We start from the raw sequence: 55,307 nt of genomic DNA on the forward strand, positions 1-55,307 counted from the left end.
AGGGGGCCATCAGGCCGTACGGCCTGATGGCCCCTTTCAGTCGAGTTCCGCCGGCACCGTCACCACGTCGACCAGGGCGTTCTTGCGCAGCAATGTCATCGGCAGGTTCTGGCCGATCGCCGGGCCCAGCATGAGCCTCTGCAGCTCCTGCACGGTCTGCACCGGCTTGCCGCCCGCGGTCAGCAGGATGTCGCCCAGGTAGATGCCCGCCTTTGCCGGCCGGGCTTCCCGGGACCACCTCCACGACCCGCAGGCCGAGCTTCTGGTCGATGCGGGCCGCCAGCTGCGGCGGCAGCGGCGTGGGCACGCCGGCGACCCCGAGCCAGGCCCGGCGGACGCGGCCCGAGGCCACCAGCTCGCCGATGATCGAGCGGGTGGTGGCGTTGATCGGCACCGCCAGGCCCAGGCCGTAGCCGGCCACCGCGGTGTTGATGCCGACGACCGTGCCGGTGGAGTCGGCCAGGGCGCCGCCGGAGTTGCCCGGGTTCAGGGCCGCGTCGGTCTGGATGACGCTGTCGATGATGCGGACCCGGCGGCCGTCGCGGGCGGGCAGGGATCTGCCCAGGCCGGACACCACGCCGGCGGTCACCGAGCCGGCCAGGCCCATCGGGTTGCCGACGGCGACCACGAGCTGGCCGATCTGGAGGGCGTCGGCGTTGCCGAGGGGCGCGGCGGGCGCGCCCGAGTTGTGCACCCGGACCACGGCGAGGTCGGAGAGCGGGTCGGCGCCGATCACCTCGAACTTCGTCTCGGTGCCGTCGGCGAAGGTGGCTGTGCCGCTCGTGGCGCCTGCCACCACGTGCGCGTTGGTCAGGAGGAAGCCGTCGTCGGTGAAGGTGACCGCGGAGCCTGCGCCGGCGCTACGGGCGGTGCGGACGGACAGGGCGGCCACGGAGGGGAGGAGTTTGGTGGCGACGCCGGTCACCACACGGCTGTAGGCATCGAGTGCCCCGGATTCGACACCCGTGTGTTCGGTATCCATGACGGTCTCAACATTCCGTGCCGAGACATCGATGCCGTACGGGTGTCCGCCCATGGCGAACACGTACCGGTCACGCATAGTCGCGGCCGTCGCACAGAAAGTCCGACCGGCCGATGGCGCCGCGCGGTTGTATGAGTCGTGACGGACGTATGACGAGCCCGGAGGGTAGGGAATGGTCATCGCCGACCGGCCGATGCCAACCGACATCGTGGACCGCCTCCTGTGGCGGGACGCTCAGAGCATGCTCGGGCGGCACGCCGAAGCGGGGCACGACGGCAACTGTGTCTGGTGTGGATGGCGGTGGCCCTGCGCGCCCCGCCGGCTCGCCGAGCGGGCCGAGGCGGCCTCGCGGCGGCCCTGGCGGGAAGCGTGGACCGTGCGGCACGACCTGAACAGCATCCGGGCGATGCCCGCCATGCGCGCCGGCTCCGACGAGCGCCGGAGCAGGGTGAGCAAGCCACGCAACAGCGGTTATTTCAACTGAATCTTCGACGTCGCCGTTCGCTTGACCTCCCCCGGCAGGCCACGGCTTCGCAGCCCGGCGACGTCTCCCGGCGGTGAGTTCGCTGCGCCCCGCCAGCGCCGCGGCCTCCCGCATCAGGACCCGCCCTTGTAACTGGCAGGACCGGCACGCCTCCGCCGGTCCAGCGCCTCCGGCCAGGCGCGACCCCCGGTTCGGGCGGGGCGGTTGGCGGGAGCGCGTGACCACAGGTTCCCCCGTTCCATCACGGTCGCGCGCTCCCGCCCACCAACGTGAGCTCCCAGCGAAGCTCACCCACGAAGCGCCGGGCCCGCGCCAGCAAGGGCCCGGCAGGACAAGGAGGCAAGGCAGGACGACCCCGGCGCGCCCGACCCGGCAAGACCGGGCGCACCAAAGGTTAGGTAAGGCTAAGTTGACGTCGCCCGGCGGTCAATCGTGCGCCGCGCCGCATATGTCACAGGCCGGCGCCGCACACGCCGCCGACACGCTGCCGACCCGCCGCACACGCCACCGGCGGGCGGGCAGAAAGAACGTTCGTTCTATCGAACGGGAGCGGACCCGGACCGGGCACCGGCCGGCGTGAGCGCCCGCGAATACCGCAACTGCCGCACCGGCACCCCGTTGATCGGCTCGACACGGTCCGCGCCGTCCGCCGACCAGCCGCCGCGCTCGTAGAAGCGCCGCGCGACACCGTTCTCCTCGAGCACCCACAGCACCGCCCGCGAGCCGCCCACGGCGCCGAGCTGATCGAGCGCGTTCACCATCAGGCGGCGCCCGATCCCCGTGCCGACCAGGCCCGGCGCCACGTGGATCGCGTACAGCTCGGCGCATCCCGGCGTCTCGCTCGGCCCCACGTACGTGAAACCGACGATCTCCCCGTCCCGGTCCGCGACCGTCATCGTGTGGGTCTCGCGCTCCCATTTCCACCGCTCGGCCCACCACTCGCCGAACCCCTCCTCGGACCGGGCCGCCAGGATCTCCGGCGCGAGGATGTGGGCATAGGCCGCCACGCGCGAGCGCTGGTGCACCGCCCCCACCGCATAGAGATCAAATTCCTCGGCCGTACGGAGGGACAGGCTCATCCCTCGACGGTAGCCGGGCGGCGCGCGGGCACGGTGACGCGCATCAGGTCCTCCGCGATGACGATCTCGCCGTCGAACTCGGCGCGGGCCTCCTCGAGGAACCGCAGCGGATCGGTGTAGCGCTGCGAGAAGTGCGTCAGCAGCAGCTTCCGTACGCCCGACTCGCGCGCGACCGCCCCGGCCTGCGCCGCCGTCAGGTGCCCGACCATCGCGGCCATCTCCGCGTCCTCGGTCAGGAACGTCGACTCGATGACGAGCAGGTCGACGCCCTCCGCCAGCCGGAACACGTTGTCGCAGAGGCCCGTGTCCATCACGAACGCGAAGCTCTGCCCCGGCCGCTCCACGCTCACCTCGTCGAGCGTCACGTCACCGAGGCGTCCCTCGCGTTGCAGCGTGCCCACGGCCGGCCCTGCGATGCCGCGCGCGGCCAGCAGCTCGGGCACCAGGCGGCGGGCGTTCGGTTCGTCGAGGCGATAGCCGTACGTGGGCAGCGAATGCCAGAGGGGCAGCGCCGTGAGGCGCCCCGCGGACGTCTCCACCGCGTGGCTCGCGCCCTCGACCGGCGACGCGACGATGTCGGCGTTGTCCCAGTAGCTCGTCGCGTGCCGCAGGCGGTCGTAGAACTCCTGACCGGCGGCCGGGTAGTGCACCGCGACCGGATGGGTGACCTTGTCGAGCGAGATGCGCTGGAGGATGCCCGGCAGGCCCAGGCTGTGGTCGCCGTGGAAGTGGGTGATGCAGACGCGCCGGATGGGGGTGACGGCGAGGCCCGCGAACAGCATCTGGCGCTGGGTGCCCTCGCCGGGGTCGAAGAGGATCACCTCGTCGTCCCAGCGCAGGAGGTAGCCGTTGTGGTTGCGGTGCCGGGTGGGCACCTGGCTCGCGCTTCCCAGTACGACCAGCTCGCGCATGTGAGATCCCCGGATATGAAGCGACCCCTGGGGACTTCCACGCGCAAGCACGTGGTCCGGTCGGACAAGGCCGGATCCCCAGGGGTCGGGTGGCTGTCTGGTATTCGCCGAACCGCTGCCACACGGTCTCGACGTACTACTTCGAACGAAGCTGTCGAGGACAGCGGCTAGCGGACAGCCACCTCACGAGTCCCGTTGCTATACAACTTCGGACCACCTCCCTTCACGTGTACGGCCACGTTAACCAGCCGAGGGGCCCTTCGCCAATGCTTTTTGAATCACTACAGACGCGGGAATACTCGCGGGGACATTTCGGTGCCTTCCACCGCGAGTGAGGCGGGGCCGACGATCAGCGGGTCGGGAGCGCCGACGACCTCGGGGTCCTTGTTGGCGTAGTCGAACCGGTTGAGCACGTGGCGCATGGCCTCCAGCCGGGCGCGCTTCTTGTCGTTGCTCTTCACCACGGTCCACGGCGCGTCGGCGGTGTCGGTGTAGAAGAACATCGCCTCCTTCGCCTCGGTGTAGTCGCCCCACTTGTCGAGCGAGGCGAGGTCGTTCGGCGAGAGCTTCCACTGCCGTACGGGATCGACCTGGCGGATCGCGAAGCGGGTGCGCTGCTCGCCCTGGGTGACCGAGAACCAGAACTTGACCAGGTGGATGCCGGAGCGCACCAGCATGCGCTCGAGCTCGGGGGTCTGCCGCATGAACTCCAGGTACTCCGCGCGGGTGCAGAAGCCCATGACGCGCTCCACGCCGGCGCGGTTGTACCAGGACCGGTCGAACAGCACGATCTCGCCGGCGGCCGGCAGGTGCTTGATGTAGCGCTGGTAGTACCACTGGGTGCTCTCGCGCTCGTTCGGCTTCTCCAGCGCGACCACGGAGGCGCCCCGCGGGTTGAGGTGCTCCATGAAGCGCTTGATCGTGCCGCCCTTGCCGGCCGCGTCCCGGCCCTCGAAGAGGATCAGCAGCCGCTCGCCGGTCTCCTTGCACCAGTTCTGCAGCTTGAGCAGCTCGATCTGGAGCAGCCGCTTGTGGTGGTCGTAGTCGGCGCGGGGCATCCGCTCGTCGTACGGATAGTCCTCGCGCCAGGTGTCGACCGGGCTGCCGTCCGCGTTGAGCAGCACCGGGTCATCGTCGTCGTCATCGGCGACCCGGTAGCCGCCGAGCTCCGCGACGGAACCCTCGTACGGCTCGCTGATCTGCTCTTCGACCTCTTGGAACTCCGCCTCCGCCTGCATGACCGTCATACTTACCCAGCGAAAGTGAACATCAGCCGATCCACTTCCGAAGCTTCTTCGCCCGCGAGGCCTCCACGACCGCCGGCAGCTGCGCGTGGGTCTCGGCGCCGACCTGCTCCTGGCGGCCGTAGAGCACGCCGAACCAGAAGCCGGAGCCGTCGCGCTCGCCGAGCTCCTGGAGCAGTTCGCGGGCGACCACCGAGTCCTGGTGGGCGCCGAGGACGTCCTGAAGGTCGGTCAGGGCCTTGACCAGCTGCTTGCCCGGCTTGCCGGCCTGCGCCTCGAAGACCTCGACCGCATAACGAGCCCTCTTGTACGCCTTGCGCGCCTCGTGCAGCTCCGCGTCGACGCCGTCGGCGAGCGCCTGGTCGAGCAGCCCGTCGGCCTTCGCCAGGCTCTTACGGGCGCGGGCCAGCGGATCCTTCTCGGCGGTCCGCTGCTCGGCGAGCTCGTCGATGCGGTCGAGCAGGGCGAGGTAGCGCTCGCTCTCCAGGGCCTCGCCGAGGGCCTGCCGGCCCCGCTCCACCTGGGCGTCGAGGTGCTCGCGGACGCGGGCGGCCACCGGCTCGAACTCGGGTCCCTGGATCTCGGCGAGCAGCTTCTGCTCCTGCACCTGCCCGTCCCGGACCTCGCCGAGCAGGTCGGCGAGCCACTTGAGCTCGGCGCCGATCTCCTGGGCGTCCGGGAAGGTGCGCTTGAACGTCTTCAGGGTGCTGCGCAGCCGCCGGGTGCCGACGCGCATCTTGTGCACCGCTTCGGGCTCGCCCTGGCGCACCCCCGGGTCGAACCCGGTGATCGCGTCGCGCTGCTCACGGGCGTACCGCAGAACCGGATCCTTGGGGGTCTTGGCGGCCTTGCCGGGCCGGGGGTTGCCGAGCGCGCGGGCGACCTTGGAGGGCCCCGCGGCCGGCCGCGCACCGGCGCTCTCCAGCGCCCGGCCGATCTTGTCGAGCAGGGCCGCGTCACCGTCGACGAGCTCGACCTCGACCTCCTGCCAGCGCTGCTCCTCGCCGTCCCGCTCGGCGATCACCTGGTCCTGCGCGATCAGGGCGAGCGTGGTGCCGTCGGCCTTCTTGAGCGGCGTCTCGACCCGATGGGTACGAAGCCGCGCGACCGGCCTGAGCCGCTGCCGCCGGATGATCGACCGGACCAGGCCGGCCAGCTGCTCGGGCACCAGGTCGGGGTTGCCGTTGAGCGGCAGCCGATGCTCCTTGCGGCTGAACCCCTCGCCGGGCGTCTTCAGATGCCAGCCGGCGTCGCTGCCCCCGCTGCGCCGGCGCAGGGTCCGCCGGTGCCGCAGCAGGGTCAGCTCGTCGGTGTCGAAATAGGTCGCATCCAGGTCATGGGTCTGCGCCGCGTCGGCGCTGCTGACTCCCGAGACGCCGGCGAGGTCCGGCAACTCGAAGCCGTCGGGCACGTCGTATTTACGTTCCGTTTCGCTGGCGATCTCCATGCGTTCATGGTGCCCGACTTCTCGCGCTCAACACAGAGAACTGATTGGCAGGTTGTGCACAGCCGGATCTCAGGAAGACAGGGCATCGTGGAAGGCCACTTCGCCATGCACGGAGGTACCGCGTGGAAAAGCCCGACCGTCGCCCGGTGTCGCTGGCCGGCCTCGGCCTGATCAGCGCCGGGGCCGTCCTCGGCCTGGCGCTCGCCGGCCCGGCCTCGGCCGCACCCTCGACCGACCAGCCGCTGAAGCAGCGACCGGCCCCCACGGCCGAAAAGGACCAGCCTTAGGCCCGTACGGACCTGACGGTCCGCAGGTAGAGCGCCCGCGAATAGGCGGCCGACGCCGCGCTGTAGTACATGGTCGCCAGCCCGACGTGAAAGCTGTTGTTGGTCAGCGCGTTCTTCGAGTTCGCCGACGCCGCCCACCGGATCTCCGCATCGGACTCGCTGATCCCCTTGCGGGCACAGCGCAGCCGGTTCATCTCCTTGCCCGTCTTCCACGTCTCCAGCGCCGCCTCGGCCTCCCGCATCATCGCCCGAGCCTGCTCGGCCAGCGATTCCGCAAGATTCCAGGCGTGACGTTCCTCGTCGTTCGAGAAGGACGGCATGGTTCACCTCCCGCACTACCGCTACTCGATCTCAGTGTGCGGACGATGTCGGGACATGTCGATCTTTTCCACCCTGACGCATGAAATAGCCCGCCGCCGGTTGCAGCCGTTCAGGGCCGGGCGCCGCGCAACTCCGAACGCCACTCCGCGAAGCGGGTACGCACGGCCGCGAGCTGCTCCGGCGTGATGCCATACAGATCGAAGTCGGCATCGGTGATCTGCCTCAGCGCTCCCAGAGCGTCGGCAAAGATCACCGGGTCGAACCCGTCGTCGGCCCTCGCGGCGAGTTCAAGAAGTCGTTCGCGTGTGTACCGCCCGCTCTGCACCGCGGCGTCGACGTCAAGGACGTCACGGGTCTCGGCGTGGCCAAACAGCGCACACATCTTGTTGGCGACGGCGTCGTCCGGATGGAGCACCGGGCCGATGCTCAGCTGAACCGGTTCGTGGGCTCGCCAGTCGGCGGAAAGCTCCAACTTCTCCGGCTCCGAGCCGGGGCGGCTTCGGTCCGCGAGAAGAAGCCGCGCAAAGGTGTCGTTACGGATCACGGCCCTCACGGTGTACCCGTGCGCATCCAGGGCCGCGATGACCGTTTCGACGGCCGAAGAAAAGTCGCCGCGGCGCTGCCAGTCGGTGAACAGGTCGACGTCCCCGCTGAGGCGCTGACCCATGCCGTGGGCGCTCACCGCATATCCGCCGGCGAGGGCGAACCCGTAACCGGCGGCGACTTCCAAAGCGATCTGGGTGATGCGGGTGTGGCGAGGGTCCACCTCAGGCCGCCGGGTCGTGGCGCCGACGCCCCAACTCGGGGAAGCGATCCTCCCAACGCCGGCGCAACGCGGCGGGCAGCCACATGGTCGGCCAGAGGGCGAGCAGCGTGCTTCGATCGAGGTACTGGCTCAGGTCCTCCGGCGTCGCGGCCTCGTTGAGAACGGTGCGGTACAGGTCGACGATCCGCCCCGGCTGGCCCAAGTCATAGCGGGAGCTTCCCGACCACTTGAGGTGCGGTGGCAGAACGACGACGCCCGTGGTGGGGCCGGTGAGGGATTCGAGGCCGTCGGGCACGACGACGGGCTTCGCGTAGCCCTGCCCGGGCGGCCGCTTGTCCGCTGTCATCACACCCTCCTCCGTCAACGACCCTACTGCCTGACACGGGCGGTGTGGGTCGCGCACATCGAGATCCGGCCCGGCGGGAAAGCACCACCGCCCGCCTCGGCGACTGTCCACTCCCCGGAAGCGTGGGCCAACGGGATGGAACGCTGAAACGAGCTGAGCCCGCACCAGCCGCGGCGAGTGCGAGCCCAGGTCAAACGACCGTCACTTGGTGCGGGCCACGCCCACCGGGCACGTCATGCCGTTCGGGCCGTGGTTGCAGTAGCCGTAGGGGTTCTTCGCGTCGGACAGATACTGCTGGTGGTAGTCCTCGGCGTAGTAGTAGCTGCCCAGCGGGCGGATCTCTGTGGTGATCGTTCCGTGCTTGGCGGCCGTGACGATGGGCTGGAAGGCCTCCAGCGAGGCCTTCGCGATGCGGGCCTGGTCGTCGGTGGTCGTGTAGATCGTGGAGCGGTACTGGGTGCCGACGTCGTTGCCCTGGCGCATGCCCTGGGTGGGGTCGTGGTTCTCCCAGAACGCCTTCAGCAGGTCCTCGTACTGGATCTTGCTGGGGTCGTAGACGACCTGGACCACCTCGGCGTGGCCGGTGTGGCCGGAGCAGACCTCCTCGTAGGTGGGGTTGCGGGTGAAACCGCCGGCGTAGCCCACCGAGGTCGAGTGGACGCCGGGGAGGCGCCAGAAGATGCGCTCGGCGCCCCAGAAACAGCCCATGCCGAACACTGCCACCTCGTAGCCGGCCGGCCAGGGGCCCTGGAGCGGGGTGCCCAGCACGACGTGCTCGGCGGCCACCGGCATCTCGAGGGGGCGGCCCGGCAGGGCCTGGTCGGGGGTTACCAGCTCGGGCTTCTTGAACCGTAGGAACACGGTCACTCCCTTCATCCGGTCTGTGCAACGCCCGAGGGCAGTCCATCCTTACCCGCCAGCGCGGCGGCGATCGACGCGGCGAAGCCGGCGGCCTCCTCGTCGCTGTCGTAGCGGTGGCGGGGCCAGAAGAAGCCGCGCAGGCCGTCGCCTTTCGTCCTGGGTACGACGTGGAAGTGCAGATGTGCCACGGACTGGGAGACGATGTTGTTGTTCGCCACGAATGTCCCCGTCGATCCGAGGGCGGCGGGCACCGCGGCGGCGATGGCCTGCACGAGCCCGAAATATCCGGGCAGGAGCGCGGCGGGCAGATCGGGCAGGGTCACGACGTGCTCGCGCGGCACCACCAGCACATGTCCCTTGAAGACGGGACGGATATCGAGGAAGCCCACCCCATCAGGAGTGTCGGCGACCTTGAAGGCCGGAACCGTCCCCGCCACGATGCCACAGAACAAGCAGTCCGCCACCAGCTGAGACTAGCCTTGCCCAGCATGACCGCTAACGACTACGGGTTCGACACCCTCGCCATCCACGCGGGCCAGGATCCGGATCCCCGGACCGGCGCGGTGGTGCCTCCGATCTACCAGACGAGCACGTACGCCCAGGACGCCGTCGGTGCGCCGCGGCTCGGCTACGAGTACAGCCGCTCGAGCAACCCGACCCGGGACGCGCTCCAGGAGTGCCTCGCGGCGATCGAGGGCGGGCGCCGTGGCCTCGCCTTCGCGAGCGGTCTGTCGGCCGAGGACACGCTTCTGCGTACGGTGTGCCGGCCGGGCGATCACGTGGTGATCCCGGACGACGCGTACGGCGGCACCTTCCGCCTCTTCTCGAAGGTGCTGGAGAACTGGGGCCTCGACTGGACGGCCGTGCCGCTCGAGGACCTCGACGCCGTACGGGCCGCGTTCCGCCCCGGCCACACCAAGCTCATCTGGGCCGAGACGCCGACCAACCCGCTGCTCAACGTCGCCGACATCGCCGCGCTCGCGGGTCTCGCGCACGAGTACGACGCGCTGCTCGTCGTCGACAACACGTTCGCGTCGCCGTACCTCCAGCAGCCCATCTCGCTCGGCGCCGACGTCGTCGTCCACTCGACCACGAAATACCTGGGTGGACACTCCGACGTGGTCGGTGGGGCGCTGGTCACCGCCACCGACGACCTCGGCGACGAGCTCGCCTTCCACCAGAACGCCATGGGCGGCGTCAGCGGCCCGTTCGACGCGTGGCTGACGCTGCGGGGCATCAAGACCCTGGGCGTACGGATGGACCGGCACTGTGACAACGCGGAGCGCGTCGTGGCCTTCCTGCGGGAGCACCCGGCCGTGGCGAGCGTCCTCTACCCGGGCATCGAGGACCACCCCGGTCACGAGGTCGCGGCGAAGCAGATGCGGCGCTTCGGCGGCATGGTGTCGTTCCGCGCGGCGGGTGGCATGGAGCAGGCGATCGCCATCTGCAACCGGACGAAGCTCTTCGTGCTCGCGGAGTCGCTGGGCGGGGTCGAGTCGCTGATCGAGCACCCGGGTCAGATGACACACCTGTCGGCTGCGGGCTCCGCGCTTGAAGTCCCCGCCGATCTCGTGCGACTGTCTGTCGGCATCGAGACCGTTGACGATCTGCTCGCCGACCTCGAGCAGGCATTGGGCTGACATATACGGAGCGGGGCATGACGGACGGGACCTGGGTCGGAGCCACGGCGAAGCAGATCGCCCGGGCGGTGCGGCGCGGAGACGTGACCGCCACCCAGGTCGTCGCCGACCACCTCGAACAGATCGCCGTCACCGACCCGTCGCTCGACGCGTTCCGGGTGGTGCGCGGCGGTGAGGCGATCACCGAGGCCGAGAAGGTCGACGACCAGGAGGACCTGTCCAACCTGCCGCTGGCCGGCGTGCCGGTCGCGGTCAAGGAGAACACCGCGGTGGCCGGCCTGCCGGTCTGGTCCGGCTCGGCGGCGGTGCGCTCGGCTGTCGCCGAGGAGGACCACGAGGTGGTACGGAGGCTGCGCGGCGCCGGCGCGGTGGTCGTGGGCGTGACGCGCATGCCGGAGATGGGCCTGTGGGCGGTCACCGACGACGACGAGGTGGCCACCCGCAACCCCTGGGACCTCGACCGTACGCCGGGAGGCTCCTCGGGCGGGTCGGCGGCGGCCGTCGCCGCGGGCCTGGTGCCGATCGCCCAGGGCAACGACGGGCTCGGCTCGATCCGCATCCCGGCCGCCTGCTGCGGTCTGGTCGGCCTCAAGCCGGGCCGGGGCGTGGTCCCGGCCGAGCTGGGCGTCGGCAGCTGGTTCGGTCTGGCGGAGAACGGCGTGCTCACCACCACGGTGTCCGACGCGGCGCTGGGCTTCTCGGTGCTCGCCGGCCGCGACCCGGTGAAGCTGGTGGAGCCGTCCCGGCTGCGGATCGGCGTCTCCACCCGGCCGCCGATCGTCGGCGTACGCCTCGACGAGCCGAACGCCGAGGCCGTCGCCGCCGCGTCGAAGCTGCTCGTGCGGGCCGGGCACGACACGATCACCGCCGATCCGCGCTACCCCCAGTCGCTCGGCGTGGGCACGCTCGCCACGTGGTTCGCCGCCGCGTACGTGGAATCGGCGGATTTTGATCTCGCACGGCTCCAGCCGCGCACCCGGCAGCACATCCGGCTCGGCAAGTGGGCCATGCGCGCGGGCCTGGTCCGGCGCAAGCAGCGCGACGCGTTCCGGGAGCGCTCGATCGGGTTCTTCGCCGACAGGTCGATCGACCTGCTGCTCACCCCGGCGCTCGCCACCGCGCCGCCGCTCGCCGACGGCCACGCTGGGGGCACCTGGCGGGCCAACATGTCCGTGAGCATGCGGTACGCCCCGTACGCGGCGCCCTGGAACGTCGCCGGGCTGCCGGCGATCGTGGTGCCGGTCGGCGTACGGCCCGATGGTCTGCCCCTCGCCGTGCAGCTGGTGGGCCCGCCGGACTCGGAGACCCTGCTGCTCGCCGTCGCCGGCCAGTTCGAAGTGATGAACCCCTGGCGGCGTCACGCCTTCGGGTGATCGGTGGCACGATTCAGGGCATGACTGGTGCCCCCCTTCCGCTCGACCTCCTGACGCTCGCCGACATCGAGGCGGCACGCAGTCTGCTGGCCGGTGTGGTCAAGACCACGCCCCTGATCGAGTCCCGCCCGCTCTCCGAGATCACCGGCACGGGCGCGTGGCTGAAGTGCGAGAACCAGCAGCGCGCCGGCTCGTACAAGGTCCGCGGCGCGTACACCCGGATCAGCCGCCTGTCGGAGGCCGAGCGTTCGCGCGGCGTCGTGGCTGCCAGCGCAGGCAACCACGCGCAGGGTGTGGCGCTCGCCGCCGAGCTGCTCGGCGCCCAGGCCACCGTCTTCATGCCGGAGGGCGCGCCGCTGCCCAAGGTCACGGCGACCCGGGGGTACGGCGCGGCGATCGAGTACGCGGGGACGAACGTCGACGACTCGCTCGTGGCCGCGCAGCGGTTCGCCGAGCGGACCGGCGCGGTGCTGATCCACCCGTTCGACCATCCGGACGTCATCGCCGGGCAGGGCACCGTCGCCCTGGAGATCCTCGACCAGCTGCCGTCGGCGACGACCATCGTCACCGCTGTGGGCGGCGGCGGGCTGATCTCGGGCATCGCGGTGGCGGCCAAGGCGCTGCGGCCGGACATCCGGGTGGTCGGCGTGCAGGCGGCCGGCGCCGCGGCGTACCCGCCCTCGCTCGCCGCCGGATCGCCGCAGAAGCTCGACCAGGGCGTCACCATCGCCGACGGCATCTGCGTGCTGCGGCCCGGCGACCTGAACTTCGCGCACGTCAGCAAGCTCGTCGACGAGGTCGTCACGGTCACCGACGAGGACCTGTCGGCGGCGCTGCTCGTGCTGCTCGAACGGCACAAGATGGTGGTGGAGCCGGCCGGGGGAGCGGCCTTCGCGGCGCTGCTGACCGGCGCCTACGTGCCGCCGGCGGACGGGCCGGTGGTGGCCGTGCTCTCCGGCGGCAACATCGACCCGATGCTGCTGCTTCGCGTGATCGAGCACGGTCTGGCCTCGGCGGGCCGCTTCCTGCGCCTCGCGGTGCGCTGCGACGACCGGCCGGGTGAGCTGGCCCGGCTGCTGGGCCGCATCGCCGAGCTGCGGGCGAACGTGGTGGAGGTGGGCCACTCGCGGCAGAGCCCGCGCCTGGGCTTCGGCCAGGTGGAGGTGGCGCTGTCGGTCGAGACCCGCGGGCCGGACCACTCGGACGTGCTGATCGGCACGCTGCGCGAGAACGGCTACCGGGTGTCGCTGCTGGCCGACGCGACGCCGTAGGACCGCATATGACAAGAGGGGCCCGCGTGCGACGCGGACCCCTCGGGAAGTGCTGTGGTCAGCCCTCGAACGGGCCGAACTTGACCACCGTGACCTTGATGTCGGCGCCGCTGGGCGCCGTGTAGGTGACGGTCTGGCCCTCGCCCGCGCCGAGGATCGCCTTGCCGAGCGCCGACTCGGGGCTGTAGACGGTGAGGTCGGTCGTCGAGGAGATCTCGCGCGAGCCCAGCAGGAAGGTCTCGGTGTCGCTCTGGTCGTCGTCGAAGTAGATCGTGACGACGGAGCCGGGGCCCACCTTGTCGTTCGTGGGGGCCTCGCCGACCTCGGCGTTGCGCAGGAACTCCTTCAAGTAAAGGATCCGGCCTTCCTGGCGGCTCTGCTCCTCGCGGGCGGCGTGGTAGCCGCCGTTCTCGCGCAGGTCGCCCTCCTCGCGGCGGGCGTTGATCTCGGCAGCCACCTCGGGGCGCGCGGCGATCAGCTCGTCAAGCTCGGCCTGCAGCCGGTCGTGAGCGTCCTGAGAAAGCCAAGTCTTGGGCGCCTCTGAACTGGACACGGTCGATCTCCTCGGATGGAACGGGCACGGCTGGGACGGAACGCGTTCGCCATCACAAAGATGGTGAACGGAGCGAATTACTTAGCTTACCAGCGGTATGCACGGGGCCGGGATCGCGCGATTTCGGGCTGGACATACCCCGGTCAGGCGGCGGGACTGCACCCCAGGACGTCGCCGACGGAGCCCCGCTTGGTGGTGGTCACCGTCTCTTTGACCTCGACGTCGGTCTCGCCCTTGGGCGGCGTCACGACGACCGTGCGGCGGCCGACCTCGAAACCGTCGTAGTCGCGGGCCCGCAGCGTGCAGCTCGCGGACTGGCCGGCCGGGACGCGCACCCGGAACTGGATGACCATCTCTTTGTCGGTCGGCTCCGACCAGCCGACGATCTGCGCGTCGTAGTCGGTCTGGCCGAACCGCTGGTAGAGCTTCAGCGACACCACGAGCGAGACGGCGAGGACCGCGACCAGGACGAGGAGAGGCAGCACCGACCGGCGGCGGCCGGAACGGCGCCGTCCGTATCGGCCCGGCGGGAAGACCGGGGCTGTGGTGCGCGTCTCGCTCACCTGACGACCTCTCGTGCGTTTGTTGTCGGTGGGATCCGCCAGAATGGCAGGGTCCGTTGAGCATTGTTCAGGGCAGTGGAGGCCATCCCGGTGCGGGCCGTCCCGGCGACCTGCGGCACCCCGTGGTCCGGGTAGGCCCTGAACAACACTCATTCTCGCAGCCGACACCGGCCCGCTCGCCGCGGGTCCGGTCCGAGGAGATTTCAGTGGCTGAGCAGTTGCGTCTCATGGCGGTGCACGCGCACCCCGACGACGAGTCCAGCAAGGGCGCGGCGACCATGGCGAAGTACGTCGCCGAGGGTGTCCAGGTGCTGGTCGCGACGTGTACGGGTGGCGAGCGCGGCAGCGTGCTCAACCCCAAGATGGACCGCCCCGAGGTGCTGGCCGACATCACCAACATCCGCCGTGCCGAGATGGCGCGGGCCCGTGAGATCCTCGGCGTCGAGCAGTCGTGGCTCGGCTTCATCGACTCGGGCCTGCCCGAGGGCGACCCGCTGCCGCCGCTGCCGGAGGGTTGCTTCGGCCTGCAAGATCCCGAGACCGCGGCGATCCCGCTGATCAAGCTGATCCGCGAGTTCCGGCCGCACGTCATGACGACGTACGACGAGAACGGCGGCTACCCGCACCCCGACCACATCATGTGCCACAAGATCTCGGTGGTGGCCTTCGAGGCGGCCGGCGACCCGGAGAAGTACCCCGAGCTGGGTGAGCCGTGGCAGCCGCTGAAGCTCTACTACAACTCCGGCTGGACCCGCGCCCGCATGCTCGCGCTGCACGAGGGCATGATCGCGGCGGGCCTCGAGTCGCCGTACACGGAATGGCTCGAGAAGAGCGCCGACCGCGAGGACCGCGGCGACAAGATCACCACGCGGGTCGAGTGCGGCGAGTACTTCGAGGTCCGCGACGAGGCGCTGCGCGCCCACGCCACCCAGGTCGACCCGGACGGCTTCTGGTTCAAGATCCCGCTGGAGCTTCAGCAGAAGGTGTGGCCGACCGAGGACTTCGAGCTGGCCCGCTCGCTGGTCGACAGCCCGATCCCCGAGTCGGATCTGTTCGCGGGCGTCCGTGAACGCGTCGAGACGCACTAGTACCCTCGTGAGCATGGGCACTTTTGCCGTCAACAACTTCGGTGACACCCGCTCGGGCGGCCTGGCCGGCCCGATGGGTCTCTTCATCATCGTGCTGCTGTCCATAGCAACAGTTCTGCTGATCCGCAATATGAACAAGCGCGTGCGTCGGCTTCCCGACAGTTTTCCTGACGTAAGGCAGACACAGCGTGAGGCCGAGATTGCTCGGCTGAATGCGGATCTCGAGCGTTCCGAGGCCGGAACGGCCGCCGATGGCGTCGATGCGGATCGATCGGCGGAACCCCCGGCGGCCACGGAGGACGAGGTCAAAGCCGTTACTACCGAGCGTGACCGAGGCTCGGCGGACGGCGACGCGCGCGGCGTTTGACCTCGTCGGAGGGGGTTCGATCAACTCGGCGGCGGGCACGGTCCGTATTGGTCTGACGTATGGGTAATACGGGCCGTTCGTCAAGCCCTGTTGTGTTCATCGGTATTGATTTAGCCTTCCGCCGGGGGCTTCACCGCTCCCGATCCCTGCGCGGAAGGGGGCGCCGAAAATGACCATTCCCCGCCCGCGATTTTCTCCCACGCAGATGCACGTGCATCCGCCAGTGCCACCGGTGCGCAGGCCGATGAAGCGGGGCCCGCGATGACCGCGCCGCCCGTCGCCCGCCGCTCGTGGCTCGACGTCGCCGGCCTCGCCGGGCGTCCCCAGGGCGTGCGCGTCCTGACCGCCGCGGTCGCCGTGGCGGCCCTCGCTCTCGTCGTGCTCGGCGTGCTGCTGCCCGTCGACCGGCCCGCCGACCGGCCGCTCACCCCGCTGGCCGGCGTGGCGCTCGCCGTGGCCGTGGTCGCCGCCGGCCAGCTCGCCCGCCTCCGGTTCCGGCTCGGCCGCGGCTTCGTCTCCGTCTCGTGGGGCGAGGCCGCGTTCATCATCGGCTTCGTCGTCGCCCCGCCCGGCTGGGTGCCCGCGGCCACCCTGCTCGGCGCCGTCGTCGCCTGGGCGCTGCTCGCCTGGTGGCAGTCGATGCACAACGTCGCCGAGGTGGTCCACCTGGCGGCCTCGCTCAGCCTCGGCGCGGCCGGTGCCACGGTGGTGGCCGGCGCGATCGCGGGCGACGCCGCGGTGCTGAGCACCCGCACCACGATCGGCCTGGTCGTCGGCGCTCTCACCTATCTGGTCGTGACCTTCGGGCTGGCGGTGCTGACCCTCGCGCTGCACCGCGACGCCCCGGCCACCCAGATCCTGGTGCGGGCCTCGTACGCCAAGATCCCCATGTTCGTCGGCAACGTGGTCGTCGGCCTGGCCGCGGTGATCGCGCTGGTCAAGGGCCCGCTCTGGCTGCTCGCGTTCCCGCCGGTGCTGTGGCTGCTCCAGCGCACCTACCGCTTCCACCTGCGCTCCGAGGAGGAACGCCGCATGTGGGAGGCGTTCGCCGCGGCCACGGCGAGCCTGCCCGGCGGCACCGAGAGCGAGATCGCCGAGGCCGGCCTGCGCGCCGCGCTCGACGTCTTCGGCGCCCGGCGCGTCGAGATCGAGGTGCGCGGCCCCGACGGCGAGCGCCGCTACGCCGAGGACGGCCCCGGCCAGGACAACGCGGTCGCCGGCCTGCCCGGCCCGGCGATCACCCGCTCGATGGCGGTCGACGGCGACCTGGTCGGCGAGCTCACCGTCTGGCTCTCCGAGCCCACCCTGCCCGTCCCGCGCGACGAGGCCGCCATCTCCGCCTTCGGCGACGCGCTCGCCGGCGCGCTGCACGACGCGGCGGCGCGCAAGCAGGTGGCCGAGCTGAGCCGGCGCGTCGCCCACGACAGCCGCCACGACCGGCTCACCGGGCTGCTCGACCGCGCCACCCTGCTCGCCGACGGCGACCAGCTGCTGCGCACCGTCGACCGCCACCGCACGGTCGCGCTGCTGCTGCTCGACATCAACGACTTCCGCGAGGTCAACGGCACCCTCGGCCACCGCCACGGCGACGAGCTTCTGCGCGTGGTCGCCGAACGGCTCGCCGAGACGGCCCGCGACGGCGAACTGGTCGCCCGCACCGGCGACGACGAGTTCGCGCTGCTCGTGCCGGCCGTGGCGACCCTGACCGACTCGGCGGCGCCGCGCCACGAGACGCCCAGCCCGCTGCCGCTCGCCCTGCGCCGGGCCCGCGAGCTGGTCGAAGCCCTGGGCCGCCCGATGGAGGTGTCCAGCGTCCGGCTCGCCGTCGAGGTGGCGGTCGGCGTCGCGGTCGCCCCGGCGGCGCGCGCCGACGTCGCGGAACTCGTACGGCGGGCGTCCCTGGCCCTGCACGAGGCGAAAAGGCAGGAGGTGACGGTCGCCGCCTTCGACGCGGCCCAGGACGCGGTCACCACGGACGGCCTGGCGCTGCTGGCCGAGCTCCAGGACGCGCTGGCCGCCGACGACCAGATCCTGCTCCACCTGCAACCCGCCGTCGACCTGGTCACCGCGGCCCCGACCGGCGTCGAGGCGCTCGTCCGCTGGCGCCACCCGCGCCGCGGCCAGCTCTCACCCGACGAGTTCATCCCGACCGTCGAACACACGGAGCTGCACAGCGCCTTCACCCGCCGCGTGCTCGACCTGGCCCTCGACGCCGCCGGCATGTGGCACGCGGCCGGCGTCGACGTGCCGGTGTCGGTGAACGTGCCGGCCCGCAGCCTGCTCGACCCGGCCTTCCCGGCCCAGGTCCTCGACTCGCTGCGCCGCCACCACGCCCCCGCGTCCCGCCTGGTCCTCGAGATCACCGAGTCGGTGGCAGTCAGCGAGGAACGCGTCGTCGACGAGGTCCTGGCCGAGCTCCGCGACGCCGGCATCCAGCTCTCCCTGGACGACTTCGGCACCGGCTACTCGTCGCTGTCGATAGTGACCCGAGCCCCCGTCGACGAGATCAAAATCGACCGCTCCTTCGTCGACGACATGATCGAGTCCGCGGCCGCGGGCGCGGTGGTCCGCGGAGCCGTCGAACTGGGCGCCCGCCTGGGCGTGCGGGTAGTGGCCGAAGGCGTCGAAACGACGGAGCAGCGGGCGGCGCTGATCGCGCTGGGCTGCCCGACGGCGCAGGGATACCACTTCTGCCGCCCGATGCCGGCGGACCGGATCGTGCAGACGCTGGTGCAGCTGAACGAGGCGGCGCCGGCGACGATCCACCCGTTGCGGGCGGACGACGCGGTTTAGGGCGGTCGGCTGGGGTCGGCCCAGGTTGTTGGTCTTGGGTGCGGGCGTTTGCGTGGCTTTGGCGGCTATCGGGGGTTTGCGCTCTCGTCGATTCCTGTCTTGCCGCTCGCCGTCTCCCGTCCGTTGGTCCGCCCACAGGTCCGCCCACAGGCCCGCCCACAGGCCCGCCCACAGGCCCGCCCTCCCAGGGGGACCCCCGCCTCTGGGCATCAGTGTCGCGGAATGCGGGCGATCTTGCCGCGGCGCCTGTGGATAACCAGTTCTGTGGACAGCGAAGTGGCACTGACGGGCGCGGCGCGGTTGGGTGGGGCAGTGCGCTTCAGGCGGCGGGCGGTGCGCTTCGGGTGGCTGGCGGTGCGGGTGGCGGGCGGTGCGGTGGTGGGCGGCGGCGGTGCGGTGGTGGGTGGCGGGCGGTGCGGTGTGGGCGGCGGGCGTCGTGGCGCGGGTGCGGTGGCTCGGGTCGGGGTAGCCAGCGGTGTCCGCGACCGTCGAGCGGCGTGGGTGGGCGTCTGGCGCGGGTGAGGTGGTGCGCGGGGGTAGCCGCTGGCGTCGGCGTGGGTGGCGACATGGCGGGTTGGTGGTGCGCCGCGGGCAGCCGGCGATGCGGTCTGGGCGGCGGTGAGCGTGCGTGGGCGTCGTGGCGTGCGTGGGGCATGCCGGCGCGGCGTGGCCGCCGAGAGCAACGGCGCGGCGTGGCGGGGGCGGCCGAGGGCAACGGTGGCCGAGCGCGGCGGTGCAGGGGTGGGCGGCATGTGTGGGCGCGGCAAGCGGGGCCGTGACGGACGGTCTCGCCGGATGGTGTGGTGGGGAGTGGGAACGGGGAGCGGTCGTCTAGCGCTCAGGGCGCGTCGGGGAACGGGCCGTGAGAGGGTGGAAGCATGGCCAACCGCCTCGGTGATGCGACGTCTCCCTATCTGCTTCAGCACAAGGACAACCCCGTTGACTGGTGGCAATGGGGGGAGGAGGCGTTCGCCGAGGCGCGGCGGCGGGATGTGCCGGTGCTGATCTCGGTGGGGTATGCGGCCTGTCACTGGTGTCATGTGATGGCGCATGAGTCCTTCGAGGACGAGCAGATCGCCAAGCTGTTGAACGACGGCTTTGTGTCGATCAAGGTGGATCGGGAGGAGCGGCCCGACGTCGACGCCGTCTACATGACCGCTACGCAGGCTATGACGGGGCAGGGTGGGTGGCCCATGACCGTCTTTGCCACGCCTACGGGTGAGCCGTTCTTCTGTGGCACCTACTACCCCAAGAGCAACTTCGGGCGCTTGATCACCTCCGTCACCAAGGCATGGCAGGAGCAGCGGGCGCAGGTGATCGAGCAGGGTGCCTCCGTGGTCAAGGCGATCGGCGGGGCGCAGCTCGTCGGCGGGCCGGTGGCGCCGATCTCGGCGGAGCTGCTCGAGGCGGGGGCTTCGGGGCTGCTCAAGGAGCAGGACGAGATCAACGGCGGGTTCGGTGGGGCGCCGAAGTTTCCGCCGCACATGGGGATGCTCTTCCTGCTGCGCCATCACCAGCGGACCGGGTCCGCCGAGGCGCTCGAGGTCGTCCGGCACGCTGCCGAGCGGATGGGGCGCGGGGGCATCTACGACCAGCTCGGTGGGGGGTTCGCGCGCTACGCGGTGGACGCCACCTGGACCGTGCCGCATTTCGAGAAGATGCTGTACGACAACGCGCTGCTGCTGCGGGCGTACACCCAGCTCTGGCGGCTCACCGGTGACGTGTACGCGCGGCGGATCGCCGACGAGACCGCGACGTTCCTGCTGCGCGACCTCGGCACCCCGGAGGGCGGGCTCGCCTCGGCGCTCGACGCGGACACCGACGGGGTCGAGGGGCTGACGTACGCGTGGACGCCCGCCCAGCTCACCGAGGTGCTCGGCGAGGAGGACGGTGCCTGGGCCGCCGATCTCTTCAACGTCACCGAGGAGGGGACGTTCGAGCACGGCAGTAGCGTGCTGGTGCTGGCCCGCGACATCGACGCGGCCGAGCCGGCGCTTGCCGAGCGCTGGCGCGGCGTACGGCAGAGGCTCTATGACGCTCGCCGTGACCGGCCGCAGCCCGCGCGGGACGACAAAGTGGTCGCCTCCTGGAACGGGCTCGCCGTGACCGCGCTGGCCGAGCACGCCGTCCTGACCGGCAACGACGCCTCGCGGGAAGCGGCGATCCGGATCGCGGACGTGCTGGCCACGCGGCATGTGGTCGACGGGCGGCTGCGGCGCGTGTCCCGGGACGGCGTGGTGGGCGAGCCCGCCGGGGTGCTCGAGGACTACGGCTGCGTGGCGGAGGGGTTCCTCGCCGTGCACCAGCTCACCGCGGACGGGCGGTGGCTCGACGCCGCGCGGCAGCTGCTCGACGTGGCGCTCGCGCGGTTCGCCACCGGGCAGGGCGGGTTCTACGACACCGCGGACGACGCCGAGAAGCTTGTCACCCGGCCGGCGGACCCCACGGACAACGCGACGCCGTCGGGGGTGTCGTCGATCGTGGCGGCGCTGGTGTCCTGCTCCGCGCTCAGCGGGGAACCGGAGTACCGGGAGGCCGCGGACGCCGCGCTCGCCACCGTCGGGCCGCTGATCGGCGGGCATCCGCGCTTCGCCGGCTATGCGGCGGCGGTGGCCGAGGCGGCGCTGTCCGGCCCGTACGAGATCGCGATCGCCACCACGGACCCGGTGGGGGATCCGCTGGTCGCCGAGGCGCACCGCAGTGCCCCGGCGGGCGCGGTGGTGGTGGCCGGCGAGCCCGATCGGCCCGGTGTGCCGCTGCTCGCGGACCGGCCGCTGCTCGACGGGGTGCCCACGGCGTACGTGTGCAAGGGTTTCGTCTGTGAGAGGCCGGTCACGAGCCCGGCCGACCTGATCGCCCGCTTGCAGGCTTGAGCTGGGGCGTCGCTACGCTTGGCGTGCGATGGATACCCGAACCGGTCTGCCCGTAGTCGGCATGGTGGGCGGCGGCCAACTGGCCCGGATGACCCACCAGGCCGCGATCTCCCTCGGCCAATCACTGCGCGTGCTCAGCGAGTCGCCCGACGACAGCGCGGCGCTGGTCGCCGCCGACGTGCGGATCGGCACCCACACCGACCTGGCGGCGCTGCGCGAGTTCGCGAAGGGCTGCGAGGCCGTCACCTTCGACCACGAACACGTGCCCACCGAGCACATCGAGGCGCTCGAAGCCGAGGGCGTCAAGATCTTCCCCGGCTCGGGGGCGCTCGTCTTCGCCCAGGACAAGGGCATGATGCGGGAGCGGCTGGCCGCCCTGAAGGCGCCCGTCCCGCGCTGGCGCCGCGTAAACGATATTTCTGATATGTCAGAAATTGGGTGGCCCGTAGTGGCGAAGGCGACCCGCGGCGGCTACGACGGCCGTGGCGTCTGGGTGCTCGACGACGAGAAGGCCGCCGCCGAGCTCATCGCCACCGGCACCCCGCTGATCGTCGAGGAGAAGGTCGCGCTCAAGCGCGAGCTCGCGGCCCTGGTGGCGCGGTCCCCGTTCGGCCAGGTCGCGGCGTACCCCGTGGTCGAGACCGTGCAGAAGGACGGCATCTGCGTCGAGGTGCTGGCCCCGGCCCCCGGCCTCCCCGAGGATTTGGCCGTGCAGGCCCAGCAGCTCGCCATCGACCTGGCGAACGCGCTCGGCGTCGTCGGCCTGCTCGCCGTCGAGCTCTTCGAGACCGACGAGGGCATCGTGGTCAACGAGCTGGCGATGCGCCCGCACAACTCCGGCCACTGGACCATCGAGGGCGCCCGCACGTCCCAGTTCGAGCAGCACCTGCGCGCCGTCCTCGACTACCCGATGGGCGAGACGTCGCTGACCGCCCCGGCCGTGGTGATGGCCAACGTGCTCGGCGGCGCGCCCGGCGGCATCTCGATCGACGAGCGCCTGCACCACCTCTTCGCCGAGGACCCCGGCGCCCGCGTCCACCTCTACGGCAAGCAGGTCCGCCCCGGCCGCAAGATCGGCCACGTCACCGTGCTGGGTGACGACATGACGTCGGTGCGGGCCCGCGCGGCCCGCGCCGCCCGCTGGCTCCAGGAAGGCGCGTAATGGCACTCCAGCCCCAGGTCGGCATCATCATGGGCAGCGACTCCGACTGGCCCACGATGGAGGCCGCCGCGCTGGCGCTGGCCGAGTTCGAGGTGCCGTTCGAGGTGGGCGTCGTCTCCGCCCACCGCACCGTGCGCAAGATGGTCGACTACGCCGAGTCCGCCGCCGGCCGCGGCCTGCGGGCCATCATCGCGGGCGCCGGCGGCGCGGCCCACCTGCCCGGCATGGTCGCCGCGCTGACGCCGCTGCCGGTGATCGGCGTGCCGGTGCCGCTCAAGCACCTCGACGGCATGGACTCGCTGCTGTCCATCGTCCAGATGCCGGCCGGCGTCCCGGTCGCCACCGTCTCGATCGGTGGCGCCCGCAACGCCGGCCTGCTCGCCGTCCGCATCCTCGGCGCGAGCGACCCCGCGCTCCGCACGAAGATGTCCAACTTCCAGGCCGGTCTCGAAAAGCTCGTCGCCGAGAAGGACGCCGCGCTCCGCGACCAGCTCCTGGGATAGCCCGGCTACTGGACGACCGTGTTGCGGCCGGTGCCGCCGTAGAGCTTGTCCGTGCCGGTGCCGCCGACGAGGGTGTCGTTGCCCGCGTAGCCGTAGAGGCTGTCGTTGCCGGCGCCGCCGTAGAGGCTGTCGTTGCCCGGGCCGCCGACGAGCCCGTCGTTGCCGGCACCGCCCCAGATGCGGTCGTTGCCGGCGATGCCGTTGAGCGAGTCGTTGCCCTCGTCGCCGTAGATCAGGTCGTTGCCGTAGCCGGCGATCACGGTGTCGTTGCCGGAGCCGCCGCTGATCCAGTTGCTGCCCGCCGAGTCGTCCAGGTAGTCGTGGCCCGGGCCGCCGGAGAGCGAGTCGCTGCCGGCCTTGCCGTACAGCAGGTCGTTGCCGGTGCCGCCGGCCAGCCGGTCGTAGCCGGTGCCGCCGACCAGCGTGTCCTTGCCGGCGTGGCCCGCGGCGTACATCTGCACCCCGCTCTTGTTCTGGACCTTGTCGTCCTTGTCGCCGAGGAAGACGTTCACCTGGATCGGCGTGCGGGTGGCGGTGCAGCGGACCTTGGTCTTGTCGCCCTTGACCGCCTTGCAGCCCTTGCCGGCCTTGACGGCGACCTTGTCGTCGAAGGTGATCGTGCGGCCCGAGACGGTGACGACCAGCGAGTTGGCCTGGCCGGTCGCGGCGACGAAGCCGACCTCGGCGCCGTTGACCTGCGTCTTGGCGGCGGGGGTGGCGGCCTGCGCCGGAGCGGTGAAGAGGACCGTGGTGGCCACGGCGCCCGCCGCGATTCCGATGGCGCGCAGAGCCTTGCGGTTGACCAAGAACATGACTATTCCCCCGTGATTCTGGATCGATTGAGCGGTCTCGTTCGCCGCGATGCCAGAATCCTAAGAGGATCACGTCGCCGGCCGACTCACGGTTTCGTGCCATGCGCCGCCGGCCGCTTCCGGCGAATGGCGCGGTAGGGTCGTCCCATGGTGCGGCGCTGGGGTTCGTCGATCGTTCTGGCTGCTGCGGGCCTCTTTCTCGGCGGGGTCCTGCTCGCCCAGGGTCGTGTCGTTTCCGCGGTGGTCGTCTTCGTGCTTTTCGTGGCCTTCGCGGCCGTGACGTCGCCGCCGGGATTCCCGCGTTCGGTGAGCGATGCGGAGGCGCGGGCGGCGAGCGCTCGGGACGGGCACGCCATCGTCTATTGGCGACCCGGATGTCCCTATTGCGCGCGGCTGCGGGTGTCGCTGGGCCGGCGGGCGTCGCGGTTGCACTGGGTGGACATCTGGGCCGATCCGGCCGGCGCCGCGACAGTGCGAGACATCACGGGTGGTGACGAGACGGTCCCGACCGTCGTCACGCCCAGTGAGTCGTTCGTCAACCCGTCGCCCCTGCTGGTGCGTCAACTCGCGCTTCATTAAGAGGTACGCCTTTTCGGCCGGTCCCCGCCGTCGGCACGAGGGCTCCGTCGTGGTCACTCTCCGCGTGCCGGTGCCGGGTTGTCCCGTCACTTGCGCCCTCAAGGGCACAACCGAGCGCACGGGGCCCGCCGGAGCGCCGGACGTGCGTAACTTGGGCCTGTGCCTGATGAGCCCCTGAAGACGTACAGCATCGAAGTGAATGGGATCGCGCAACGGTTCCATGTGGCCGGCGAGGGACCGATCTGCGTGATGCACTCGGGCGGACCCGGGATCGACTGGTCCTATCTGCGTATGCCGCTCGTCGAGGAATATCTGACCGCGGTCTATGTCGAACCGGTGGGAACGGGCGAATCCGGGCGGCTTCCGGCGCATCCCCATGGGTACGGCATCGACGCGTACGTGCCGTTTCTCGACGCCGTTGTGGAACATGTCGGCGCGTCCTATGTGCTCGGCCATTCGCACGGCGGATTCGTCGCGCAGAAATACGCGCTGTCGCGACCGGATCGGCTGACCGGGCTGATCCTGTACGGGACGGCGCCGTGCACGGGACCGGACTTCGAGGCGCTGGCGCAGCGCAATGCCGAGCGGCAGCGGGAACGGCTCGCGCACCGGCCTTCCATGGCGGAGGTCCTGGCGGCGCTGGACGCCGACTGGCCGTCGACCGACGCCGGCGCGACCGCGCGGATCCGGGCGACGCTGCCGCTGTACTTTGCGGACTACTGGGGAGCGGAGGAGCGGTTCGAGCCGTTCCGGGACGCGTTCCGCAGCTGGAAGGTCTTCGGCGACGGCACCGACTTCGACGTGCGCGACCGGCTCGGCGAGATCACGGCGCCGACGCTGGCCGTGGCCGGGACGTACGACTGGATCTGCGACCCGTCGTGGTCCCGCGAGATCGCCGCGGGCATTCCGGGCGGGCAGTACGCCGAGCAGACGGCGAGCGGGCATTTCGGGCACGTGGAGGAGCCCGAGGGCTTCGCCGAGATCATCGCGAAGTTCATCGGAGCGTGACGGTCTCGGGGCGGTGACGTGACGGTGCTTGGCGGAGCGTGACGGTTCCCTGAGGCGCTGACGTGCGGTGCTTGGCGGAGCGTGATGGCTTCTTGGGGCGGTGACGGGCGGTGCTTGGCGGAGCGTGATGGCTTCTTTGGGCGGTGACGGGCGGTGCGTGGCGGAGCGTGACGGCTTCGGCGGGCGGGGTGCCGGGACCGCGGGTAGGGTCGTGATCATGAGTTCGGCGATTGACCTGCACGGCGCACCGCACGTCGCCCGCTACCTCGAGACGGACGGCGAGGACGGCTTCCACTGGCGCAACGGGACCGAGATCCTGATCCTCTTCACCAAGGGCCGCAAGTCCGGCGAGGAGCGCTCGCACGCCCTGATCTTCCGCGAGCACGGCGACGACTACCTGGTGGTCGCGTCCAAGGGCGGCACCGACGCGCCCCCGGCCTGGTTCGTCAACCTCCAGGCCGACCCCGAGGTGGAGGTCCAGATCAAGGGCGACCGGTTCCCCGCCCGTGCCCGCGTCGCCACCCCGGCGGAGAAGCCGGAGATGTGGGCCACGATGGCCGAGGTCTGGCCCGACTACGACGAATACCAGAAGAAGACGGACCGCGAGATCCCCGTGGTCGTCCTCGAACGCGCCTGACCGTTGCCTGCCGGAGCAGCCACCTCGGCGCAGGCCGGCTGCTCCGGGCCGGGGCCCGTCGGTTGACGGCCGCCGCCGTTGATCGGCGCCCGTCGGTTGAGGCCCATCGCGTTGATCGGCGCTCGTTGGCCGAGGCCCGCCGCCGTTGATCGGCGCCCGTTGGCTGAGCGCCGCCGTTGATCGGTGCTCGTTGGCTGAGCGCCGCCGTTGATCGGTGCTCGTTGGCTGAGCGCCGCCGTTGATCGGCTTCCGTCACAATGGCGGGCATGACCGTGCAGATCACGCCGCTCGTCGATGCGCTGGTGCGGAACCGGCTCGCCTGGCTGGCCTCCGGCGAGGACGGGCGGCCGCTCGGCACGGCCTTCCTGCGCCTGCCCCCGGGCGGCGGCTACGCGGACCTGGAGCTCGACGTCCATCCCGCCGAGCGCCGCTGCGGTGTGGGCACGAGCCTGCTCCAGGCCGTCGTCGAGGCCGCCGGCACCCGGGACGGGCTGCGCAGCCTGCTGACCCAGCCCGTCCGCGAGGATTCCCCCGGCGACCTCTTCTGCGCCGCTCGCGGGCTGCGCCGGGTGCTGCGGCTCACCTACACCCGCCTGCCCCTGGACGGCCCGCTGCCCACCCACGCCGACGTGCGCGGCTACCGCCTGGTCCACTGGGAGGGCACCGTCCCCGGCGAGCTGGCCGCCACGTTCGCCCGGTCGCGCAGCGCGATGGACGACATGCCGATGGACGACGCCGACTACACCCCCGATCCGTGGGACGTCGACCGCGTGCACGCCGTGGCCGACGCGGTGTCACGCCGCGGCGAGATCCTCTGCGTCACCGCGGCCCTGAGCGACGACGGCGAGATCGCCGGCTTCACCGAGCTGGTCGTCCCCGGCGACGGCCGAGGCGACGCCCAGCACTACGGCACGGGCGTCCTGCCCGCACATCGCGGCCACGGTCTGGCACGCTGGATGAAGGCTGCCCAGATCGCCCGGGTCCGCGCGCGGTTCCCCGCCCTGGCCGGCCTGCTGGCCGACACTGCCGACAGCAATGCCGCCATGCGGCGGGTCAACGATTCGCTCGGTTATGTGCCGACCCACCGAAGCCTGCTCTATCAGCACGACCTGCCCGGCCCGCGGTGAGCTTGGGGAACCGCCGGCATCATCCGCGCGAGCCACGCCGCCCCAGCACGCGCCGAAGCGTTTGTCGTGCCGGCTCGCCCCTCAGGCGGCTCCAGTCACAGGGCCCACCCTCCCAGGGGGCCCCCGTCCAACGCAGCCATTGTCGCGAAATCCGCCCGATCTTGCGCTGTCTGGCTGTGGATAACGGGTGTTGTGGAAAACCCGCCGACCGGCGCCGAAGTGCCAAGGCCGGCTGCGTTGGGGCGGAGCCGCTCGGTCGGACGTGCGGGTGGTAGGGCGGCCCGATGGCGCGCTTGGGCGGGCGCTGCGTTGTAGCGGCGACCTGGCCGGGCTCGTCCGGCTGTCAGTTCTGGCGGTCTGTCAGCGCTGTCCGGCTGGGTGTATCGGGTGTAGCGGGGAGCTGCCCGGACGGGCAGGTAATGGCTGTCCGGGAGGGACGAGGGATTCGGGTTGAGCGTCAGTGGCGGGTACAACCCGGCGGCGGCCCGCGGGAAGTGACCCACCACCAAGGCCGATGCTTGCGGCGGGTGCTTCCGCTACTCCGTACCTCTTGGGTCAGCGCATGCGGACCAGCGCGCCCCGCAACCCCTCGCGGGTGCGGCGCCGGTTCTCGTTCGTGGCGCCCACCCAGAGCAGGATCACGCCGAGCGGTACCAGCACCAGCCACGGTCCCACCAGGGTGACCGCGAAGTGGATGGCGGCGAAGACGGTGGCCAGCGCGCCGACGACCACCGGGGCCTGCTGGCGGTTGCGGGAGCCGATGATCAGGGTGGCCACGGCGCCGAGCAGGAGGAGGACCTCGCGGAGCTCGCCGCCGTTGCCGGCCAGGACTATGCCCATGGTGGGGACGAAGGCGGCCAGCAGGGCGACGCCGTAGGCCGCCCAACTGCTCAGGTCGGGGCGGAAGCGGCTCTCGATGACGCCGACCACCAGGGCCAGGGCGGCGAAGGGCAGGGTGTACGCCTCGGGCAGCGCCACGTCGGCGAGGGCGATGAACAGCCACCAGCCGACGATCTCGAAGCCCACCGCCAGCCAGAACAGCAGGCGGCGCTGGCCGGCGGGGCGGCCCGCGCGGGAGGCGGCCAGGCCCAGCACGGCGCCCCAGGCGGCGAAGAGGGCGGCCAGGTGGGCGGGGGAGTCGAAGGCCAGGATGCCGGCGAGGATGGCGGAGGCGTAGCCGCTCCACTCGACCGTCTGGGCCTCCGTCTTGTATTGCGGCAGGCCCATGCGGGGCACGGTGGCCTCGAGGATCAGCAGGGCCGCGCCGACCGCGAGGACGCCGAAGGCGGCCCAGGGGCGCTGGACGCCGGCGGCGATGGCGGCGGTCAGGACGAAGAACTGGCCCATCACGGCGGTGAAGAGCCAGCCGAGCACGCGGGCGTGGCGGCTGCGGCCGCCGAGCGCGGCGACCAGGCCGACGCCGATGGCCGAGCCGAGGGTGAACAGCGTGAGGCGCTGCTGGGCGAGGCTGCCGGCCAGGCCCGCGTTGCCGGCCAGCAGGCCGATCACGAAGACGATGGTGCGCGTGGTGCGCAGCAGCGACGCGTGGGTGGCCACCGGGGGCGGGGTCAGCGCCAGGCCCAGCATCGAGATGGTGAAGACGACCAGGGCGGCCGACGTCGCGGCCGGGAACGGGGCGTGCAGGGCGATCGGGGCGATCAGCAGGGTGACGGCGAGGCCGGGCAGGATGACCGGGACCGCCTCGGACGCCTTGCCGCCGAAGCCGATCGCGGCCAGCGCGGCGGCGCCGGTGAGCAGCACGATCGCCAGGACGCTGGTGCCGTCGACGTAGCCGGAGGCGGGCTGGGACAGCGCCGGGATCGGGCCGTCCCAGATGTGCTGCACCTGGGCCAGCGGGTCGACCAGGGCGGCCTTGAGGGCCGGGGCGATCGAGAAGAGAGCCAGGACGGTGGGTACGAGCGCCAGCACCACGGCGCTGGTGGCCGGGTCGACGAGCCAGCGGCCGCTCAGGCCGAGCGGGCGGCGCGGGCCGCGGAAGCGCGTGTTCGACCAGTAGTGGTCGCGGGCCAGCGTGATGCCGGGCGCGGGGGTGGAGCCGCGCAGCAGCTCGGCCATCACGCCGAGCAGGGCGGCGGCCGCCGCGTACAGGGCCGTGGAATAGGGGGTGGGGATCGAGACGAACGCGGTCACGGTCGCGCCGAGCACCAGGCCGACGGTCGCCCAGGGCAGGTATTGCGGGATCCAGCGGCCGGCGAGCGCGAGCAGCGCGAGGCTCAGGCTGGAGGCGGCCAGGGCGGCGGTGAGCGCGACCTGGGCGTCGTGGCCCTGGTCGACGGCGACCGAGGCCAGCACGCCGGGCAGCGCCAGCAGCACCGAGCCGGTGGCCGCACCGCCGATCTGGGCGCGGTGGCGGGGCATGCCGGTGTCGTCGCGGGCCAGGTCGCTCTCGGTCACCGTGAACGGCGCCCAGAAGCGGCCGGGGCCCTCCGCGGCGAGCTCGTCGTCGACCGGGTCGGGGATCTCGGCCACCGGCGAGCGGGCCATCGCGGCGGCGAGCAGGCCGATCATCACGATCGCGAGCAGCGCCAGCGCGGTGGACCAGGGGCGGGCCAGGCCGGCGCCGACCGCGTAGAGCAGGACCACGGCCGCGGCGCCGGCCCGGCACAGCGCGGCGCGCGGGTCGATCGTGGCGACGGCGGCCATCACGTAGCCGACGGCGACCGCCGCGCTGATCAGCAGCGGCGACCACCACGGCAGGCCCAGGGCGAAGGGCGCGCCGATCGTGGCCAGCGCGCCGCAGACCGCGGAGATCAGGTAGGAGAACGGGCGCGGCGCGGCGATGGCGGCCGCGAAGGCGACCATGAGCAGCGCGAACGGAGCCTGCCACGCTCCCGCGCCGGGGGTGGGGTAGCGGCTCAGGTCGGCGTCCCACACGTCGCCGAGCACGGAGATGACGCGGGCCGCGCCGGCCAGGGCGAGGTAGCCGGCGATCGCGCCGACCACGATGCCGGCGACCGCGAGGCCGCGGTTGGGCCCGCGGCTCCAGTCGGCCGGCAGCACGGCCACGCCGAACGCGACGATCAGCACGACCACGCCGGCGACGGCGAGCGGGGCGCTCGGGAAGGCCAGCGCGAAGACCCGGGCGAGCGCGCCGCAGATGGCGACGGTGGCGGCCGCGGCGGCGATGTCGGGGCCGTCGAGCACCCGGTCGCTGCGCCGGCCGTTGTCGATCGACTTGGCGAAGAAGAGCAGGCCCGCGGCGACCAGCAGCAGCACGCCCACCCACACGTCGGGCGCGGTGGCGCCGGGAGCGAGCAGCGCGGCGAGGGCCAGCGCGATCGCGCCGAGGCCGGTGCCGGCGGTGAGCGGCAGGCTGATCTCGCGGCGGGCCACCTGGAACACCGCGGCGTAGCTCAGCGTGGCGGCCACGGCGAGGAAGCCGACGGCCAGCGCGGGAACGGTGACGGCCTCGGTGGGCGGCGGCCCGTCGCCGCGGTCCGAGACGGCGAGCGCGGCGGTGACCACGGCGCCGGGCAGGGCCAGCGCGGCGGCACCGGACGCCCAGTCGCCGACCAGCCAGGCGTACAGCCGGATCGGGATCTGCCGGGCCGCCACGGCGATCATCACGCCGGCGCCGGCCAGCGCGGTGAGCACGGCGGCGGTGAGCCACGGCGCGCTGAGCGCGGACCCGGCGCCGAAGAGGCCGACGACGGCCGCCGCGGCGACGTGCACGATCGCGATGCGGCGGGTGGTGGCGGCCAGGCCGGCCGCGCCGATGCCGACGGCGGCGATGACCAGCGGCCAGGGCGCCTCCGACCAGCGCATGCTCAGCGACGCGGGCACGGCCAGGGCGGTCAGCGCGACGCCGGCGACCGCGCCCTCGTGGCGGACGTCGCGGGGCAGCGCCAGCGCGGCGGCGATCGTGACGATCAGCGCGCTGAACGCGAGCAGCCAGCCCTGTCCCTGGGTGGCCTCGGCCAGCTTCGCCGCGTACCCCTCGGTGTCGGCCTGCCAGATCGGGCGGGCGGCCTGCAACGGCGCGAGGCCGGCCCGCAGGCAGTCGATGGTGAGCACCACGCCGACGATGCCGAGCGCGATCGCCGAGGCGATCTGGGGACCGCGCCGCACCTCGGCGGGGAGCAGGGTGACGAGGGCGCCGACCACCGCGACCGTGGCGGCGGCGACCGCGATGGTCCAGCGCGGCGACACCACGTCGGCGATCCGCGCGGCGGAGCCGGCCAGGGCCAGGGCCAGCACGCCGCCGGCGATGTTGCGGGCGGTCAGGTTGTCGAGCAGCCACGCGGCGGCCACGCCGGTGAGCGCTGCCAGCACCACGATCAGGCCGGAGCGCACCGCGTCGGGCACGGCCTGGGCCTGGAGCAGCGCCACCGAGGAATAGAGCAGGGCACCGGCGGTGGCGACGCAGAGCAGGGCGAACGTGAGCTCGCGCAGCCAGTCGGCGGACGGCGGGGTGGCCGGCGGGGCGAGCGGCACGGAGCCGGCCGCGGGAGCGCCCGCCGGGCGCGGGCCGGGGAAGATGCGGCTGCGCAGCCAGCGCCGCTTCGGCCCGGTGAGCCCCGAGATGATCAGGTCGGGCTCCTCGGGCGCCGACTCCGGGCGGGCGGGCGCGTCCTCCGCGTAGGCCGAGGGGTCGGCCGGGTCGGGAGCGTCCTGGCGGCGGCCGAAGTCGGCGTGGCCGGCGCGCCGGGCGTCGTCGGCCTCGGCGAGCGTCTCGCGGTCGGCGGCGACCGGGCGGCCGATCGGCCAGCGCGGCAGCAGCCGTCCGCGGCGGATCACCGTGGTGAGCAGCAGCAGGTCGAGCACGGCCACGACCGTCAGGGCCATGCCCCATCCGGCCGGGCTCTGGATCATCGGCTCGGCGAGCAGCAGGGGCACGGGTTGCACGGCGACGACGGTCGCGTAGCGCGGGGCGGCCAGCCGGGTCACGCCCGCGTACAGGAAACTCGCGACCGCGGTGATCGCGAAGGTGATGCCGAGATAGAGCGGGACGGGCACGTCCGTGCCGCCGGTCATCTCGCTGCCGTGCAGGGCGAACAACGTCATCGGCAGCAGCACCAGGCCGACGCCGGCGACCGTCTCGGCCGTCGAGCTCAGCCCGCGCCGCGCGATGCCGGGCGCGGCGACCAGCGCGATCGCGGTGGCCATGGCGAGGATCAGCGCCCGGGCGAGCGGGTTGCTCACCGCGACGCCGGCGAAGACGACGGCGGCGACGCCGATCAGCAGCGCGCCCAGGGCCAGCGTGATGTTCTGCACCGACTGGGAGGAGGCCTCGGGCGGGTGCGCGTCGCCGCCGGTGAAGCTCGCGACCCGGCGCGGCGGGGGAGCGACCCGCTCGGTCGGGGGCGGGTCGTCGACCAGCGCGGTGACCCCGTCGGTGGCGACGCCGGGCGGACCGGAGTGCGCCGTCCCGCGCGCGGCCCAGTCGGGTGGCGGGCCGGCGGGGCGGGCCGTGCGGCGCGGCGGCGGAGGAGGCGGCTCCTCGTCGACCACGGTGTCGCCGGGCGGCGGGGGCGGCGGGCCCTGATCGGGGTACTCGTCGCCGGGGCGACGGCGTACCCGCCGGGGCTTGGCCGCCTTCTTGGCCTTCTTCTGCTGGTTGGCGTGCGCCAGGATGTCCCGCTGGAACTGCGCCGCCTGGATCTTGGCGGCGATCTGGCTGCGTTCCTTGGCCGCGGCCATGTCGCGGATCTTCAGATCCGCGATCGAGGCTTCGATCCGGGCCAGCTCATCGTCGTAGCTGTCGGGCTGTTCAGCCTGCGCCACGGAACCTCCTCGACCTGCCGGCCACCCGTCCATCTAGAGCATGCCCAAACGACACCTCATTAGAACAGGCTCACGGGGGCAGGGATCCAGAGAAAACGCCGCAGACCTCGCGCCAGGGTGTCAGGCGGGCGGGCGGCCGATCCCCCGATAGGACCACCCGGCGCGGGCCCACTGGCGCGGATCCAGGCAGTTCCGGCCGTCGATGACCCTGCGCTCGGCGACCAGCTCGCCGAGGACGACCGGGTCGGCGTTGCGAAATTCCGGCCATTCGGTGGCCACGAGGACGAGGGAGACGTCCGTCACGGCGGCGACCATCGACTCCGCGTACGCCAGGGCGGGCTGGGCGCGGCGGGCGTTGTCCATGCCCTGCGGGTCGTAGACGCGCACGTGCGCCCCGGCGGCGGACAGGGCGGCCGCGACGGCGAGACTGGGCGCGTCGCGTACGTCATCGGAGTTGGGCTTGAAGGTCGCGCCCAGCACGGCGATCTCCGTGCCGGACAGGTCCGGCCCGGCCGGGCCCACCGGGCGGCCGAGCAGCTGCGCGGCGAGCGTCAGCGCCCGGGAGCGGCGCCGCGTGTTGATCAGGTCGACCTCGTGCAGGAAGCGCAGCGCCTCGCCCGCGCCCAGCTCCTGCGCGCGCGCCTGGAACGCCCGGATGTCCTTGGGCAGGCAGCCGCCGCCGAAGCCCAGCCCGGCCTGCAGGAAGCGGTTGCCGATGCGCGGGTCGTAGCCGATCGCGCGGGACAGCTGGGTGACGTCCGCGCCGGCCACCTCGCACACCTCGGCCATCGCGTTGATAAAGCTGATCTTGGTGGCGAGGAACGCGTTCGCGGCGACCTTGACCAGCTCGGCGGTGGCGAAATCGGTCACCACGACCGGGACGTCGCGATCCTCGGTGGCGGCCAGGTCGAAGACGCCCTTGTGCGCCGCGTGCAGGCGCTCGCGCGCCCACTCGCTCGCCACGCCGCAGACGATGCGGCTGGGCCGCAGGACGTCCTCCACCGCGTACCCCTCCTGGAGGAACTCCGGTGACCAGGCGACCTCGACGCCCAGCGCGGGGTCGGCGTGCTTGGCCACCAGCTGCTCGACCCACGCCGCGGTGCCGACCGGCACCGTCGACTTGCCCACGATCAGCGCGCGCCGCCGCAGCAGGGGCGCCAGGCGGGTCACGGCGCTCTCCACGTAGCTGAGGTCGGCGCCCATGCCGTCCGCGCGCTGCGGGGTGCCGACGCAGATGAAGTGGACGTCGCCGAAATCGGCCACGTCCTCGTACGCGGTGGTGAAGCGCAACCGGCCCGCCGCGAGGTTGCGGCGCAGCAGGTCGTCGAGGCCGGGCTCGTGAAACGGGACCGCACCGCTCGCGAGCTTCGATATCTTCGCCTCGTCGACGTCGAACCCGAGCACCTCGTAGCCGAGCTCGGCGAAGCAGATGGCGTACGTGGCGCCGAGATAACCGGTGCCGAGGAAGGCCAGGCGGGGAAGCGTCATCACGTCTGGCCTAACGATTGTTCGGCTGGCGGGCGTACGCTACCTGCCAGTAACATCGGGTTGGGGTTTCGCATCTCTGGAGAGGGTCAGCCATGACTGAGTTCGACGCCTACCGGCTATCGGAGGACCACGAGACCATCCGTGCCGCCGTGCGCGAGGTCTGCGACGCGCGCGTGGCGCCGAACGCCGCCGAGGCCGACGAGACCAGCGAGTTCCCCAAGGCGTCGTACGACGCCCTGCGCGCCTCCGACTTCCACGCCCCGCACATCCCGGTCGAGTACGGCGGCGCCGGCGCGGACGCGCTCGCCACCGCGATCGTGATCGAGGAGGTGGCCCGGGCCTGCGCGTCGTCGTCGCTGATCCCGGCGGTCAACAAGCTCGGCACGATGCCCCTGCTCCTGTCGGCGTCGGAGGACCTCAAGCAGCGCTACCTGCCCAAGGTGGCGTCGGGCGAGGCGATGTTCTCGTACTGCCTGTCGGAGCCCGAGGCCGGCTCGGACGCGGCGTCGATGACCACCCGCGCGGTCCGCGACGGCGACTTCTGGGTGCTGAACGGCGTGAAGCGCTGGATCACGAACGCGGGCGTCTCGGAGTACTACACGGTCTTCGCGGTCACCGACCCCACGCTGCGCTCCCGGGGCATCTCGGCCTTCGTCGTCGAGAAGTCGGACGAGGGCGTCTCGTTCGGCGCGCCGGAGAAGAAGCTCGGCATCAAGGGCTCGCCCACCCGCGAGGTCTACTTCGACAACGTCCGCATCCCCGCCGACCGCATGATCGGCGCCGAGGGCACCGGCTTCGCGACGGCGATGGCCACCCTCGACCACACCCGCGTGACGATCGCGGCGCAGGCGCTCGGCATCGCGCAGGGCGCGCTCGACTTCGCCAAGGGCTACGTCAAGGAGCGCAAGCAGTTCGGCAAGCCGGTCGCCGACTTCCAGGGCGTCCAGTTCATGCTCGCCGACATGGGCATGAAGATCGAGGCGGCCCGCCAGCTGACCTACGCCGCCGCCGGCAAGAGCGAACGAGGCGACGCCGACCTGACCTACTTCGGCGCGGCCGCGAAGTGCTTCGCCTCCGACGCCGCCATGGAGATCACCACCGACGCGGTCCAGCTCCTGGGCGGCTACGGCTACACCCGCGACTACCCGGTCGAACGCATGATGCGCGACGCGAAGATCACCCAGATCTACGAGGGCACCAACCAGGTCCAGCGCATCGTGATGGCGCGCCAGCTCCTCAAGGACTGAAAGGCGTCCGCGCGCGTTGGCGGAACGACCTTCGATCATCGCCGTAGGGAGATCGACGGTCGTGCACGTGCATAGTGCCTGGCGCGGGCGTTTGACCGCATGGCTCGAAACCGTTGCTTTTTGCGTGATCGGTTTGTCACTGTCGGAGGTCGCCGACGGGGGTGGCGATCACGCATGGGGGCAACGTGTCGGAAGGGCGCTTCGCTGAGCTGGCCGATCTGCTCGATGAGGGCGAGGCCATGCTCGGCGCCGGGCGGTCGGCGGCGTCGGTCGATGCCGGGCCGGGGGTCGACGCCTCCGGTTCCGTGCGGGTGCGGCTCGACGACGAGGGCCGGGTCGCCGCGGTGACGGTGGGGGCCGGCTGGCGGCGGGCGCTCGGCGACGACGGGCTGTCCGCGGCGGTGGTCGAGGCCGCTCGTGATGCCTCGGTGCGGCGGCTGGCGGCCTGGGGTGAGGCGTACGGCGGCGGGGCGCCGGCCGGTGCGGCGGCGCCCGATCACGGCGAGGTGCAGCGGCGGCTTCAGGAGCTGGCGACGCGGCGGATGTCGCGGGCCGACCGGGAGGTGGCGCTTGCCGAGCTGCTGGCGCTGGTGGAGGGGATCGAGCGGGGGATCGACGAGGTCTCCGGCAAGCTTCGCTCCACGTTGGACGCCACCCATACGGGGCATAGCCCGGACCGGCATGTGGCTGTCACGGTTTCCGGTGGCGGTGACGTGGTGAGCGTGCGGTTCGGCCGGGAGTGGCTGCGCGGGGCGCACGAGCTCAATGTGGGGCGGCAGGTCACGGCGGCCTTCCTCTCGGCGTACGAGAAAGCCGCCGCCCACGGGGTGCGGCAGTTGATCGCCGACAGCCCGCTCGGTGCGGTGCGGCGGGAGACGCGGGATCCGCTCGGCCTGGCGCGCCGGCTGCGGCTGGCGGACTGAGGACGGGGAGGCGAACGGATGAGCGTTACCGCCGCGATCGAGGCGCTGCGGCGCGACGCCGAGTTGTGGGATCGGGTCGCGCGGGTGACCGGGCAGGCCGGTCAGGAGGCGGCCGCGCTGACGCTGGACAACACGCAGCTGTCCTGGGCGAGCGTGCCGACGGGGCTGATGCGGACGTACGCCGAGATCCAGGGCAAGGTGGCCGGCCTGCTCGGCGAGGCCACGACCGTGTACGCGGACCTCGGCGTCGCGCTCGACACGGTGGCCGCGGCGTACGAGGCGAGCGACGAGAAGGCCGCCCGGCAGTTCGAGGGAGTGTGGGATGTCCGCGAGTAGCACCGAAGCCGACCTGCTCGACAAGATCACCTCGACGCTGGAGCGGATCGAGGCGAAGACCGCCGAGTTGCAGGGCTCGATCAACGACAAGCTCGGGTGGCTGCCCGGATTCGTGCGGGACAAGGTCGTTGCGGGCTGGAACAGGTTCTGCGACTACCTCGGCCGGGTCTGGACCAACCTCAACGAGATCCTGTCCCACATGGGCTCGCCGTCGGCGCTGGGCGACACCGCCGACGCGTGGAGCGACCTGGTCGGCGGCCCGGTCAGCGCCCAGGTGCAGACGGCCGAGGCGGGCCTGCTCGGCGCCGACGACAAGTGGGACGGTGCCGCCGCCGACGCGTACCGGCAGACGCTGCCGCTGCAGAAGGCCGCCCTCGACAAGGTGAAGTCGACGCTGACCGACGGCATCTCCACCGCGCTGAGCACCGTCGCCACCGGCATCATCGCCTTCTGGGCCGGGCTCGTGGTCGCCCTGGTCGCGCTGGCGACCGGCATCGTCGGTGCCCTGGCGTCCAGCGCGACGATCCTCGGCGTGCCGGCGGCGCCGGTCATCGCGGCCGGCGCGGCGCTGACGGCCTCCGCGGCGCTGATCGCCGGTGCCGAGACGCTGAAGGCGGTCTGCGCCTCCGCCAACTCGCTGCTGCGGCAGAAGCTCGCCGACAACTCCGCCTTCCACGAAGGACACTGGCCGCCGGCGGCGAAGGCCTGACGCCGTGACGACCTCACCGATCCACCGCGGCCGCAGCGCCGGCTCGGCCGTGCTCACCGCCGTGGTGATCGCGGGAGACGTCGCCCTCGCCGTGATCAGCCTGCTGGCCTGGCAGCTGGAGGGCGGCGCCGAGGCGGCGACCTTCGCCCTGGCCGGGATCTCGGCCGTGGCCGGTGCGGTGCTGTTGCTGTTCGCGGTGGCCGGCTTCGCGCGCGGCGCCGCCGGTCCGGCCCGGCTGTCGCACGCGCTCGCCTGGGCGCGGTTCGCCGCGGTCCTGCTCGTGCTGACGGTGTTCGCCGTGCGTCCCGGCCCGGACGCGCTGATCGGTTTCCCGGCCACCTTCGGCGCGGCCGTGGCGGTGGTCGACGCGCTCGCCGCCGTGCTGGTGACCAGGGCGGCCGTGCGGCGTACGGCCGATGGCTGAGCTCGCCGGCCTTCTCTGCGCGAGCTTCGGGCTGCTGTTCGGCCTGCTGCTGGTGGTCGCGGCCCGGCGCCGGCGCCGCGAGCGCGACCGGAGGCGGCGGTGGGCCGAGAGCAACGGCTGGGCCCTCACCGAGCAGCCGGACGTCGACTGGGGCCGTCACCTGCCCGGCGGCAACAAACGCGGCATCGAGTACGCCTTCTCGGCCGTACGCCGTGGCCGCCGGGTCTGGGTGGCGCAGTACTCGGTGACCGACCCCGGCGACGGCACGACGCCGCAGACGCACCACCACATCGTGGTCGTCGCGACCCTGGACCGGCCTCTCCCGGCGACGGAGGTGGCCCCGCGGGGCCGGGTCTCCCGCATGCTCGGCCGGGGCGAGGGCGCGACGGGCGTTCCCGGCTTCGATCGGCAGTTCCGCATCCGTACGGACGAGCCGGCCGCCCTCGGCCACCTGATCGGCCCGGCGCTGATCGACGCGCAGCTGGGCCACCGGGTCCCGCCCGCCTGGAGCGTGCACGGCACCACGCTGCTGCATCACCGGCCCGGGCGGCTGGAGCTGGATCAAGTCCCGCGCTGGGCCGACGGCCTCGTCCTGCTGGCCGCCCTGATCGACCACCGCGCCGGGTGATCAGCGGTAGCGGGTGCCGTGACCGTCGGGCAGGGCGAGAAGCGTGTTCGTCTCGGCCGAGTAGATGTCGCCGGGCTCCAGACCCGTGAAGTCGCCGGCCTGTGCCGCGGAGACCGCCGAGACCAGGACGTTGCCGGCCGGGATCCAGTAGAGGTCCTGCTGTGCCTTGCTGACCCGGGGCAGCAGGCGCACCTCCGCACCGGCCGCCGCCAGAGCATCGGCAATCTCCACGAAGGACACGCGCGCGGGAAACTCGCCGTACCGCTCGGCGATGACGGCTGGTGCGTTGCCGGCGAAGCTGTTGGTCCAGTCGGGCTTGACGAGGATCTGGCGGCAGAGCCACTCGCCGGTGGTGTCCTCGAAGTAGGCGTCGACGAAGCCGAACTGCCGGACCATGTCGCCGGCGCTCCAGCTCGCGTCGCGGTAGTCGTCACCCAGGGCCGGCGGCCAGGCCGCCAGGGGGGAGCTGAGCCCCACCCCGGCGACCTGGCCGCTCACCGCGAAGTCGACGAAGAAGTCGACATATGTCATGCGCTGCTCACTCGGATGTCGCTCAGAACGGGTCCACGCCCAGCTTCCGCAGACGGTAGCAAACCATCTTGATCTTCTCGCGCTGCTTGGGGTCCTTGAAGACGATGGTCGGCGGGCTGTCGCGGTCCGTCCTCGACTGCTCCAGAACCGACTCCATGCGCTTCACGAACTCCGTGCGGAGCTTCTGGTCCTTCTGGAGCGTGTCGATCGCGGCGTCGACGTGCTTCTGGGTCGCTCCCTTGCCGTACGAGAGCGGGACGCCGACGAGGTTGCCGTTCTTGTCGACCTCGATGGCCACCTCGGCGCCGTCGTCCATGTTGACGTGCGGGCCCTTGTTGACGTAGTCACCGTCGGCCTGGCCGGCGTGGTGGACCTTGCACTTCTTCTTCGGCGCCGCCATGGCCGCTGCCGCGGCGGCGGACTGAGCGGCACGTGCCGAGGAGGCGGTACGTGCCTCCGGCACCTCCCATTCGAGCTCGCAGAACTCCGGGTCCGGCCGCCGCGCCGCGCGGGCGTCCTCGATCACCTTCTCGGTGCGCTGGAGCACCTTGCGGGCCTTGGACCCGGCCTCGAAGAAGGACTTGAGCCCCCGGACCACCTTGAGGATCGCCGAGCCGACGGACTTGAGCTTGCCCACCGCGAAGAAGAACGACCCGACGTCCACCAGCGCCCACAGGCAGTCGCCCAGGTTGGGGTTCTGCGCGCAGTTGATGATGTTGTCGATGCCGAGCATCGAGATGAGGATCCCGGCGCCGTTCTCGACCAGCCAGTCGCCGATGTTCTTGTTGGCGTCCTTGAGCGCCTGGCGGTACTCGTCCAGGGCCGCCTGCCCGCCCTGGTCGAAGATCGCCTGCTCGTCGGCGGTGAGCCCGCCGGCGCCGACCGCCGTGTCGTAGTCGGCCTGGCGGGTCGCCCAGTCCTCCAGGCGCTTCTTCTCCGCCGCGATCGCCTTGGCCTCGGACGCCGCGGCGGCCGCCTCGTCGCGGGACTTGCCGGCGGCGATCGCGTCGGCGCGGGCCTGCGCCGCGGCGGCCTGGGCCTGCCGGGCGAACGTGCGGGCCTGCGCGGCGCTGGCCGCGGCCTGGGACGCCGACCGGGCGGCCGCGGCGGCCGCCGCCTTGGCCTCCTGCTCCGCGGCCCGGGCCTTCTTGGCCCAGGAGGCCGCCTCGTCGGCGGACTTCTGCGCCTGGTCCGCCGACGCCTTCGCCTCGTTCGCGTAGACCCGGGCCTGATCGGCCGAGGCCACGGCCTTGTCGGCCCAGATCGCGGCCTCCGCGGCGGCGCCCGCCGCCAGGTAGGCCGCCTGCTGCGCCTCGTTGGCGTTCTTGCGGGCCAGCGCCGCGGTCTGCGCGACCTCGGAGAGGTACGACTGGATCTGCGACACGTGCCGCGTGGTGTCGGCGTCGCGCTCCCGCGCCCGGAAGAGCTCGACCTCGAGGAACTCGCGCTGGAACGACGGCGGCCCGTTGAGTGCCGCCTGCGCGGCCGCCTTGACCTCCGGCCCGCCGGTGCTCAGCGCCTGGGTGACGGCGACCCGGTCGTCGTCCTCGGCCGCCCGGTACTGCCCCTCGGCGAGGAACTTCGCGCGGTCCTCCGGCGTGCCCTGAAGCGCCGCCTGTGCCGCAGCCCGCACGCCGGGCCCGCCGGCCTCCATGATCCGTGAGACGGCGATCTGGTCGTCGTCGTCCTTGCCCCAGTACCAGCGGTCGTTGAGGAAGTCCTTGACCGCGGGATAGGAACGGGCCAGCGCGCTCTTGGCGGCGAGCCGCTCGCCGCCGTTGTCGCTGGTGTCCGCGATGTGGGCGGCGCTGGCCCGGTCGTCCTGCTCGGTGGCGAGCGCGATGCCGCTGCGGACGAAGGCGACGACGTCCTCCTCCGTGCCGACCAGCGCGTCCTCCGACGCCTCCTGGAGCCAGCTGCCGCCGGTGTGCGCCAGCCGGGCCGCCACCTTGCGGCCGTTGGCCACCACGGTCTCCTCGGCCGCGCCGGGGGCCTGTGCCTCGGTCAGCAACGCCTGGGTCTCGGCGTCCAGCTTCGCTTCCTTGCCGGCCACCCACGCCGAGTCGATCTGCTTGTTCTGCTCGGCCAGCAGCGCGTCCTGCGCCTCGGCGATCATCCGGGCCTTGGACTGCTCGAGCCGCTCGGCCTCCGCCTCGCGGGCGACCGCGGCGACGTTGAACGCCGTGGCCGACGCGTTCTCCGCGATGTCCGCCGCCTGGTCCGCGAGGTTCGCCGCCTGCTGGGCGCGGTCGGCGGCGCCCGCGGCCACACCGGCCTGCTTGACCGCCTCGTCCGCCGCGGCCGCGGCGTTGTCGGCGTGCTGCGCCGCCTGGTTCGCGGCGTCCCGGGCCTGCCGGGCCGCCCGCGCGGCCTGCGCCGCGATGGCCTGCGCCCGGTTCGCCGCCCGGGTCGCCTCGGCCGCCTTGCGCTTGGCGTCGGCGCTGGCCTGGCGCGCGGCGGCGGCGCTGGCGCCCGCCTTCTGCGCCCAGTTGCCCGCCTCGCCGGCCGCGCCCGCCGCCGCGTCGGCGTTGGCGCCCGCCGAGCTGGCCGCCACGGCCGCCTGCCCGGCCGCGTCGGCCGCCTTGGCCGCCTGGTCGGCCGCCTCCGCGGCCTTGCGGGCGCCGCGGGCGACGTCACGCGCCTTCGTCGCGGCGGTGCTGGCCGCCGCGGCCTTGTTCTTGTCCTTGGCGGCGGCCGCCGCGGCGCTGCTCGCCGCCGACGCGGCCTGCCCCGCCCGGGTCGCCGCGTACGCGGCCTGGTTCGCGGCGTTGGCCGCCACCCGGGCCGCCTCGTTCGCCGCGGAGGCCGCGCGGATCGCGGTCTGCGCCGCTGCCGCGGCCCGCTTGGCGGCGCTGGCCGCCCGGCTGGCCGCCGCGGCCGCCTTGATCGACGAGTCCTTGGCCGCCTCGGTCTCGGCGGCCGCCTTCAGCGCCGCCTCCTTGGCCTTCTGCGCGGCGGCGACCGCCTGGGCGGCGGCGTCCTGCGCGACCTGGGTCTGCTTGGCCGCCTGCGCCTGCGCGGTGGCGGCCAGGTCGACCAGCTGCGAGATGGTCTGCGTCTCCTGGTCGCGGGCCGCGGCGGTCTCGTAGCCGTAGAGCAGGAAGTACTCGATGTCCTCGTCGGTGCCGGCCAGGGCGCGCTGTGCCGCGGCGCGCACCTGCGGGCCGCCGACCGTCATGATCTGGGTGACCCGGATCGCGTTGTCGTCGGCCTGCGCCTCGAACTGGCCGGCGAACAGGAAGCCCCGCATGTCGTCGGGGGTGCCGGCGAGCGCCTTCTGGGCGGCGGACTTGACGCCGGGGCCGCCGGTCGCCATCGCCTGCGTGACCTTCACGGCGAGGTCGTCCTCGGCGGGCTTCTCCCAGCCCGTCTCGACGAACGCGCGCAGCTGCTCCGTCGTGCCGCTCAGGGCCTGCTGTGCGGCGGCGCGCACCCCTGGGCCGCCGGCCGCCATCAGCTGGGTGGCGCGCACCTGCAGATCATCAACCGCGATCTTCGGGTACGCCGTGGTCAGGAACTCGTGGACGTCGTCATCGGATCCGGTCAGCGCCTGCTCGGCGGCCTTGGCGACGCCGGGCCCGCCGGTCCGCATCAGCGTCAGGGCCTGCGCCCGCTCGACGGCGGGCGACTCCTCGGCGTGCGCGGCGCCGGCCGGTAGGCCGGAGATCAGGACGGTGGTGGTGATCGAGATTGCCGCCACTCTTCGCAAAGTGGACAGCAGGCGGCCAGGTGGGTGCATGTCTTCCCCCGGTTCACGACAGCATCTTGGCCGGCTCACTATAGACATCAACTTCGATCCCCGTTGCCCCGTCGAGATCGACGTTCGTAAGGGTCCACTGTGGGTCGCCGCTTGTACTATCCTGCGGTCGTCGATCTTCCCGAGACGGCAATTTACGGGGGTAGAGCTGTGCGTTTACTTGGATATCTGGCGGTCGCCGGGCTGACGGCCGGTGCCGTGCTCGGCGGTGCGGGCGCCGTCGCCGCGACCCGGGCGGACGCGGCCGCGGCGGCCGAGGAGACGGCGTCGCTGGTCGAGGACTTCGCCTATCCGGGGGCGGAGAAGATCCTCGCCGACCGCGACATCCTGCTCAAGAAGGGCGACGGGCGCCTGTTGCTGACCGACTGCGCCGTCGGTGCCGACCTGATCCAGGTCCGCAGCCGCGGCCGCGACCCGTTCTGCTTCGAGGCGGCCGGCTCCGGCGCCTGGGTGACCATGGAGCTCAGCGACGCGTTCCTGGTCTTCAGCGACAGCGAGCACACCACGGTCGCCGACTACACCGTGGACGGTGTCTCGGACTCGGCCGTCGTCGAGCCGGGCGGCGCCGCGGGCATCGGCGAGGGGCAGACCGAGGGCTCGAGTGCCGTGCTGCTCAAGCTCACGGCGAGCTGAAGACTTGATGAACAAACGGGGATTGAACGTGCGTAGGCGGTACCGCCTCTGGGGTTCCGGCCTGCTCGTGGCCGGGCTCTCGGCGGCCTTCCTGGGCGGCGGCAGCGCGTCGGCGGTCGCCGGTGCGCAGGAGGTGCCGGACGGCGGGCTGCCGTTCGTCGCCAAGCTGACCATCGGTGACACGTTCCGGAGCTGCACCGGGGCGCTGGTAGACGCGCGGTGGATCGTCACGGCGAAGTCCTGCTTCGCCGACACCGCCGGCGCTGTCGTGGCGGGTGCCCCGGCGTGGCCGGCGTCGGTGGTGCTGGGCCGGGCCGATCTGACAAAGGTGACCGGTCAGCGGTTGTCCGTCGTGTCGCTGGTGCCGCATCCGGACCGCGGCATCGTGCTGGCCGAGCTGTCGGCAGCGGTGAAGAACATCACTCCGGTGTCACTGAGCGGTGACGCGGCGCAAGCGGGCGAGACGGTCTCGATCGCCGGGTACGGCCGGACGAGCACCGAGTGGGTGCCGAACCGCATGCATTCCGGCGACTTCACGGTCGGCTCCGTGTCGGCGGGACGGTTCGCGATCACCGCCGCCTCGGCGGGCGCGACCCTGTGCAAGGGCGACGCGGGCGCACCGGCGTTCCGCGACACCGCGTCCGGGCCGCAGTTGGTCGGCGTGAGCGTCGACTCCGGGCAGAAGGGCTGCCTGGGCGAGCCCGGCACCCGGACGGACGAGGCGAGCGGGGCGCGCACCGACGACCTGGGCGACTGGGTCCGCACCAGCACGGCGACCGTGCCGAGCGGCATCAGCGAGCCGGTGACCGGCGAGTTCACCCGCGACGGCCGGCAGGACCTGGCGGGTGTGGACGCGTCGGGCGTGCTGTGGCTCTATCCCGGCACGGCCACGCCGGGCGTGTGGGGCCACCGGGTGCGGATCGGCTCGGGCTTCACCGGCTTCCGCGAGCTCGAGGTCGGCCGGATCAACCGGGACGGGTACGACGACCTGCTGGCGATCGAGGGCTCGACAAACGCGCAGGTCTACTACCCGGGCACGGCGGCCGGGGGCGCGTTCGGCGCCCGTACGGTGATCGGCTCGGGGTGGACGACGGACCTGCGGGACGTGGCGGTCGGCAAGGTGGACCGCGACGCGTACGACGATCTGCTGGTCGTGAAGGCGTCGACCCAGCAGCTGTTCCTCTACCGGGGCAACGCGACCGGCGGCTCGTTCTCCGCGGGCGTGGTCTACGGCTCCGGGTGGGGTTGCTGCAAGGAGTTGCAGGTCGGCAAGTTCAACGCCGACGACTACGACGACCTGCTCACCGTCGAGTCGGCAACGGGCAAGATGCGCATCTATCCCGGTACGGAGGCCGGCACCCAGTTCGGTCCGGGTGCCGACACCGGCTCGGGCGCGGGCTGGAACACGGCGTCCTTCCTCGCCAAGGCGAAGCTCGACGGCACGGGCATCGACGGCCTGCTCGAGGTCGACACCGCCGGCAAGGCGTGGCTGCACCAGCGGACCGCGGAGGCCGGCTGGCCCGCGCGGGTCGCGGCGCCCGGCAAGGTCTCCGGCCCGCAGCCAGGTGAGCTGTCGAACATCGTGACCGGCAAGTTCAACCGGGACGCCTTCACCGACCTGCTCGGCGTCGACTCGGCCGGTGTCGCGTGGATGCACCCGGGCACGGCGGCGAACACCTTCGGCCCGCGGGTGCAGCTCGCGACCGGCTGGGGCGGCCTGCGCGAGCTCGCGGTCGGCCGGATCAACCGGGACGGGTACGACGACCTGCTCGCCATCGACGGCTCGACAAACGCCCAGGTCTACTACCCGGGCACGGCCGCCGGGGGCGCGTTCGGCAGCCGGGTCACGATCGGCTCGGGCTGGACCACGGACCTGCGGGACGTGGCGGTCGGCAAGGTGGACCGCGACGCGTACGACGATCTGCTGGTCGTGAAGACGTCGACCCAGCAGCTGTTCCTCTACAAGGGAACCGCCGCGGGTGGCTCGTTCGCGGCGGGCGTCGTCTACGGCTCCGGGTGGGGTTGCTGCAAGGAGTTGCAGGTGGCCAAGTTCTCCGGCGACGACTACGACGACCTCCAGACGGTGCAGTCGGCCACCGGCAAGCTGGTCGTCTACGGCGGCAAGGCGGACGGCTCCCAGTTCGAGCCGGGCGTGGACACCGGCTCGGGCACCGGGTGGAACGCCAGGAGCAACCTCGTCCCGGTCACCTTCGGCAGCGACACCAGCGCCGGGCTGCTCGCCAAGGACAACGCCGGAAACCTGCTGGTCCATCCGCAGCGCCCGGTCCTCGGCGTCGACCTGATCGACCCGATCACCTTCGGCCCGCGCGACTGACCCACAGCGACCGGCGCCAGGCCACCCTGGCGCCGGTCGCCACACCTCGGCGCTCCGCGCCCCACCCCTCCGCTTGTTGAACACGGTTTTCATTGTAGGGTGGCGGCATGGCCAACATCTGTGACGTGACGGGCGCGAAGCCGTCGTTCGGCAATGCCGTGTCCCACTCCCATCGGCGCACCCGCCGGCGGTGGAATCCGAATGTGCAGCGGCGCCGGTTCCGCCTCGCCGACGGGCGGACCGTGCGGCTCACCGTGAGCACCACCGGGCTGAAGATCATCGACCGGGACGGCATCGACTCGGTCGTCGCCCGGCTGCGGGCTCGCGGGGTCAAGCTCTGATGGCCCGCCGTGCGCTGACCGAGCGCGAGAAGCGCCGCGCCGCCCTGGCCGCCCTGCACGCCGGCGAGCGGGCCGCCCTCAAGAAGCTGATCTCCGCACCCGGCACCGGCCCGGCCGAACGGGCCGCCGCGGTGCGCGCGCTCGCGAGCCTGCCGCGCGACTCCAGCCCGTCCCGCCGCCGCACCCGCGACATGATCGACGGGCGTCCGCGCGGCGTCGTGGGCAAGTTCGGCCTCTCCCGGGTGCGCTTCCGCGAGATGGCCTTGCGGGGCGAGCTACCCGGCGTCCGCAAGGCCTCCTTCTGAGGGGCCTCCCGGCGGGTCCCTCCGCCCGTAGGATGGCGCATTCCATCCTTCTGCGAGGGAGCCGCAGATGACCAAGCCGAACGTGGACACGACCAAGCCGAGCAGCGCCCGGGTCTGGAACTACCTGCTGGGCGGCCGGGACAACTTCGAGATCGACCGGATGGTCGGCGACCAGATCCGCAGCTCGTTCCCCGCCATCGTCGAGGTGGCGCGCGAGCAGCGCAAATTCCTCGTCCGCGCCGTCACCTACCTGGCCCGGGACGAGGGCGTCGTGCAGTTCCTCGACATCGGTACGGGCCTGCCGACCGCGAACAACACGCACGAGGTGGCCCAGCGTGCGGCCCCCACGTCGCGCGTCGTCTACGTCGACAACGACCCCCTGGTCCTCGCCCACGCCCGCGCCCTGCTCACCAGCAGCCCCGGCGGAGCCACCGACTACATCGACTCCGACGTCGAAGACCCCGGCAAGATCCTGCGGGAGGCGCACCGGACCCTCGACTTCGACAGGCCGATCGCCCTCACCATGCTCGGCATTCTCGGCAACGTGGCCGACTACGCCGAGGCCAAGTCCATCGTGGAGCGTCTGCTGGCCGCCGTGCCGTCCGGCAGCTACCTCGTGGTCTCCGACGGCACCAACACGAGCGCGGCGATCGTCGAGGGCCAGCGGGTCGCCAACCGCAGCGGCCACCCGTACAACCTGCGCAGTCCGGAGGAGATCGCCGGCTACTTCGACGGACTCGACATGGTCGAGCCGGGCCTGGTCTCGATCCCGCTGTGGCGCCCCGAGCCGGGCGCGGCGCCGTCGCCTTTGGACGGCTTCTGCGGGGTGGGCCGCAAGCCGTGACATCACCCGTCAGGGTGACGCGCCGAGTTCAGTTCGCGCGGCCGGGGCGGCGATTTCCCAGGCGACGACCATCGATGCCCCGGGGGCCCGTGGGCGGGTGTCAGGAAGCCGTCGGTGCACGATTGCAGTTGGTCTTGCCGGGGTAGGGGTTGCCCGGCACCATACGCCGCGTGTCAACGAAGAAGAGCGGACGGGCACGGTGCGGCAGCGGGCAGTGCCGGTCCCATACCAGCGGCGTGCTGATATCGCTGACCGTCATGGATCTCGGTCTGATGGGCTTCTCCATGGGCCTCGTCGGACTCGCCCAGCCGGTGCCCGCGGCGGTGGCCGGCGCCGCGAGCATCGGCCTCGCGACTGAGGTCGCGCGCCGGATGCTGCGGTGAGAGCCACGCGCCGGCGCGGGCACCGAGCCGGTCCGCGACGCCTGTCCGGGAGGCCGTGAGGTGGTCTTCGACGAGCCCCTGCCGCCGGACGGCAAGGGGCGGCCGACCTCGGCCCACGAGATCCTCGGACGTCACCTGCGTGCGTTGCGTGAGTCGCGCGGCCTGACCCTGAGCGACGTGGCGCGCCACATCCGAGCGTCGACGTCGAAGGTCACGCGGATTGAACTGGGCCGAGTCGGCGCCAAGGAGGGCGACCTCGACGGGCTGCTGGCTCTGTACGACCCTGGTGCCGAGGCGCGGCTGGCTCTCCTCGAGCTCAATCGTCACCTCAACGACCCGAGGTGGTGGAACGCGTACGGCATCGATCTCCCGGATTGGTACTGCTCGTACCTCGTCCTGGAGTCGGTCGCCAAGGTCATCATGACCTACGAGGTTCGGTTCGTTCCCGGACTGCTCCAGACCCGCTCGTACGCCGAGGCGGTGATGCGTTCCGCCTACCCCGACGAGGAGCGGGTCCAACGACTGGTCGACGTGCGCATGCGGCGGCAGGCTGAGCTGCTGAAGCGGGGGTCTCCCCGGCTGGTGGCCATCGTCGAGCACGGGGCCCTGATCGACGGCCTCGCCGACCGGGAGATCATGCGGGAACAGATCGAGTTCCTGGTCGAGGCGACCGCCCGTCCGCATGTCACGATCCAAGTGATCATGCCGCACGCCGGAGGTCATGTCTTCCGGAGCAACTCCTTCTCTCTTCTTCAGCTCAAGATGTCGGAAGTCGTCTACCTCGAGCAGCTTGATCGGGCGTTCTTCCTGGACGAGCGGAGGGACGCGGGACCGTACCTGCGCGCCATGGGTGAGATGATGATCGTCGCGGGCAAGCCAGCCGATGCCCGGGAAACCCTCAAGAAGATGCTGGAAGAGCGCTAGTCGGCCATGCCCATGACTATAGTCGCGGGACTACGGTGCAGCGCAACCCCTTCGATGTCTTTTCAGCCGGTGGAGTGAGCCCGTGGTGATCGAGCATGTCGTCCGTGACGGGGCCGGGTGGGTGACCATCGCCAATCCGCGCCGGCGCAATGCGCTGTCGGTCGCGATGATGGGGGCGCTCGAGGCCGCGGTGCGCGAGCTCGACGACGCGCCGGAGGTTCGGTGCATCGTGCTGGCGGGTGCGGGCGAGACGTTCTGCGCGGGGGCGGACATCTCCGAGTTCGCGGGGCATCACGACTCCGCCGCGGAGCGGCAGGCGTTCGACGGCGCGCTGTCCGGGCTGTTCGGGACGTTGAGGGGGCTGCGGACACCGCTGATCGCGATGATCCGGGGGCACTGCCTGGGTGCCGGGATGGCACTGGCGCTCAGCGCCGACCTGCGGATCGCGGCCGAGGGGAGCACGTTCGCCATTCCGGCGGCGCGGCTGGGGGTGGGCTATCCGGTGGCCCTGGCCGAGGCGCTCGTGCATGTGGCCGGGCCGGCGCACGCCGCCGACATGCTGCTCACGGCGCGCACCTTCACCGGCGCCGAGGCGCTCGCCGCCGGCATCGTCAACCGGCTGGTCGCCGCCGGTGAGCTGGAGGCGGACGTGGCGCGCACCGTGTCGGCCATCGCGGCCAACGCGCCGCTGTCGGTGCGCGCGGCCAAGGTGTCGATCAGGGCGACCGCTCATCCCGAGCTCGCCGCGCGCGCCCGCGAGATGGTCGACGCCTGCGCCGGCAGTGCGGACGAGCGGGAGGGCCAGCGCGCCTTCATGGAGCGCCGCCGCCCGGATTTCAGCGGACGCTAGAACGTGGCGCGGCGTCGGCTGAGGTGAGGCGGGCGGGCGCCGCCCGGTCGCGGATCAGCGGCGCCGCCCAGATCAGGGCGATGGCCGCCGCCAGCGCGATGCCCCACGGCGCGCGCCCCGCGTACAGCAGAAGGGCGGCGATCCATGGCCCGACGGCCAGTGTGCGCAGCATGAGATCCGGCTTCATGGTTGTCGACTTCCCCGGGCGATGGCCCGCCGGGGCCGACCGGTGGCCCGCGCGGGTCAGCCGGTGTATCTCGGCAGGACGACCTCCATCGCCAGCCCGGTCGGGGTGAGCTGCCGCGCGCGCAGCGTTCCGCCCAGGGAGCCCACGAGTTGCCGCACCACCCACAGGCCGAGGCCGCGGTCGTCCGGCGGCGGGGTGCGGCGCCGCAGGGCGGTGTGCAGCGCCGGGGTCGGGCCGCCCTGGTCGACGACCGCGAGCCGTAGGCGGCGTGCCCGTACCGCCGCGGAAAGCCGCACCGGGCCGGGAGCGTGCCGGACCGCGTTGCCCGCCAGGTTGGTCAGGATCTGCCGGGTGTGCGCGGGGTGCACGGGCCACCGCAGCGCGGCGCGGCTGGCCGATGTCGACACGTCCGGCGTGGTGGCGAGCGTCGAAGGCAGCACCCGGCGCAGCGTTTCGGCCGGCATCGCGTCGGCGCGGAAGCCGTACGCCGTCTCGGCTGCCTGGCTGAGCACCGCGCCCGCGTAGGCGACGTGTTCCGCCGCCAGTTTGGTGATCTCGCTGCGCCGCGGCTCCGGCGCCTCCTCCAGGGCCCGCAGCAGCGCGGCGAGGGTCGCCATCGGGGGCCGCAGCTCGTGGCAGATGCTGCGGGCGAGCACGAGGCCCGGGTCGGCCGCCCGGCGCCGTGGAGTCAAACGCATGACTCGCTCCGGACCGGGCAACCGGGCGCCATGCGCCAGGGGATCCGAGTGGCCGTCGTCGATGACCACAATCTGTTCGTACGGGGTCTGGAACTGCTCCTGCCCGAGGTGAGCGGCGGCCGCGCGACCGTCGTGGCGTCCACGGGCGACGCGGCGTACGCGGCGAGTGTGGTCCGCCATGCCGTGCCCGACGTGGTCCTGATGGATCTGCGCATGCCCCCGCCCGGGGGTGTCCGGGCGATCGAGGCGGTGCGCCGTGCCGCGCCGCGCGCCCGGGTGCTCGCCATGTCGGGCGACGACGATCCGGAGCTGGCGGCCGAGGCGCTGCGGGCCGGCGCCACCGGGTTCCTGCCGAAGAGCAGCGACGCCGCCGACATCGTCCAGCCGCTGCTCGCGGTGCTCGACGGCTGGGCGGTGCTGCCGGAGCGCCTCCTCGCCGAGCTGGTCAGGAAGCCGGTCCGGCATCCGGCCGCCGAGGCGCTGTCCGATGACGACCGTGACCTGCTCCGCTTGATCGCGGCCGGGGCCTCGACGACCGAGATAGCCGCGAAGCTCCATGTCTCGGAGAGAACGGTCAAGCGCCTGACCGCGACGCTCCTGCGCAAGCTGCGCGTCTCCAGCCGTGCGGAGGCGGCCGCCCTGGCCGGGAGCGCCGGACTGCTGTAGATCGCCATGACGCCCGGGTTCCCCGATTGCCCGGGGTCAACCCAGCGTTCTCACGAGCAACAGCACGTTGAGGCAGATGATCAACAGCGCGGCGGCGGACGCGGCGACCGTCGTGATCGGATGGTTGGCCTGCTCGCCCATCACGTCCCGCCGCCGGGTCAGCCAGATCAGCGGCACCAGCGCGAACGGCACGCCGAACGAGAGCACCACCTGCGACCAGACCAGGGCACTCGTGGGGTCGGTGCCGAGCATGAGCACGGCCATCGCCGGCGCCATGGTGATCAGCCGCCGCGCGGCGAGCGGGATGGTGCGGCCGATGAAGCCCTGCATGACGACCTGGCCCGCGTACGTGCCGACGCTGGACGACGCGAGCCCGGAGGCGAGCAGCGCGATCGCGAACGCCGTCGCGGCGTGCCCGTCGAGGACGGTGGCGAACTCCGCGTGGATGCCCTCCAGCGAGGCGACGTCCGAGCCGAAGAAGAGCTGCGCCGCGATCACCAGCATCGCGAGGTTGACCAGGCCGGCGGCGCCGAGCGCGATCAGCGTGTCGGCGCGCTGGCAGCGCAGCGCCTCGCGCCGGCGGGCCGGGTCGGCGGCGGCCACGGCCCGCGACTTGGTCAGCGCCGAGTGCAGGTAGATCACGTGCGGCATCACGGTGGCGCCGAGGATGCCGGTGGCCAGCAGCAGGCTGCCGGAGCCGTCGAACGACGGCACCATGCCCGCTCCGAGCGCCGCCCCGTCGACCCCGGAGCGCAGCGCGTTGTAGAGGAAGCCGAGCAGGATGACGCCGAGCAGGGCACCGATCACCGTCTCGAACCGGCGTACGCCGCGCCGGTGCAGTTCCAGCAGCGCGAACGCGGCCGCACAGGTGATCAGCCCACCGATCGGCAGGGGGATGCCGAAGAGCAGGTACAGCGCCAGCGCGCCACCGATGATCTCGGCCAGGTCGGTGGCCATCGCGACCAGCTCGGCCTGCACCCAGAGGCCGCGGGCCACCGGCCGGGGCAGGTGCTCGCGGCACAGCTCCGGCAGGTCGCGCCCGGTGATCAGGCCGAGCTTCGCGGACAGCGACTGGATGAGCATGGCCATCACGTTCGCCGCCACGATCACCCAGACCAGCAGGTAGCCGAAGCTCGCCCCGCCGGTGAAGTTCGTGGCGAAGTTGCCCGGGTCGGCGTAGGCGATCGCGGCCACGAAGGCCGGTCCGAACCAGGGCGCGACGCGGGCCACCCTGCTTTTCAGCGGCTGAGCCAGATCGAGAACCACCATGCGGCTCCGTTTCCCCGCGGCCCGCGGCCCGATGGGGCCCCGAACGACCCCGCCGGGCCAGACCCGCGGGTAGCCGGAAGGTCGTAGCGAACGACACCGGAAGGAGCACGTGATGTTCAAGCACGTCGACTACCTGCAGTTCCAGGCCAAGCCCGAGAAGCCGGACGCGTTCTTCGCGGCCAAGCTCCAGGAGCTGGTCGGCGGCCAGTTCGGCGAGATGACCGTGATGATGCAGTACCTCTGGCAGGGCTGGTCGTGCCGCGTGCCCGGCAAGTACAAGGACATGATCATGGACATCGCGACCGAGGAGATCGGCCACGTCGAGATGCTCACGACGATGCTGGCGCGGCTGCTCGAGGGCGGCCCGGCGGAGGCCACCGAGAAGGCCGCCGCCGCCAACCCGGTGCTCGCCGCGGTGCTCGGCGGGCAGAACCCGCAGCACGCCGTCGTCACCGGTGGCGGCGCGATGCCCACCAACAGCCAGGGCGTGCCGTGGAACGCCGGCTACATCGTCGCGAGCGGCAACCTGCTCGCCGACTTCCGGTCCAATGTGGCGGCCGAGGCGCAGAGCCGGCTCCAGACGAGCCGCATCTACAACATGACCGACGACCGCGGCGTCAAGGACATGCTCCAGTTCAACCTGGCCCGCGACACCTATCACCAGCAGCAGTGGCTGCTCGGCATCGAGCAGCTCATCGCGGACGGCTTCACCGAGAACGGCATCGAGGACTCGAACGCCGAGCACGAGCACCCCGAGGCCAACCACACCTTCTACAGCTTCGACCCGGAGAGCACCGCGGGCGAGGGCCGGTGGGCGCGCGGACCGGCGCTCAACGGCAAGGACGAGATCATCTATGTGGCGGACGCGCAGCCGCTCACCGACGACAAGCCGCTCGGGCCGGCGCCGGACCCCAAGCTCTTCGTCACCTACGACGGCTCGATGGGCAAGGGCAAGCCGGGCACCGGGGCGGGCGCCCACGGCCAGGGCGTGGCCAACGTGGTCAACAAGATCAAGGATGTGCTCGACTAGTTTATCGACGGCCTGCCGAGGTAAGCGACCGTGAACCGAACGAAAGGGACGGTCATGGGTCGTACGGCAAGGGCCTTGCTCATCGTCGCGCCGATCGCCGCGGGCACCGCGGTGGTCGCCGCGAAACGCCGCAGCGGCCGGTCGCCGTCACCACGGCGCACACACGTGGTGACGGTGCACCGGCCGCTGTCGGAGATTCCCGGCTCGCTCGAGGAGCTCGCGAAAAGCGTGGAGATCAGCCTCGCCCCGGCTCCGGGAGACCGGGGGACGGAGATCTCCGTACGGATCCCCGAAGGGTCGCCGGTGACGGACGCGGAGGTGCGCCGGGCGCTGCGCGAGACGCGCTCGCTGGTGGAGGTCGGCGACGTGCTGCTGCCCTCCGGCCCGCCGACGACCGAGAAGACGCCGCTCAACCGGCCGCTGCGCACGGCCACCGAGCACGGGCGCGAGGGAGGACTGCTGTGAAGGCGCTGCAATGGCAGGGCGTCAACAAGCTCGCCGTGGGCACCGTCCCCGATCCCGGGCTGCGTAACCCCGGCGACGTCATCGTCAAGGTGACCCGCACCGTGACCTGCGGCTCCGACCTGCACCTGATCGGCGGCTACATCCCGTTCATGGAGAAGGGCGACGTGCTCGGGCACGAGTTCCTCGGCGAGGTCGTCGAGGTGGGCCCGGACGTCAAGCGGCACCGCGTCGGCGATCGGGTCGTGGTCTCCTCGTTCATCTCCTGCGGGCGCTGCTGGTACTGCGACCAGGAGCTCTACTCGCTCTGCGACAACGGCAACACCAACCCGGCGATCACCGAGACCCTCTGGGGGTACGCCCCCGGCGGCTGCTTCGGCTACTCGCACGCGATGGGCGGCAACGCCGGCAGCCACGCCGAGTACATCCGGGTGCCGTTCGCCGACGTCGGCGCGTTCACCGTGCCCGACGAGGTGAGCGACGAGCGCGCGCTGTTCGCCTCCGACTCGGCCTCGACGGGCTGGATGGGCGCCGACCTGGGCGGCGTGAAGCCGGGCGACGTGGTCGCCGTGTGGGGCGCCGGCGCCGTGGGCCAGATGGCCGCCCGCGCCGCCGTGCTGCTCGGCGCCGAGCGGGTCATCGTCATCGACCGCCTCGGCAACCGGCTTGACCAGGTGGCGAAGCACATCGGCGCGGAGACCCTCGACTACGAGCGGGCCGACGTGGCCGCCGAGCTCCGCGAGCGCAGCGGCGGCCGCGGGCCGGACGTGTGCATCGAGGCGGTCGGCATGGAGGCGCACTCGCCCGGCGCGCACTTCGGCTACGACCAGATCAAGCAGCAGCTGCGGCTCCAGACGGACCGGCCGATCGCCGTACGCGAAGCGATCCATGCCTGTCGTAAGGGGGGCTCGGTCTTCGTGCTGGGCGTCTACGCGGGCTTCGTCGACAAGTTCCCGCTCGGCGCGCTGATGAACAAGGGCCTGACCGTACGGGGAGCGCAGATGCACGGCCAGCGTTACATCCCGATGCTGCTGGAGCGCATGGCCAAGGGTGAGCTCACCACCGAGCACCTGGCGACCCACGTGATGCCGCTCGACCAGGCGCCCGAGGGCTACCGCATCTTCAAGGAGAAGGAGGACAACTGCGTGCGCGCGGTCTTCGTCCCGTAGCGGTTCACCGCTGACGGGAGAATCACCTTCCCGTTTTCGCCGGCTCCGCGACGGAAAAGCCGCAGGCACCGACGACAACGGGGAGGCATCATGCGCAGGACGATCATGGCGGTGGGGGTGGCGGGCCTGCTGCTCGCGGCGGGCGGGTGCGCCTCGTCGAGCGGCAACACGAGCTCGGCGCCGGCCACCACCCCGCCGGCCACCACCTCGCCGGCCACTACACCGCCGATCAGCTCGACCACCACGCCGGCGGCCGGCGGGTCCACGGCCGCGCCCGCGCCCACCGCAGGGGTGAAGGACTGTCTCACCCGCAACCTCGAGGTCACCGACGTGGTGGACCCGAGCG

General features: G+C 72.1%; 55 protein-coding genes and 1 pseudogene (1 of these 56 running past the window's edge). 34 read left to right on the top strand and 22 right to left on the bottom strand.

The window, feature by feature from the left end:
• Positions 1-36: 36 nt before the first annotated feature.
• On the bottom strand, positions 37-204 hold the full coding sequence (locus Ade02nite_RS49800; RefSeq protein WP_369076679.1) for a hypothetical protein: 168 nt from the start codon (positions 202-204) through the stop codon (positions 37-39).
• A 259-nt stretch (positions 205-463) separates the two neighbouring features.
• Positions 464-1,189: pseudogene (locus tag Ade02nite_RS49805) on the bottom strand (S1C family serine protease); the annotation flags it as partial.
• Here Ade02nite_RS49805 and Ade02nite_RS36130 point away from each other — a divergent pair.
• Positions 1,176-1,466: a hypothetical protein gene (locus Ade02nite_RS36130; protein WP_239169308.1), complete on the top strand. Its 291-nt coding sequence runs from the start codon at positions 1,176-1,178 to the stop codon at positions 1,464-1,466. The pseudogene Ade02nite_RS49805 and the gene Ade02nite_RS36130 overlap by 14 nt on opposite strands.
• A 536-nt stretch (positions 1,467-2,002) precedes the next feature.
• Here Ade02nite_RS36130 and Ade02nite_RS36135 read toward each other — a convergent pair.
• From Ade02nite_RS36135 to Ade02nite_RS36150, 4 genes are all read right to left on the bottom strand, one after another.
• Positions 2,003-2,545 (bottom strand): GNAT family N-acetyltransferase, encoded by a 543-nt coding sequence (locus tag Ade02nite_RS36135; RefSeq protein ID WP_203773627.1) that lies wholly within the window; start codon positions 2,543-2,545, stop codon positions 2,003-2,005.
• Complete coding sequence (locus Ade02nite_RS36140; protein WP_203773629.1) at positions 2,542-3,456, bottom strand: ribonuclease Z; 915 nt, start codon at positions 3,454-3,456, stop codon at positions 2,542-2,544. Before Ade02nite_RS36140 ends, Ade02nite_RS36135 begins: the two co-directional genes overlap by 4 nt.
• 281 nt (positions 3,457-3,737) lie before the next feature.
• Positions 3,738-4,703: a polyphosphate kinase 2 gene (gene ppk2, locus Ade02nite_RS36145; protein WP_239169309.1), complete on the bottom strand. Its 966-nt coding sequence runs from the start codon at positions 4,701-4,703 to the stop codon at positions 3,738-3,740.
• A 22-nt stretch (positions 4,704-4,725) separates the two neighbouring features.
• Positions 4,726-6,147: a CYTH and CHAD domain-containing protein gene (locus tag Ade02nite_RS36150; RefSeq protein WP_203773631.1), complete on the bottom strand. Its 1,422-nt coding sequence runs from the start codon at positions 6,145-6,147 to the stop codon at positions 4,726-4,728.
• Between the two features lie 122 nt (positions 6,148-6,269).
• Between Ade02nite_RS36150 and Ade02nite_RS36155 the strand changes: the two genes are divergently transcribed.
• A complete protein-coding gene (locus Ade02nite_RS36155; RefSeq protein WP_203773633.1) occupies positions 6,270-6,434 on the top strand; it encodes a hypothetical protein in 165 nt (54 codons plus the stop codon).
• Here Ade02nite_RS36155 and Ade02nite_RS36160 read toward each other — a convergent pair.
• The 5 genes from Ade02nite_RS36160 to Ade02nite_RS36180 form a co-directional block, all read right to left on the bottom strand.
• Positions 6,431-6,754 carry a hypothetical protein gene (locus Ade02nite_RS36160; protein ID WP_203773635.1) on the bottom strand — a complete coding sequence of 108 codons (324 nt, stop codon included), beginning with the start codon at positions 6,752-6,754 and terminating at the stop codon, positions 6,431-6,433. The genes Ade02nite_RS36155 and Ade02nite_RS36160 overlap by 4 nt on opposite strands.
• A 110-nt stretch (positions 6,755-6,864) precedes the next feature.
• The gene (locus tag Ade02nite_RS36165; RefSeq protein WP_203773637.1) at positions 6,865-7,521 is read right to left on the bottom strand and encodes a nucleotidyl transferase AbiEii/AbiGii toxin family protein; all 657 of its coding nucleotides are present in this window, start codon (positions 7,519-7,521) and stop codon (positions 6,865-6,867) included.
• Position 7,522: 1 nt separating this feature from the next.
• Complete coding sequence (locus Ade02nite_RS36170) at positions 7,523-7,867, bottom strand: hypothetical protein (protein WP_203773639.1); 345 nt, start codon at positions 7,865-7,867, stop codon at positions 7,523-7,525.
• A 201-nt stretch (positions 7,868-8,068) separates the two neighbouring features.
• Positions 8,069-8,728: a peptide-methionine (S)-S-oxide reductase MsrA gene (msrA, locus tag Ade02nite_RS36175; RefSeq protein WP_203773641.1), complete on the bottom strand. Its 660-nt coding sequence runs from the start codon at positions 8,726-8,728 to the stop codon at positions 8,069-8,071.
• An 11-nt stretch (positions 8,729-8,739) separates the two neighbouring features.
• Positions 8,740-9,192, bottom strand: a complete 453-nt coding sequence (locus Ade02nite_RS36180) for an HIT family protein (RefSeq protein ID WP_203773643.1) — start codon at positions 9,190-9,192, stop codon at positions 8,740-8,742.
• A 24-nt stretch (positions 9,193-9,216) separates the two neighbouring features.
• Here Ade02nite_RS36180 and Ade02nite_RS36185 point away from each other — a divergent pair, with 24 nt between their 5' ends.
• From Ade02nite_RS36185 to ilvA, 3 genes are read left to right on the top strand one after another with little or no spacing between them, the layout of a single operon-like run.
• A complete protein-coding gene (locus Ade02nite_RS36185; protein ID WP_203773645.1) occupies positions 9,217-10,368 on the top strand; it encodes a cystathionine gamma-synthase in 1,152 nt (383 codons plus the stop codon).
• 17 nt (positions 10,369-10,385) lie between these two features.
• A complete protein-coding gene (locus tag Ade02nite_RS36190) occupies positions 10,386-11,741 on the top strand; it encodes an amidase (protein ID WP_203773647.1) in 1,356 nt (451 codons plus the stop codon).
• Between the two features lie 20 nt (positions 11,742-11,761).
• Positions 11,762-13,012, top strand: coding sequence for a threonine ammonia-lyase (ilvA, locus tag Ade02nite_RS36195; protein WP_203773649.1), 1,251 nt, complete (start codon positions 11,762-11,764; stop codon positions 13,010-13,012).
• 58 nt (positions 13,013-13,070) lie between these two features.
• Here the strand turns inward: ilvA and greA are convergent, their stop codons facing one another.
• The gene (gene greA / locus Ade02nite_RS36200) at positions 13,071-13,565 is read right to left on the bottom strand and encodes a transcription elongation factor GreA (protein WP_203773651.1); all 495 of its coding nucleotides are present in this window, start codon (positions 13,563-13,565) and stop codon (positions 13,071-13,073) included.
• 143 nt (positions 13,566-13,708) lie between these two features.
• Positions 13,709-14,128 (bottom strand): DUF4307 domain-containing protein, encoded by a 420-nt coding sequence (locus Ade02nite_RS36205; protein ID WP_239169310.1) that lies wholly within the window; start codon positions 14,126-14,128, stop codon positions 13,709-13,711.
• A 206-nt stretch (positions 14,129-14,334) separates the two neighbouring features.
• On the opposite strand from Ade02nite_RS36205, the gene mca reads away from it, so the two are divergent.
• The 6 genes from mca to purE all read left to right on the top strand — a co-directional run bounded on the left by mca (position 14,335) and on the right by purE (position 22,914).
• Positions 14,335-15,216, top strand: a complete 882-nt coding sequence (gene mca, locus Ade02nite_RS36210; RefSeq protein WP_203773655.1) for a mycothiol conjugate amidase Mca — start codon at positions 14,335-14,337, stop codon at positions 15,214-15,216.
• Between the two features lie 13 nt (positions 15,217-15,229).
• A complete protein-coding gene (locus Ade02nite_RS36215; RefSeq protein WP_203773657.1) occupies positions 15,230-15,583 on the top strand; it encodes a hypothetical protein in 354 nt (117 codons plus the stop codon).
• A gap of 261 nt (positions 15,584-15,844) precedes the next feature.
• On the top strand, positions 15,845-18,376 hold the full coding sequence (locus Ade02nite_RS36220) for a putative bifunctional diguanylate cyclase/phosphodiesterase (RefSeq protein ID WP_203773659.1): 2,532 nt from the start codon (positions 15,845-15,847) through the stop codon (positions 18,374-18,376).
• 878 nt (positions 18,377-19,254) lie between these two features.
• Positions 19,255-21,249 carry a thioredoxin domain-containing protein gene (locus Ade02nite_RS36225; protein ID WP_203773661.1) on the top strand — a complete coding sequence of 665 codons (1,995 nt, stop codon included), beginning with the start codon at positions 19,255-19,257 and terminating at the stop codon, positions 21,247-21,249.
• A gap of 28 nt (positions 21,250-21,277) precedes the next feature.
• Complete coding sequence (locus Ade02nite_RS36230) at positions 21,278-22,411, top strand: 5-(carboxyamino)imidazole ribonucleotide synthase (protein WP_203773663.1); 1,134 nt, start codon at positions 21,278-21,280, stop codon at positions 22,409-22,411.
• On the top strand, positions 22,411-22,914 hold the full coding sequence (purE, locus tag Ade02nite_RS36235) for a 5-(carboxyamino)imidazole ribonucleotide mutase (RefSeq protein WP_203773665.1): 504 nt from the start codon (positions 22,411-22,413) through the stop codon (positions 22,912-22,914). The genes Ade02nite_RS36230 and purE overlap by 1 nt, the downstream gene beginning before the upstream one ends.
• A 5-nt stretch (positions 22,915-22,919) precedes the next feature.
• Here purE and Ade02nite_RS36240 read toward each other — a convergent pair whose 3' ends face one another.
• Entirely contained in the window at positions 22,920-23,726 is an 807-nt protein-coding gene (locus Ade02nite_RS36240) for a calcium-binding protein (protein ID WP_203773667.1), read from the bottom strand.
• 147 nt (positions 23,727-23,873) lie between these two features.
• Here Ade02nite_RS36240 and Ade02nite_RS36245 point away from each other — a divergent pair, with 147 nt between their 5' ends.
• From Ade02nite_RS36245 to Ade02nite_RS36260, 4 genes are all read left to right on the top strand, one after another.
• On the top strand, positions 23,874-24,305 hold the full coding sequence (locus tag Ade02nite_RS36245) for a glutaredoxin domain-containing protein (protein ID WP_203773670.1): 432 nt from the start codon (positions 23,874-23,876) through the stop codon (positions 24,303-24,305).
• Between the two features lie 159 nt (positions 24,306-24,464).
• Positions 24,465-25,313: an alpha/beta fold hydrolase gene (locus Ade02nite_RS36250; RefSeq protein WP_239169311.1), complete on the top strand. Its 849-nt coding sequence runs from the start codon at positions 24,465-24,467 to the stop codon at positions 25,311-25,313.
• A 217-nt stretch (positions 25,314-25,530) separates the two neighbouring features.
• Positions 25,531-25,950 carry a nitroreductase family deazaflavin-dependent oxidoreductase gene (locus Ade02nite_RS36255; protein ID WP_203773672.1) on the top strand — a complete coding sequence of 140 codons (420 nt, stop codon included), beginning with the start codon at positions 25,531-25,533 and terminating at the stop codon, positions 25,948-25,950.
• A gap of 266 nt (positions 25,951-26,216) precedes the next feature.
• On the top strand, positions 26,217-27,077 hold the full coding sequence (locus Ade02nite_RS36260; protein WP_203773674.1) for a GNAT family N-acetyltransferase: 861 nt from the start codon (positions 26,217-26,219) through the stop codon (positions 27,075-27,077).
• 555 nt (positions 27,078-27,632) lie between these two features.
• Here the strand turns inward: Ade02nite_RS36260 and Ade02nite_RS36265 are convergent.
• Together Ade02nite_RS36265 and Ade02nite_RS36270 are read right to left on the bottom strand one after the other, a co-directional pair.
• Positions 27,633-32,822, bottom strand: coding sequence for an SCO7613 C-terminal domain-containing membrane protein (locus Ade02nite_RS36265; protein WP_203773676.1), 5,190 nt, complete (start codon positions 32,820-32,822; stop codon positions 27,633-27,635).
• Positions 32,823-32,942: 120 nt separating this feature from the next.
• Positions 32,943-34,310 (bottom strand): UDP-glucose dehydrogenase family protein, encoded by a 1,368-nt coding sequence (locus tag Ade02nite_RS36270; protein ID WP_203773678.1) that lies wholly within the window; start codon positions 34,308-34,310, stop codon positions 32,943-32,945.
• 92 nt (positions 34,311-34,402) lie between these two features.
• Here Ade02nite_RS36270 and Ade02nite_RS36275 point away from each other — a divergent pair, with 92 nt between their 5' ends.
• From Ade02nite_RS36275 to Ade02nite_RS36300, 6 genes are all read left to right on the top strand, one after another.
• Positions 34,403-35,557 (top strand): acyl-CoA dehydrogenase family protein, encoded by a 1,155-nt coding sequence (locus Ade02nite_RS36275; protein WP_203773680.1) that lies wholly within the window; start codon positions 34,403-34,405, stop codon positions 35,555-35,557.
• Between the two features lie 161 nt (positions 35,558-35,718).
• Positions 35,719-36,480, top strand: a complete 762-nt coding sequence (locus tag Ade02nite_RS36280) for a hypothetical protein (RefSeq protein ID WP_203773682.1) — start codon at positions 35,719-35,721, stop codon at positions 36,478-36,480.
• Between the two features lie 18 nt (positions 36,481-36,498).
• Positions 36,499-36,816, top strand: a complete 318-nt coding sequence (locus tag Ade02nite_RS36285; RefSeq protein ID WP_203773685.1) for a hypothetical protein — start codon at positions 36,499-36,501, stop codon at positions 36,814-36,816.
• Positions 36,803-37,525: a hypothetical protein gene (locus tag Ade02nite_RS36290; protein ID WP_203773687.1), complete on the top strand. Its 723-nt coding sequence runs from the start codon at positions 36,803-36,805 to the stop codon at positions 37,523-37,525. The genes Ade02nite_RS36285 and Ade02nite_RS36290 overlap by 14 nt, the downstream gene beginning before the upstream one ends.
• Before the next feature lie 4 nt (positions 37,526-37,529).
• Positions 37,530-37,949 carry a hypothetical protein gene (locus Ade02nite_RS36295; protein WP_203773689.1) on the top strand — a complete coding sequence of 140 codons (420 nt, stop codon included), beginning with the start codon at positions 37,530-37,532 and terminating at the stop codon, positions 37,947-37,949.
• The gene (locus tag Ade02nite_RS36300; protein ID WP_203773691.1) at positions 37,942-38,577 is read left to right on the top strand and encodes a hypothetical protein; all 636 of its coding nucleotides are present in this window, start codon (positions 37,942-37,944) and stop codon (positions 38,575-38,577) included. The genes Ade02nite_RS36295 and Ade02nite_RS36300 overlap by 8 nt, the downstream gene beginning before the upstream one ends.
• Here Ade02nite_RS36300 and Ade02nite_RS36305 read toward each other — a convergent pair whose 3' ends face one another.
• Positions 38,578-39,108, bottom strand: a complete 531-nt coding sequence (locus Ade02nite_RS36305; protein WP_203773693.1) for a hypothetical protein — start codon at positions 39,106-39,108, stop codon at positions 38,578-38,580.
• 22 nt (positions 39,109-39,130) lie between these two features.
• The gene (locus Ade02nite_RS36310) at positions 39,131-42,808 is read right to left on the bottom strand and encodes an ALF repeat-containing protein (RefSeq protein WP_203773695.1); all 3,678 of its coding nucleotides are present in this window, start codon (positions 42,806-42,808) and stop codon (positions 39,131-39,133) included.
• A 207-nt stretch (positions 42,809-43,015) separates the two neighbouring features.
• On the opposite strand from Ade02nite_RS36310, the gene Ade02nite_RS36315 reads away from it, so the two are divergent.
• The 5 genes from Ade02nite_RS36315 (at position 43,016) to Ade02nite_RS36335 (ending at position 47,323) form a co-directional block, all read left to right on the top strand.
• Positions 43,016-43,498 carry a hypothetical protein gene (locus Ade02nite_RS36315; protein WP_203773697.1) on the top strand — a complete coding sequence of 161 codons (483 nt, stop codon included), beginning with the start codon at positions 43,016-43,018 and terminating at the stop codon, positions 43,496-43,498.
• 28 nt (positions 43,499-43,526) lie between these two features.
• On the top strand, positions 43,527-45,833 hold the full coding sequence (locus tag Ade02nite_RS36320) for a S1 family peptidase (protein WP_203773699.1): 2,307 nt from the start codon (positions 43,527-43,529) through the stop codon (positions 45,831-45,833).
• Between the two features lie 107 nt (positions 45,834-45,940).
• Positions 45,941-46,174: a 50S ribosomal protein L28 gene (rpmB, locus tag Ade02nite_RS36325; protein ID WP_203773701.1), complete on the top strand. Its 234-nt coding sequence runs from the start codon at positions 45,941-45,943 to the stop codon at positions 46,172-46,174.
• Entirely contained in the window at positions 46,174-46,479 is a 306-nt protein-coding gene (gene rpsN / locus Ade02nite_RS36330; RefSeq protein WP_203773703.1) for a 30S ribosomal protein S14, read from the top strand. Before rpmB ends, rpsN begins: the two co-directional genes overlap by 1 nt.
• Positions 46,480-46,546: 67 nt before the next feature.
• Positions 46,547-47,323, top strand: a complete 777-nt coding sequence (locus tag Ade02nite_RS36335) for an SAM-dependent methyltransferase (RefSeq protein WP_203773705.1) — start codon at positions 46,547-46,549, stop codon at positions 47,321-47,323.
• 100 nt (positions 47,324-47,423) lie between these two features.
• On the opposite strand, the gene Ade02nite_RS36340 is transcribed toward Ade02nite_RS36335, so the two are convergent.
• Complete coding sequence (locus Ade02nite_RS36340; protein ID WP_203773707.1) at positions 47,424-47,582, bottom strand: hypothetical protein; 159 nt, start codon at positions 47,580-47,582, stop codon at positions 47,424-47,426.
• Between Ade02nite_RS36340 and Ade02nite_RS50450 the strand changes: the two genes are divergently transcribed.
• From Ade02nite_RS50450 to Ade02nite_RS36350, 3 genes are all read left to right on the top strand, one after another.
• Positions 47,581-47,706 (top strand): hypothetical protein, encoded by a 126-nt coding sequence (locus Ade02nite_RS50450; RefSeq protein ID WP_275409976.1) that lies wholly within the window; start codon positions 47,581-47,583, stop codon positions 47,704-47,706. The two genes, Ade02nite_RS36340 and Ade02nite_RS50450, sit on opposite strands and share 2 nt — an antisense overlap.
• Before the next feature lie 60 nt (positions 47,707-47,766).
• Positions 47,767-48,630, top strand: a complete 864-nt coding sequence (locus Ade02nite_RS36345) for a helix-turn-helix domain-containing protein (RefSeq protein ID WP_203773709.1) — start codon at positions 47,767-47,769, stop codon at positions 48,628-48,630.
• Positions 48,631-48,712: 82 nt separating this feature from the next.
• Entirely contained in the window at positions 48,713-49,480 is a 768-nt protein-coding gene (locus Ade02nite_RS36350; protein WP_203773711.1) for an enoyl-CoA hydratase-related protein, read from the top strand.
• On the opposite strand, the gene Ade02nite_RS36355 is transcribed toward Ade02nite_RS36350, so the two are convergent.
• On the bottom strand, positions 49,467-49,667 hold the full coding sequence (locus tag Ade02nite_RS36355; RefSeq protein ID WP_203773713.1) for a hypothetical protein: 201 nt from the start codon (positions 49,665-49,667) through the stop codon (positions 49,467-49,469). The two genes, Ade02nite_RS36350 and Ade02nite_RS36355, sit on opposite strands and share 14 nt — an antisense overlap.
• A 56-nt stretch (positions 49,668-49,723) precedes the next feature.
• A complete protein-coding gene (locus Ade02nite_RS36360) occupies positions 49,724-50,365 on the bottom strand; it encodes a sensor histidine kinase (protein ID WP_203773715.1) in 642 nt (213 codons plus the stop codon).
• Between the two features lie 48 nt (positions 50,366-50,413).
• On the opposite strand from Ade02nite_RS36360, the gene Ade02nite_RS36365 reads away from it, so the two are divergent.
• On the top strand, positions 50,414-51,031 hold the full coding sequence (locus tag Ade02nite_RS36365; RefSeq protein WP_239169312.1) for a response regulator: 618 nt from the start codon (positions 50,414-50,416) through the stop codon (positions 51,029-51,031).
• 36 nt (positions 51,032-51,067) lie between these two features.
• On the opposite strand, the gene Ade02nite_RS36370 is transcribed toward Ade02nite_RS36365, so the two are convergent.
• Entirely contained in the window at positions 51,068-52,300 is a 1,233-nt protein-coding gene (locus tag Ade02nite_RS36370; RefSeq protein WP_203773719.1) for an Nramp family divalent metal transporter, read from the bottom strand.
• Between the two features lie 112 nt (positions 52,301-52,412).
• Here Ade02nite_RS36370 and Ade02nite_RS36375 point away from each other — a divergent pair, with 112 nt between their 5' ends.
• The 4 genes from Ade02nite_RS36375 to Ade02nite_RS36390 all read left to right on the top strand — a co-directional run.
• Complete coding sequence (locus Ade02nite_RS36375) at positions 52,413-53,330, top strand: manganese catalase (RefSeq protein WP_203773721.1); 918 nt, start codon at positions 52,413-52,415, stop codon at positions 53,328-53,330.
• Between the two features lie 75 nt (positions 53,331-53,405).
• Positions 53,406-53,795, top strand: coding sequence for a hypothetical protein (locus Ade02nite_RS36380; protein WP_239169313.1), 390 nt, complete (start codon positions 53,406-53,408; stop codon positions 53,793-53,795).
• Complete coding sequence (locus Ade02nite_RS36385; RefSeq protein WP_203773723.1) at positions 53,792-54,961, top strand: zinc-dependent alcohol dehydrogenase; 1,170 nt, start codon at positions 53,792-53,794, stop codon at positions 54,959-54,961. Before Ade02nite_RS36380 ends, Ade02nite_RS36385 begins: the two co-directional genes overlap by 4 nt.
• A 90-nt stretch (positions 54,962-55,051) precedes the next feature.
• Positions 55,052-55,307 carry the 5' portion of a DUF4232 domain-containing protein gene (locus Ade02nite_RS36390; RefSeq protein WP_203773725.1) on the top strand. It continues 383 nt past the right edge of the window, so 256 of the gene's 639 nt are visible here — the first part of the coding sequence; the start codon lies at positions 55,052-55,054; its stop codon lies off the right edge, out of view.

Source organism: Paractinoplanes deccanensis, from assembly GCF_016862115.1.
Classification (GTDB): Bacteria; Actinomycetota; Actinomycetes; order Mycobacteriales; family Micromonosporaceae; genus Actinoplanes; species Actinoplanes deccanensis.

What these genes read in the sequence shown, in the direction of transcription:
- Ade02nite_RS36360 (WP_203773715.1), bottom strand. Translation starts at nt 50,365, where the DNA reads ATGCGTTTGACTCCACGGCGCCGGGCGGCCGACCCGGGCCTCGTGCTC.
- Ade02nite_RS36240 (WP_203773667.1), bottom strand. Translation starts at nt 23,726, where the DNA reads ATGTTCTTGGTCAACCGCAAGGCTCTGCGCGCCATCGGAATCGCGGCG.
- Ade02nite_RS36305 (WP_203773693.1), bottom strand. Translation starts at nt 39,108, where the DNA reads ATGACATATGTCGACTTCTTCGTCGACTTCGCGGTGAGCGGCCAGGTC.
- Ade02nite_RS36355 (WP_203773713.1), bottom strand. Translation starts at nt 49,667, where the DNA reads ATGAAGCCGGATCTCATGCTGCGCACACTGGCCGTCGGGCCATGGATC.
- Ade02nite_RS36285 (WP_203773685.1), top strand. Translation starts at nt 36,499, where the DNA reads ATGAGCGTTACCGCCGCGATCGAGGCGCTGCGGCGCGACGCCGAGTTG.
- Ade02nite_RS36370 (WP_203773719.1), bottom strand. Translation starts at nt 52,300, where the DNA reads ATGGTGGTTCTCGATCTGGCTCAGCCGCTGAAAAGCAGGGTGGCCCGC.
- Ade02nite_RS36290 (WP_203773687.1), top strand. Translation starts at nt 36,803, where the DNA reads ATGTCCGCGAGTAGCACCGAAGCCGACCTGCTCGACAAGATCACCTCG.
- Ade02nite_RS36275 (WP_203773680.1), top strand. Translation starts at nt 34,403, where the DNA reads ATGACTGAGTTCGACGCCTACCGGCTATCGGAGGACCACGAGACCATC.
- Ade02nite_RS36260 (WP_203773674.1), top strand. Translation starts at nt 26,217, where the DNA reads ATGACCGTGCAGATCACGCCGCTCGTCGATGCGCTGGTGCGGAACCGG.
- Ade02nite_RS36190 (WP_203773647.1), top strand. Translation starts at nt 10,386, where the DNA reads ATGACGGACGGGACCTGGGTCGGAGCCACGGCGAAGCAGATCGCCCGG.
- Ade02nite_RS36225 (WP_203773661.1), top strand. Translation starts at nt 19,255, where the DNA reads ATGGCCAACCGCCTCGGTGATGCGACGTCTCCCTATCTGCTTCAGCAC.
- ppk2 (WP_239169309.1), bottom strand. Translation starts at nt 4,703, where the DNA reads ATGACGGTCATGCAGGCGGAGGCGGAGTTCCAAGAGGTCGAAGAGCAG.
- Ade02nite_RS36245 (WP_203773670.1), top strand. Translation starts at nt 23,874, where the DNA reads ATGGTGCGGCGCTGGGGTTCGTCGATCGTTCTGGCTGCTGCGGGCCTC.
- Ade02nite_RS36170 (WP_203773639.1), bottom strand. Translation starts at nt 7,867, where the DNA reads ATGACAGCGGACAAGCGGCCGCCCGGGCAGGGCTACGCGAAGCCCGTC.
- Ade02nite_RS36215 (WP_203773657.1), top strand. Translation starts at nt 15,230, where the DNA reads ATGGGCACTTTTGCCGTCAACAACTTCGGTGACACCCGCTCGGGCGGC.
- rpmB (WP_203773701.1), top strand. Translation starts at nt 45,941, where the DNA reads ATGGCCAACATCTGTGACGTGACGGGCGCGAAGCCGTCGTTCGGCAAT.
- purE (WP_203773665.1), top strand. Translation starts at nt 22,411, where the DNA reads ATGGCACTCCAGCCCCAGGTCGGCATCATCATGGGCAGCGACTCCGAC.
- Ade02nite_RS36160 (WP_203773635.1), bottom strand. Translation starts at nt 6,754, where the DNA reads ATGCCGTCCTTCTCGAACGACGAGGAACGTCACGCCTGGAATCTTGCG.
- Ade02nite_RS36300 (WP_203773691.1), top strand. Translation starts at nt 37,942, where the DNA reads ATGGCTGAGCTCGCCGGCCTTCTCTGCGCGAGCTTCGGGCTGCTGTTC.
- Ade02nite_RS36220 (WP_203773659.1), top strand. Translation starts at nt 15,845, where the DNA reads ATGACCGCGCCGCCCGTCGCCCGCCGCTCGTGGCTCGACGTCGCCGGC.
- Ade02nite_RS36255 (WP_203773672.1), top strand. Translation starts at nt 25,531, where the DNA reads ATGAGTTCGGCGATTGACCTGCACGGCGCACCGCACGTCGCCCGCTAC.
- Ade02nite_RS36130 (WP_239169308.1), top strand. Translation starts at nt 1,176, where the DNA reads ATGCCAACCGACATCGTGGACCGCCTCCTGTGGCGGGACGCTCAGAGC.
- Ade02nite_RS36375 (WP_203773721.1), top strand. Translation starts at nt 52,413, where the DNA reads ATGTTCAAGCACGTCGACTACCTGCAGTTCCAGGCCAAGCCCGAGAAG.
- Ade02nite_RS36335 (WP_203773705.1), top strand. Translation starts at nt 46,547, where the DNA reads ATGACCAAGCCGAACGTGGACACGACCAAGCCGAGCAGCGCCCGGGTC.
- Ade02nite_RS50450 (WP_275409976.1), top strand. Translation starts at nt 47,581, where the DNA reads ATGGATCTCGGTCTGATGGGCTTCTCCATGGGCCTCGTCGGACTCGCC.
- Ade02nite_RS36340 (WP_203773707.1), bottom strand. Translation starts at nt 47,582, where the DNA reads ATGACGGTCAGCGATATCAGCACGCCGCTGGTATGGGACCGGCACTGC.
- Ade02nite_RS36230 (WP_203773663.1), top strand. Translation starts at nt 21,278, where the DNA reads ATGGATACCCGAACCGGTCTGCCCGTAGTCGGCATGGTGGGCGGCGGC.
- ilvA (WP_203773649.1), top strand. Translation starts at nt 11,762, where the DNA reads ATGACTGGTGCCCCCCTTCCGCTCGACCTCCTGACGCTCGCCGACATC.
- Ade02nite_RS36135 (WP_203773627.1), bottom strand. Translation starts at nt 2,545, where the DNA reads ATGAGCCTGTCCCTCCGTACGGCCGAGGAATTTGATCTCTATGCGGTG.
- Ade02nite_RS36150 (WP_203773631.1), bottom strand. Translation starts at nt 6,147, where the DNA reads ATGGAGATCGCCAGCGAAACGGAACGTAAATACGACGTGCCCGACGGC.
- Ade02nite_RS36140 (WP_203773629.1), bottom strand. Translation starts at nt 3,456, where the DNA reads ATGCGCGAGCTGGTCGTACTGGGAAGCGCGAGCCAGGTGCCCACCCGG.
- Ade02nite_RS36270 (WP_203773678.1), bottom strand. Translation starts at nt 34,310, where the DNA reads ATGACGCTTCCCCGCCTGGCCTTCCTCGGCACCGGTTATCTCGGCGCC.
- Ade02nite_RS36185 (WP_203773645.1), top strand. Translation starts at nt 9,217, where the DNA reads ATGACCGCTAACGACTACGGGTTCGACACCCTCGCCATCCACGCGGGC.
- rpsN (WP_203773703.1), top strand. Translation starts at nt 46,174, where the DNA reads ATGGCCCGCCGTGCGCTGACCGAGCGCGAGAAGCGCCGCGCCGCCCTG.